We start from the raw sequence: 57,671 nt of genomic DNA on the forward strand, positions 1-57,671 counted from the left end.
CGCGCAATTTTGAACGCATCGCACTTGCCGAAGAATACACGCGCGGCGCCGGGCTTCAGCCCTCAAGCGGTGCGCTGGGCGAGATCAAGAAATGGGGTATCCCGGTCCGTGTTGAGGTGATTTTCGGCGACAGCCTGTCTGCTGAGGATCAGGCGCAAGACCTTCAGACGCTTGGCACCTACACCCGCCGTTTGTCCGCGGTATCCGGGCATCCAATCTCGATGGTGTCCTCGCAGGCCAATTTCCATGTTCTGGTGATGGGCGAGGATGACAAAGACCAGTTGCGCGCCGCGCTTGATCGGATTGCGCCAGGCATGGAGGCGTCCAGCCGGGCGATTTTCCTCAATCTGCCGCGCCCGATCCACTGTCTTGTTGTGGCGTTTGCGGAATCGAACTCCAGCAGCGCCTATCGTCAGGCTGTTGCGCTTGTGCGCAGCGAACATCCCGATCTGTCCCGCCGCGCCTGTTACCACGAAGAACTGGCGCAGGGTCTTGGCCTTGCCAATGACGACCCAAACGCGCGCCCGTCGATCTTTAACGATGACGAGGAATTCGCACTTCTGACGAGCCACGACGAATTGCTGTTGAAAATCCTCTATAATCCCCGCCTGACCCCCGGCATGAGCGCCGATCAGGCCCGCCCCATCGTGCGAACGCTCGCCATCGACCTGACTGGCGGCGGACCAAGCTGACTTAACGGAGACCCCAGATGCCCATTTTCGACTTCCTGAGCGGCCAATTCATTGACGTGATTCATTGGACCGACAACACGCGCGATACGATGGTCTGGCGGTTTGAACGCGAGGGCCACGAGATCAAATACGGGGCCAAGCTCACCGTGCGCGAAGGGCAGGCGGCGGTGTTTGTGCATGAAGGCCAATTGGCGGATGTGTTTACGCCGGGTCTTTATATGCTCGAAACCAACAACATGCCGATCATGACCAGCCTTCAACACTGGGACCACGGCTTTAAATCGCCCTTCAAATCCGAGGTGTATTACGTCAACACCACCCGGTTCCAAGACCTCAAATGGGGCACCAAGAACCCGATCATCTGCCGCGATCCCGAATTTGGGCCTGTGCGCCTGCGCGCCTTTGGCACGTATTCGGTGCGCGTGACTGATCCGGCCAAATTCCTGATCGAGATCGTCGGCACTGATGGCGAATTCACCATGGACGAGATCAGCTATCAGATACGCAACATCATCGTGCAGGAATTCTCCCGCACCATCGCGCGGGTTGGGATTCCGGTGCTCGACATGGCGGCCAACACGCGCGAGCTGGGACAATTGCTGGCAAAGGAAATCGCGCCAACGCTGGCAGAGTACGGGCTTGAACTGCCCGAGCTTTATATCGAGAACATCTCGCTCCCTCCGGCGGTTGAGGCGGTGCTGGACAAACGTTCGTCGATGGGGGTGATCGGGAACCTGAATCAATATATGCAGTTTCAGGCTGCCGAAGCCTTGGGCAGGGACGGGGCGGGGGCCGCTGCCATTCAAGCTGGCCTTGGGGCAGGTCTGGGCATGCAGATCGGGCATGCCGCGGCTCAGGCTGGCCCATGGGGCGCCGCCGCGCAACAGCAGCTTCAGGGTGCAGTACCCGTGTCGCGCCAGATGCCGCCACCGCCCCCGGTTGAACATGTCTGGCACGTCGCCGAAAACGGAGAAACCAAAGGACCGTTTTCAAAGGCCGCCCTCGGGCGCATGGCCTCGGACGGGGCGCTGTCGCGCGACAGCTACGTCTGGACCGCCGGGCAGGATGGTTGGAAAAAAGCTGACGACGTCATGGAGCTGGCGCAGCTTTTCACCGTTCTTCCACCGCCCCCGCCGGGTGCATGATCCGGGCGCTGCGATTGCATATTTGAAAAAAGAAGAAGCAGGGGACCGCCGCCTTGTCCGAGGACAGTCTTACCGCACCCGTAGAAGAGCACCGTTTTCCCTGCGACCAATGCGGTGCCGATTTTCGCTTTGACCCAGAGCGTGGGCACCTGCTCTGTGACCATTGTGGTCACACGAGTGAGATCGTGGGCGCAGGCCCCTGGGATGGGCACAGCATCCGCGAGGTCGATTTTCAGACCGCGATTGCTGGCCGCCTTCCGGCGCAGGAAATGGAAGAGACGCGGGTCTCTAAATGCCCCAATTGCGCGGCGCAGGTTGAATTCGATCCCGGTGTGCACGCCGCGGAATGCCCGTTCTGCGCCACCCCGGTTGTGACAGACACAGGCAGCAACCGGCATATCAAACCCAAGGGTCTGTTGCCTTTCGCGCTGGACGAAGCGTCTGCGCGGGCGGCGATGACCGGCTGGCTGGGCGCGCTGTGGTTCGCGCCCAACGGGTTGCAGGAATATGCCCGCAAGGGCCGCAAGATGACCGGGATTTATGTGCCTTTTTGGACCTTTGATGCCGACACCAAATCCGCCTATCGCGGCGAACAGGGCACCGTCTATTATGAAAATCGCCGGGTTCAGAGGAATGGCAAAACTGAAACCGTGCGGGTGGCCAAGGTGCGCTGGCGTCCCGCCTCGGGGCGTGTCGCGCGGTTCTTTGACGATGTGCTGGTGCTCGCGTCCCGGTCGCTTCCCAAGGCATATACCGACGCGCTTGGTCCGTGGGACCTTGCCGCGCTGGAGCCTTATCATCCCGAATTTTTGGCTGGCTTCCGGGCTGAATCCTACGGGATCGAATTGCAGGAAGGCTATGTCGAGGCACGCACCCATATGGACCGGATCATTGCGCGGGACGTGAAATTCGACATTGGCGGTGACCGTCAGCGCATCCACAACATCGACACGCGTGTGTCGGACGTGACGTTCAAGCATATCCTGCTGCCCGTCTGGCTGGCCGCGTACAAATATCGGGGGAAAAGCTATCGCTTTGTGGTCAATGGCCGGACGGGGGCTGTGCAGGGCGAACGTCCTTGGTCGGCGTGGAAGCTGACCTTTGCGGTGGTGCTGGGTCTGATCGTGGCAGCAGGTGTTGGTTACATCGCTGCCATGAACCAGTGAGTGTCAGACAAGCATCCCGCCATCAGTATCGTCTCCGGCCTCTTCAAGCAGGACTGTCATATCCGGCACCGTGATATGGCGTTTGCCCTCAAGCGTGATGATCCCGTCTTTCTTGAGGGCGGACACTTGCCGCGACACGGTTTCGAGCGTCAGGCCAAGATAATCGGCCATCGCTTCGCGTGTGAGGGGCAGATCAAAACTGACAGGGCCATCCAGACCGCCCATATTCAGCGATGCATCCCGCCGCGCAATAATCGACAGAAGTGACGCGATCTTTTCGCGCGCTGTTTTGCGGCCCAAAACCAGCATCCATTCGCGGGCAGCATCCAATTCGTCCAACGTCATCTGAAGCAAACGCTGCGCGATATGCGGTGTCCGTTCCATCAGGTCCTCAAACGGGGTTTTTCGGAAACAACACATCACCACATCGGTGGTTGCCACCACATCATAGGCCGCGATGGCCCGACCCGGGCGACCTACGAAATCGCTGGGCAACAACAGACCCACCATCTGCGTGCGTCCATCTTCCATGGTCTGTGTCAGGGTCGCGATTCCCGACACGACCGAGCCCACGAAATCCATGCGGTCGCCCGACCAGATCACGGTCTGACCTGCCTCGAAGCGGCGATAATACTTGATGTCTTCCAGCCGATCCAATTCGTCCGCTTCGCACCGCGCGCACACGGCCCTGTGGCGAATAGGGCAATCGGCGCATTCCTGGGTGACTGAGAGGCTGTTTTCTTTCAACATGGGTCCGGTCTTGATCTGTATCAAAGCTGTGCTGGCGTAACGTACCTAATGCTAGGCACATGGTGACAAGAACACAACTTTCCCGGTTGGGACTATTCGACGCGAAGGTACCTCGGTATACGAGTTATCCGACGTCTCCGCATTTCAAGAATGATGTAAAACCGGGGGATTTCTCGGATTGGATCGAAGCGATCCCCGAAAATTCGGACATATCGCTTTACTTGCATGTGCCGTTTTGTCGCCGTCTGTGTTGGTTTTGTGCCTGCCGGACACAAGGCACGGCAAGCGGGGAGCCGGTTGGCGCCTATGTAGAAACGCTCAAGGATGAATTGACGCTCCTGAAACGGCATTTGCCGCGCGGTGTGCGTCTGTCGCGGCTGCACTGGGGGGGCGGGACACCGACGCTTTTGTCCGCCGCCCAGATGCGTGACTTGGCAGCGGCGGTCCGGGAAGCTGCTGATTTTGCGGATAATTATGAATTTTCCGTTGAAATCGATCCGAACGAAATTGATGCAGCCCGTCTGGATGCGCTGTTCGACAGCGGGATGAATCGCGCCTCGATCGGGGTGCAGGATTTTGACCCCGATATCCAGAAAACCATTGGCCGCGAACAAAGCTTTGAAACCACAAAGCGTGCGGTCGACATGATCCGCGAGCGCGGCATCCAAAGTCTGAATGCGGATATCCTGTACGGCCTGCCGAACCAGACACGCAGCAAGATTGTTGATTCGGTCCAAAAGCTGTTGTCGCTGTCGCCGGACCGTGTCGCGCTTTATGGCTATGCGCATGTGCCATGGATGGCCAAGCGTCAGCAGATGATTCCCTCTGACGCGCTGCCGCGCCCGGATGAACGGCTTGAGCTGTTTGAAACCGCGCGCAAACTGTTCGTCTGGGACAGTTATGATGAAATTGGCATCGACCATTTCGCCACCAAGTCAGATGGGTTGTCCGTGGCAGCCCGAAGCGGAACGCTGCGGCGCAATTTCCAGGGCTATACCGATGACACCTCTGAGGTGCTTGTCGGGCTGGGCGCGTCGTCGATTTCCAAGTTCCCGCAAGGCTATGCACAAAATGCGCCCGCCACGTCCGCCTATACCAAGGCGATCCGCGCGCATGGGTTTTCGACAGTGCGGGGTCACAGCTTTAGCAAACAGGACAACCTGCGCGCCCGCATGATCGAAATGCTGATGTGTGATTTCCGCGTCGATACCGCCGCGCTGGTCCGCGATTTTGACACCACGCGGGCCGAAGTGACGTCTATCCTCAAAGCGGCCAATGCCGAGCTGGAAAACCTGCTGGTCGTTGATGACACCGGACTGTTTGTCCCGCGTGAGGCGCGTCCCTTGACCCGGATCATCGCCCGCAGCTTTGATGCGTATGAGCTATCCTCAGCCGGGCACAGCTCTGCGATCTAACTGGCCAGATCGAACGCGGCCGCCATCAGGGTTTTGGTGTAGTCCGTCTGCGGATTGGTAAACACGTCTTCTGCTGACCCGTATTCCACCACATCGCCCGTGCGCATCACGATCACCTTATGGGACATCGCGCGCACAACCTTGAGATCGTGACTGATAAACAGATAGGCCAGATCGTATTTTTGTTGCAGGTCGCGCAACAGGTTCACGATCTGCACCTGCACCGTCATGTCCAGCGCAGATGTTGGTTCATCCAGCACCACCAGCTTGGGGCGCAGAACCATTGCGCGGGCAATTGCGATGCGCTGCCGCTGGCCGCCAGAAAATTCGTGCGGGTAGCGGTGCATCGTGGCAGGATCAAGCCCCACCTCGGCCATCACCTCTGTCACCAACTCCCGTGGTGACCGTCCGTCAGGCGTGCCGTGCACCCCAAGACCTTCGGCGATGATCTGTTCACAGGTCATGCGCGGGCTCAGTGATCCATACGGGTCTTGAAACACGATCTGCATGTCGCTGCGCAACCGGCGCAATTCGCGTGTCGACCAATCGCGCACGTTTTGACCGCGATAGGTGATCCCGCCTTCCGACTGGATCAGCCGCATGATCGCCAGCGCAAGTGTCGTCTTGCCCGACCCGGATTCGCCCACGATGCCAACGGTTTCGCCCGCCCGCACCGAAATTGTCGCGTCATTGACGGCTTTTACATAACCCACGGTCCGCTTCAGAAACCCCTGCTGAATCGGGAACCAGATCTTGAGCGCGTCGGTCCGCGCAATCTCTTCCGCGCCGTCCTTGACCGGATCGGGGGATCCGGTGGATTCCGCACTCAGCAACATCTGCGTGTAAGGGTGCTGCGGGTTGGCAAAAAGGTCGCGCGTGGGGCCGGTCTCAACGATCTGCCCATCCTTCATCACGCAAACCCGGTCCGCAATCTTGCGCACGATTCCAAGGTCATGGGTGATGAACAAAAGGCTCATGTCCTCTGCGGTCTTGAGCTCCGCCAGCAGATCGAGGATTTGCGCCTGAATCGTCACGTCCAGCGCCGTTGTCGGTTCATCCGCAATAAGCAGCTCCGGGCCGTTCGCCAGCGCCATCGCAATCATCACGCGCTGCCGTTGCCCGCCCGACAATTGATGCGGATAGGCACCCAGACGGCTCTCGGGATCGCGGATGCCCACTTTGTGCATCAGCTCGATGATCCGCGTCCGCGCCGCATCGCCGGTCAATCCCTGATGCAGCGCCAAAGATTCCGCCAATTGCTTTTCCAGCGTATGCAGCGGGTTGAGCGATGTCATCGGCTCTTGGAAGATAAAGCTGATGTCATTGCCCCGGATCCGCCGCAACTGCGCATCATCCGCGCCAACCATCTCTTCGCCGTTATAACGCACCGATCCCGCAACCCGCGCGGAATCGCCCAAAAGCGAAACCGTGGACAAGGCCGTGACCGATTTGCCCGATCCGGATTCGCCCACCAGCGCGACGGTCTCACCACGTTCGATGTCAAACGACACGCCGCGCACGGCCGCCACTGTCTGGCCATCCTGCCGGAACCCGACGCTCAGGTTGCTGACCTCAAGGATCTTGCTCATGTAAAGGTCTTCCTGGGATCAAACGCGTCGCGCACGCCTTCAAAGATGAACACCAAAAGCGACAGCATCAACGCGAACACAAAGAACGCTGTAAAGCCAAGCCATGGCGCCTGAAGGTTCTGTTTCGCCTGCAAGGTCAATTCGCCCAAGGATGGGGATGAAGACGGCAACCCAAAGCCCAGGAAATCCAGACCCGCCAGCGTGCTGATTGTGCCGGTTACGATAAAGGGCAACATGGTCAGCGTTGCCACCATGGCGTTGGGCAGCATGTGCCGGAACATGATCGTGGCGTTGCTCACGCCCAGTGCCTTGGCCGCGCGTACATATTCAAGGTTCCGCGCACGCAGGAATTCTGCCCGAACCACGCCCACCAGCGCGGTCCAGCCGAATAACACTGTCAGGAACACAAGCAGCCAGAAACTTCGCCCCAGGATCGCGAACAGAATGATGATGATGTAAAGCGATGGGGTCGAAGACCAGATCTCGATGATCCGCTGAAAGATCAGGTCAAGCCACCCGCCGAAATACCCCTGCAATGCCCCCGCGACAATGCCCACCACACTGGCCAGCGCCGTCACGATCAGCGTGAACAGGATCGACAATCGGAATCCGTAAATCACCCGCGCCATCACATCGCGCTTGGTGTCATCCGTACCCAGCCAGTTCTGTTCGTTCGGGGGCAGGGGCGCCGCACCGGGGCGGTCCACCGGGGTTTGGTAATCATAGGGAATGGGCGGCCAGATGGCCCAGCCTTTCTGGAAATCACCGTCCAGAACCATCCCCGCATCCACCTGTTCAATCAACCCCTCGGGATCGTCGAAACAGTCCTCAAGCCCGCCTGTGCGGATCAGGCACTGCACCTCGGGGTCTCGATACGCGGCCTCGGTGCGGAAATCCCCGCCAAACTCGGTCTCGGGATAGAAATTGAAGATCGGAGTATACAGCTCTCCGCGATATTGCACGAGGATCGGTTTGTCATTGGCAATGAACTCGGCCAACAGCGACAGCCCGAACAGCACGCAGAAGATGATCAGCGACCAGAGCGCCCGGCGATTGCGTTTGAAATTGTTCCAGCGCCTCTGGTTCAGTGGCGACAAGGTGAACAAACCCCGCTTCGGTGCAGCGGGCACAGCCGGTCTGGGCTGGGTGACGACATCGGGCTCGGGTTGCGCGACCATGTTCAGCCCTCCCGCCGTTCAAAGTCGATGCGGGGATCAACCAACACATACATCAGGTCCGACAGGATACCGACGACCAGACCGATCAGACCAAACACAAACAGCGTGCCAAAGATCACCGGATAATCCCGCGCGACCGCCGCCTCAAATCCAAGCCGTCCCAAACCGTCCAGCGAAAAGATCGTCTCGATGATCAGCGACCCGGAAAAGAACACACCGATGAACACGGCCGGGAAGCCCGCGATCACGATCAGCATCGCATTGCGGAACACATGTCCATAAAGCACCTGCCGTTCAGCCAAGCCTTTGGCCCGCGCGGTGATCACATATTGCTTTTTGATCTCGTCCAGAAAGCTGTTCTTGGTCAGCAACGTCAGTGTTGCAAAGGCCGAAATCGTCGATGCCACCACCGGCAACGTGATGTGCCACATGTAATCCACGATTTTCCCGAAGACCGACAATTGGTCCCAATTATCCGAGGTCAGTCCCCGCAGCGGGAAGATTTGGTAATATGACCCACCTGCAAACAAAACGAGCAAAAGGATGGCGAACAGGAAACCGGGGATCGCATACGCCACGATGATTGCCGCTGAGGTATAGGTGTCAAACGGCGTGCCGTCATTGACCGCTTTGCGGATGCCCAGCGGGATCGACACGAGATACGCGATGATCGTGGACCACAGCCCCAACGAGATCGACACAGGCATCTTTTCCAGCACCAACTCCATCACGCCGATGGACCGGAAATAGCTCTCTCCGAAATCAAGGCGCATGTAGTTCCACATCATCATGCCAAACCGTTCGACCACGCCAATCGTTTCCTTGACGCAGGCCGGGTCTTCGATGCTGGGCGCTCCCGTAAACCCGTCTTCGCAGACGATCCGGGCAAAGCCGAAATCCACCTCGAGCTGTTCAAGAAATTCCGGCGGCAAGCCCCGGCTGCCTGCGTATTGTTCGCTTTCCTCAAGGGCTGCAACACCCGCATCCCCGGACCCGGCAAAGCCTTCAAAAACATCGCCTTCGCCTTCAAACTGGGCGATATACTGCTCAATCGGCCCGCCCGGCACAAACTGGGTAAGCGCAAAGTTCACGATCATGATCCCAAGCAGGGTGGGAATGATCAGCAGCAATCGTCTGAGGATATAGGCGCCCATATCAGTTGAGCGCGCCGCTTGCTCTTAATGCTTCGGCTTTGTCCTCGTTGACCCACCACAGATCAAGATAGCCCAGATCATAGGGGGGCAGGTTTTCGGGGAATTCGTACTTGTCATAGGCCGCGACCCAGTGATCCGCGATATACCCGGTCGGCACCACAAAGAATTCATGCCGAAGCGCCCGGTCCAGTGCCATCAGCGCGATGTCGGTCTCTTCCTGCGTTGTCGTGGTAAACGACGCTTCGATGATCGCATCAACGAGAGGGCTGGCCAGCCCGGCAGGGTTGAACAGGCTGAACTCGGCCTCTTGCGACCCGTACATCTGGCTCAATCCGCCGCCCGTGGACAGGAAGGTGCTATAACGCGTCGAATACATCATATCATAATCGCGGTCGCGGCGACGGTTCGTATATTGTGACGGATCGACCTTTTCGAGCTTCACCGCGATGCCAAGCTGTTCAAGGTTCTGGGCATAGGTCTCGTGCATCGCATCCACAGAATCCTGAATGTTGGTCGGGTAAAGCAGCGTGATCTCAAGCGGCTGGCCATCGACGTTGCGGCGCATGCCATCATCGCCCACAGTCCAACCTGCATCCTCCAGCAGACCAGAGGCACTGCGCATGTTGCGGCGGTCACTCAGGCGGCTGCCATCGGACGCATGGGTGATCCGGACGGGGTCGGACAAAAGCTCGGGCGGCACAACATCCCCAAGCGCCTCCAGAAAGGCAAGCTCTGCACCGGTTGGCGTGTCCTGCGCTTCAATCGGCGTGCCTTCGACAAAGGAACTGCGCGGCGCATAAAGGCCGAACAAAAGCGACTCGTTGGTCCATTCAAAGTTGAACGCAAGTGCCACAGCCTCGCGCACACGACGGTCCTGAAATTCCGGCTTGGCGAGGTTGAAAACAAACCCTGTCGGGTTTGGCGGCGACCCGTTTGCCAATTCGTATTTCACAACCGCGCCACTGTCGATTTTTGGAAAGTCGTAGGAACTTGCCCAGAGCTTTGGATCGCTTTCGACGCGGATCGTGTAAACACCGGCCTTGAATGCCTCGAACGAGGCCGTCTGATCGGTGAAATATTCGATGCGGATGGTGTCGTAATTGTGCCGTCCCTTGTTGAACGGCAAATCCTTGCCCCAGTAATCGTCGCGCAGCGTATAAACGATCTGGCGATTGATGTCGTAGCTCTCAAGGATATAGGGCCCCGACCCAATCGCGACCTCCAGCCTTGGTTCGTCCAGACGGCGGGTCTCGTCGGCCTCGAACCACGCTTTGGAAAAGATCGGCGTGCTGCCCACGGTCTCGATCCGGCTGCGCTTGGACAGCTCGGGATTGAAGGTGAACTTGACCCGGTGATCGTCAAGCGCCTCGGCCCCGGTCACCATCCGGCCAACGGCCTGCGCGTAAGACGGCAAACCCTGTTCGATGAACAAACGGTGGCTATACACGACATCTTCGGCAGTCACCGGGGTGCCGTCCGAAAATGTTGCCTCAGGACGCATGTGGAAAATCACCCAATCCCGGCTTTCGGGATATTCGATGCTGTGCGCGACAACCCCGTAATACTGCCCCACCGCATCCGACGTGGTTTCGATAAGCTGGTCATATTGCAATGTCGTCAACGCACCCGCGCTGCCTTTGCGCGAATAGGGGTTGAGGCTGTCAAACGTGCCCGACGCGCCCAGCGCAATCTCTCCGCCCTTGGGGGCGTCAGGGTTCACATAGGCCAGATGCGGAAAATCCGCTGGGTAATCAAGGTTTCCAAAATAGGAATACCCATGCGATTCAATGACCTTTTCATGGCCCTCTGCCCGGACATGGCTGGCGGCAAACACCACTGTCAACGCCATCAATCCGCCGATCGTCAAAGTGCGCAACGTCGTCTTCGGCAACGCCCTCACGGCGATCTGTTGGTGAACCATGCGTAAAACCCCTCTGTCTCCGCCTTTGCATCATATTCTGTATGTAAGCTAAAGAACGATTTTGCCCACATTCAAGGTTCTATCGCACGGTTCGGTCGCAAACAGCCGTGGAAAACGCGATTGTGAAAAAGAAAAGGCCGCTGTCCCTGCGGACAACGGCCTCAATGCGGTCATGTGTTCCCGGCTTATTCCGAGAATGTCGCCAGATACGCGATCAGGTTGGCGCGATCTTCAGAGTCGCTCAAACCAGCAAACCCCATGGATGTGCCGGGTGCCCAGCCGCGCGGGTTCTCGATGAAACGGTAAAGGTTTTCCACAGTCCAGACATCTGCAACTTCATTCAGAGCGCCGGAATAGTTGAACCCTTCCGAGATGCCGACGTCCCGACCGACGACGTTGTAAAGATACGGTCCCGCGCGGTTCACGCCTGCTTCCAGAACGTGGCAGGCGCGGCATTTGCCCCACTGACGTTCCCCGGCGCTGGCGTCTGCGGTTTCAAGCAGCGTGTCAAAGTTCACCTCGACAACTTCTTCCGCCTCGGCGGGTTCGTCATCGCCCGTTTCGATTACGTAAACCGCAACCTCTTCGCCGTGGTGGCCACCAACATGATACAGTGTCTCGGCTGCCCATTTGCCCAGAAGAAAGATCAGAAGCGCGCCACAAAAGCTGCCGACGATCTTGGTGAAGGTCATTGTATCCAACATTATGTGCGTACCCGTCCGCTAGAGTTTCGTGCGTGTCGCGCGGGTATCTATTGCTTCCCCTTGACCAAGGCAAGGTGTAGAAGCCGCGACCAAACGCCCGTTGGGCCAGAATGCCGGAGTTTGCATGACCAATGCCATCGCATTTCAGGGGGAATTGGGGGCCTATTCCCACGAAGCCTGCCGCGACGCCCGTCCCGATATGGACGCGCTGCCCTGCCGGACCTTCGAAGATGTGATCGCCGCTGTGCAAACCGGCAAGGCCGATCTGGCTATGCTGCCGGTCGAAAACACGATCTATGGCCGGGTGGCAGACATTCACCGTCTTTTGCCCAAAAGCGGGCTCAGGATCATCGACGAAGCCTTTGTGCGTGTGCACATCAACCTACTGGGCGTGCCCGGTGCGCGGCTCGAAGATGTGACCGAGGCGCATTCACATCTGGTCTTGCTGCCACAATGCGCGACCTTTCTGGAACAGCACGGCATCCGGGGCCGGGTGAACGCCGACAACGCCCGCGCCGCGCGCGAAATCTCGGAACGGGGCGACAAACACGCCGCTGCCTTGGCCAGCGAACTGGCAGGCGAGATCTACGGGCTGGACGTGCTGGCCCGCCATATCGAGGACACGAACAGCAACACGACGCGGTTCCTTATTATGTCGCGCGACGACGATCAGACCCGCCGTGGCGATCACGGCATGATGACGACCTTCGTCTTTCAGGTCCGCAATATCCCCGCCGCGCTCTACAAGGCGATGGGGGGATTTGCGACCAACAGCGTGAACATGACCAAGCTGGAATCCTACATGGTCGATGGGTCGTTTACCGCCACCCAGTTCTATGCCGATATCGAAGGCCACCCCGAAGACCCCGCCGTCGCCCGCGCGCTTGAGGAACTGGACTACTTCACTGACATGCTGAACGTCCTCGGCACCTATCCACGAGACCCCAGACGCGACTAAGCGTCAATTTAAGGTTGGCAGTGCGGGACTTTGCTGCCGTTCGATTGTCTTGATGACGCCAACCGCAGTATCGTGTGTTAGTTGTTAGAAATGGACAAACCAACCTCCGCCAAGCGGGACGTCACGCCCTATGCCTTCGCGGTCGCAGGCGTGCTTTTTGCATCTATCTGTTTTGGCTTTGTGCCCTATTTCAGCCGTGGGCTAACCGATCAAGGTCTCGCTCCTTACGCGGTTGCTTTTTATCGGTACATATTGGCAGCGATTGTTCTGTTGCCAGCACTCCTAAAGCATCGTTCAAATTGGCGGGAAATCGTCTGGGGTATGGGTGCAGGCGCAGTGATGGGTCTTGGCTGGGTAGGCTATGTTACTGCTCTTGAGACTGTTCCGGCATCGACGGTTGGCGTTCTCTATATGACGTATCCGGTATTTACGATTGTCATCGCGTGGGCACTCTTTGGCGATCAACCCACGCGGCGCAGCCTTGTTGCGGCTGGATTGATTCTTTTCGCTGCGGCAATTGCGGGGTCTCCGGCATCTGTGCCTCCTGATCAAATTCCAACGCTGCTCGTCTCATTGGCAGCACCTTTTGGATTTGGCTTCGGCATATGTGTTCTCGTTCATCGCCTGTCTCGCATTGCCCCTTTGGCCAGAATAGCGTCGATCTCACTTGGGTCAGTCATTGGCCTTGCGCCTCTCATTCTGACGTCTGAGGTTGGCGAAATCCTGCCAAAGGGTGGGAACGACTGGTTTCTGGTTGTTGGGATCGGCCTTGTGACAGCGCTTATTCCGCAGCTGATTTACACTGTCTGTTCACCTATAATTGGTGCGACGCGCACGGCTGTTATCGGAAGCATTGAATTGCCGACGATGTTTGCCGTTGGCGTGCTGGCTTTCGGTGAAGTGATTACGGCTGCACAGGCGATTGCCTGCGCTTTGGTATTGGAGGCGATAGCCATGACGCAAAGCCGCTCGACGCGAACTGTCACGACCGTAATCAGTAAGGAGCCAGAAAGGTAACTTTGGGCTCATTGCCGACATCGACGCGCAAACGTTAATGCTTCTTAACGGTTTGCAAACTCTAACGCGCCGTTAACCGGGTTTGCAAAGTTAAGTCCGGTTCGGATCTATTGTTTCGCATGCGAAACATTTTCTGAAACAGCGGTGAACAGATCAGATCAGCAATCCTGCCGCCCCTTCATGGCGCACCATCAAACCTTGGGGTGAAACGCCTGGCCACGCGCAATGTGACTGGAGCCAGCCGGGGCGCCGCGCGTTTGGTGTCGGGGATAGCACAGACGCTTTCCTAAGACACGCAACGCCAGCCACACCAAAAAGACCATTCCGACGCAAGTATGCAGACCGATGGGCAAGCGAAGTATGCCGGACCAACCTGTAGATGTCAGCTTGACGCGCGCCGCCGTTGATAGCGCCGCTCGTACAGCAACCGATAGGCGGCGGCCGAGGCTGGAAGGTGGTCTTGGGTTGCCTTGACATAAGTGTCTTGAGCGTCACCACGCATCGCATCAATGATGGCGTAGTGTTGAGCGACAACATTCAACATATGTGTGCTGTCGTCATATTTCACGACCCTGATGGGTTGCGCTATGCGCGCGTGCTGCGCGATCAGGGCGATGAGCCGGGGGTTCTCGCAGCACGCAAACTGCACCTCGTGAAACTCTTGATTCAACCAGAACACGTTTCGGACGTCACCCGCCTCAAGCGCTGCCGCGTGCCGTTCGGCGATATCGGTAAGGCGGCCCGTGATCTGAGGGTCAACGGGAAGTCTCGTTCGCGCGGCGGCGGCAGTTTCCAACACAATGCGAACGTCATAGAGCGCGTCGACTTCATCGGGGGTCAATTCGACAACTTCAACGCCGCGATGCGGCCAACGCACCAGAAGCCCTTGGGCCTCCATCAGCGCAAAGGCACTGCGCACCGCATGCCGTTTGGCGTTGTATTGGGCCATCACGCTGTCTTCGGTGATGCGGCTCCCGGGCGGATAGAGCCCAAAGATTATATCGTTTTCCAAGCCTTTTTCGAGTTCGGTTGGCATGTTTCTCTCGTTCATACGCGGTCTGAAAACCTTACTCACAATCGGGTCTTAGATACCATTGACAAAATTATCAATAATAATATTGACGAAATTGCAGAGGACGCTTAACCATGGGTCGATCATTGTCAGGGAGGATATGATGAGAGTTTTCACAAGTACGCTTGCCATTGCGGCAGCCCTTGCAGCGGGTCATGCCAGCGCATGGGAGGCCACCGAAGGCCAACCCTACGCCGGGCAGACTGTGCGCGTCCTGGCGGTGACATCCAGCCAGTTCCAAGCCCATGAGGCGCGCTTTGCCGAGTTTGAAGAGGCCACGGGCATCGACGTCGAAGTCGACTATGTGCCGTTCCCCAACATGCGCGAAGCCTTGACCGCCGAGATGATCGGTGGCGGCGGCGATTACGACGTCGTGTCGATCATGGACCAGTGGGTCCCATCGCTCACCAACTTGATTCAGCCAATCGGGGATGGCATCGCCGCCCAAGGCACGGACCTGTCCGATTTCCCTGCCGCCCACATGCGTCATGGCATGATTGATGGAGAGCTCTACGGCCTTCCCGTGCGTGGCCACGTGCAACTGATGTTCTACCGCACCGACTTGTTCGAGCAGGCTGGCGTAGAAGTTCCTCAGACCTGGGCCGATGTTGTAACCGCTGGCCAAGCCATCCAAGAGGCCACCGATGCGTCTGGGATCGCGCTTCCTTACGGGCGCTTGAACGGCCAGAACCTGATGGTCTGGATCAACCTGCTGTGGGGTCACGGCGGTGATCTGTTTGACGATGCGGGCCTGCCGATCTTTAACTCGGACGCCGGTGTCATGGCGACGGAGCAGTACATCAACTTCCTGACCGAGGATGAAATCGCCCCGGCGGGATCGGCCGTATTCGTAGAGCAGGACGCGGTCAACAGCTTCAAGCAGGGCAACTCTGCCATGCTCCCCGTTTGGTGGTGGGTCAGCTCTCAGTTGACTGACCCGGAGCAGTCCACGATCACCGCCGATCAGCTGGGTTTCGCGGCCCTGCCCACGATCGCGGGTTCGGATCGTACCACGTTCACCAACACCTGGATCTTCGGCGTGACGGCGGATTCCGACACGCCCGAGGCGGCTATCGAGTATCTCGGTTGGCTGACCGACCCGGCGCTGGAGCGCGAGGTTCTGCTGGACCCCGAGCTGAGCGAGTTGGTGGCGGTGCATCTGTCGAATATGCGCGACGAAGAGGTCAACGCCCGTTGGGGTGGCATCCATGCCGCTGCCGCTGACGCGCTGGAGACGGCGGACGGCATCAAGTTTGGTGACGACTGGCTGCGCATCGTAGAGGTTTTGGAAACGGCAATCTCCAGCCTCGCCTCGGGTGAGCAGGACGACGTTCGCGCCGTACTGGACTCAGCCGCAGAAGAAATCGCGGAAATCCGCGGCTAACCGCTCAACCTCACCACGGCTGCCATAGGGTGGCCGCGGTATTTTCCTTGAGGGACCGGACCCGCCATGCGCGATAGATCACTCCAATATTATTTGCTGGTCCCAGGCTTTTTGATCGTCCTTGCGACGACCTTCTATCCCTTGGCCTACTCGCTCACCACGGCATTTCGAGACTGGGATCTGACCCAGTCGCGCCGCCCAGAAGGCTGGGTTGGTTTTGACAACTTCATTCGCGCCGCAGGCGAATCCCACTTCCTCAATTCGCTATGGGTGACGACGATTTTCGTTGTCTCCAGCGTGATCCTGACCCTTATCATAGCGATGTCGCTGGCGCTTCTGCTGCGCCGCAAGGGAAAGATGCACACCTTCACGCGGGTCATCCTGATCCTGCCCTTCGCAATGAGCCCGGCGCTGATTGGCGTCAGCTTCCGGTTCATGTTCAACCCCGAATTTGGCGTCCTGTCCAACGGCCTCGCCGCAGTTTTCCCCGTGCTTGAAGGCACGCCTTGGCTGGCGAGCCCAGATCTTGCCATGGCCATTCTCGTGGTCACGGATGTCTGGCACTGGGCCCCTTACATGACCTTTATGTGCCTCGGCGGCCTCGCCTCCATCCCCCGCGAAACCGAGGAGGCCGCGCGCATCGACGGCGCGTCCAACCTGCGCATCATTTTTGGCATCATCCTGCCGCAGATGAAGGGCGTGCTTTTGGTCACTGCGATCCTCAAGACGATCTTCGCGCTGAAGATGTTCGATCAGGTGGTCACGCTGACCGGCGGCGGCCCCGGCACATCGACGGAAACCCTGGCCTACTTCATCTTCAACGTGGGCTTTGAATGGTACGACATGGGCTACGCATCAGCACTGGCGTGGATTCTGACGGCAATCATGATGACAATCTCGATCTGGTATGTCCGCATGCTCTTGAGCGAGAGAAAGATGGCGACGGCATGATGCGTATTTTCTCCTGGTGGGCGGAGCGCGCCCTGCTGCTTTTCATCTGCGTAATCGTCCTGTTCCCGATCGCCTGGATGTTCCTGACCGCGTTCAAGCGCCCGATCGACGCCTATTCCCTGTCCCTGAGCTTCACGCCGACGTTCAACAACTTCGTCACCGTGTTCTCGGACCCGTGGAACCTTGGTGACATGGTGATGAACTCGGTCATTGTGGCCTCGGTCACGGTGCTGATCGCGGTGCCCGCAGCCTCCTTGGCGGCCTATTCGTTCTCTCGGTTCCGCGTAAAAGGCCGGAAGTTCCTGTTCTTCCTGATTCTGTCGACGCAGTTCATCCCCGCCGTCGTGATCGTACTGCCGTTCTTCCTGATGTTCCGCACGCTGGATCTTCTGGACACGCGCATTGCCCTGATCATCGTGAACCTCGCCATCGTGACGCCCTTCGTGATCTGGATGATCAAGGGCTACATCGATGCCATTCCAACGGATAGCGAGGAAGCCGCGATGATCGACGGCGCGTCACGGTTGCGGGTGATCAAGGACATCGTCCTGCCGATGGCCGCGCCCGGTATCCTGACGTCTAGCATCTTTTGCTTCATCCTGACGTGGAATGAATTCCTGTTCTCGCTGATTCTCACCCGCCGCGACGCGGTGACACTGCCCGTGGGCCTCGTGAACTTCCGGACCGAACGCGGCGACCTATGGGAGTTGATGAGCGCGGCTGGCGTCATGATCACGGTCCCGATCTTCATCATGGCTTTGATGATCCAGAAACACTTCACCCGCGGCATGACTGCCGGCGCGGTCAAATAGAGGGGCAGGGGCATGGCTGAAGTCCGGCTAGTCGATATCGAAAAACGCTACGGCGCGTTCCATGCGGTCAAGAAGCAAAACCTGACCATTGAGGAGGGGGAGTTTCTGGTGCTCCTCGGCCCGTCGGGCTGCGGCAAGACCACTACGATGCGGATGATCGCAGGGCTGGAGGATATCACCTCGGGCGATCTGATGATCGCGGGGCAGCGGGTGAATGACAAACCACCCAAGGACCGTGACATCGCCATGGTGTTCCAGAACTATGGTCTCTATCCGCATATGACGGTCGGCGAAAACATTGCCTATCCGCTGAAATTGCGCGGCGTGGACAAGGCGACGCGCATCAAGCGCGTCCAGGAAACCGCCGACAAGGTGGAGCTTGGCGCATTGCTCAAGCGGCGCCCGTCCGAGCTGTCGGGTGGTCAGCGACAGCGGGTGGCACTTGCCCGCGCCATCGTGCGCACGCCCAAGATCTTCCTGATGGACGAGCCGCTGTCGAACCTCGACGCCAAGCTGCGCGTCTCCATGCGCGCAGAGTTGAAGCACCTGCACCATGAATTGGGCGTCACGACGGTCTTCGTGACCCACGATCAGATGGAGGCGATGACGTTGGCGACGCGTGTGGCCGTCATGCGAGACGGGCAGATCGTGCAGCTTGATACGCCAAAGAAGATATACTCGGAGCCGGTGAACCTGTTCGTCGCGGGCTTCATCGGGTCGCCCTCGATGAACCTGATCGAAGGGACCATCAAGGGCGGGACATTCACCGCGCCCGGTGTGCAGATGCCCATCAACGCACCCGATCGCGGCGACGTTGTCCTGGGCATCCGCCCCGAGGATCTGGAGCTGACGCAAGCCCCTGACGCGCCGATCTCCGGCAGCCTCTATGCGCTGGAGCTGACCGGGGATTCGACCCTAGTGACCCTGCGCGAAAAGGGCACTTCCATCTGCGCGCGCGGTCCTGCGGAGTATGAGGCCGCCATCAACACGCGCTGCATGCTGGCCCCCAAACCCGGCGGGCGCATTCATCTGTTCGACAAAACGTCCGGCGAGCGTCTGGATTTCTGAAGCAATAAGCAAGGTGACCCCTCCCATGCCCCCTCTCTCACAACAAGACGCAGACGCGCGGCGGATCAAGCGCGCGGACTACGTGTCGTGCACGGTTGCATTTATCGACTGCAAAAAGCCCGGCTCGCACCTGAAAGAGAACTATTCCATCATCGGCCCCGGCGTGACTTCGTCCTCCGATCAGGTGATCAACCTGCCCGAGGCGCACGGCTTCAACATCGGCGCCGCCGCCATGCCCCACGGCATCACCAACAACCTGCACATCCATTTCACAGCCGAGGTTTTCATCGTCCAGAAGGGCGAATGGACCTTCCGTTGGGGATCGAACGGCGAAAATGAATTTGTCGGACGTGAGGGCGATATCCTGTCAGTGCCCACGTGGATCTTCCGGGGCTTCACCAATGCGGGCCCCGATGATGGCTGGCTCTTCACCATCCTGGGCGGCGACAACACGGGGGGCGTGATCTTCCATCCCGATATCATCCGCGAGGCGGCGGATTACGGCCTCTATATCTCCAGCGAGAACACCCTGATCGACACGTCACGCGGCGATGCTGTGCCCGGCGAGGAAGGCCGCATTCCGCCGATGCCCGCCGAGGAAGTGGCGCAGCTGCGCGAGGTTACTCCCGAGGCGATGCGCCAGCGCGTCGTCACCGCCGCCGACCGCGATTTCCGCCCCGCCTTCATCGACGCAGACCTGCCCGGCTGCGGCGCAGAGCTTGCCCCCGTTATCGGCTATGGCCTGACCCAGAACCGCGAGCACGCCGCTCCAATCACCAACCCCCACGGCTTCTCGACCGAGTGGTTGCGCATGGCCCCCGGCACCCGTGTCAGCCCCTTTGCGCTGTCCGACAAGATGGTGATTATCCTGCACAAGGGCCGGATGCGGATCACCTTCCATGATGGCGCGGAGGTCGCGGTGGACTTGGACGCTTGGGATACCTACTCGATCCCCGCAGACACCGTGCGATCAATGGAGACCTTGGGTGATGAGGCCGTCGAAGCTCTTGTCAACGTCTCGGGCGACCACCGTAAACGCCCCGTTTTCGTTGATGATACCATCACGGCAGCTGAGGCCTGCGGCACCGGCCTGGACGCTGGTGGGTTCATGGCCAAGGCAGCACTTCTGCCGATGTACCGGAGGGCTGGCTGATGCGTCCGAACCTTGTCAAAACGCGTCTTGCTGCAGGCGATCCCGTGATCAACGCGTGGCTGTCGATCGGGGCGAGTTACTCGGCGGAGGGGGTTGGTCATACCGGCGCGCACTCCGTCACGGTCGATCTGCAACACGGCATGTTCGGCTTCTCTGAGGCGTTGCACATGTTGCAGGCGATCTCGGCCACGCCTGCAATCCCGATGGTGCGCGTGCCGTATCTGGAACCGGCCCAGATCATGCAGCTGTTGGATGCAGGCGCTTATGGCATCATTTGCCCCATGATCTCTACACCTGAACAAGCCGCCGAACTGGTGGCGGCCTGTCGCTATCCGCCCCACGGCAACCGCAGCTTCGGCCCGTCTCGCGGGCTGCTCTATGGCGGATCGGATTATGTGGCGAACGCCAATGAAACCGTCATGGCCATTCCGATGATCGAGACGGCAGAAGCGGTAGACCGCATCGACGATATCCTTTCGGTGGACGGCATCGACATGCTCTACCTTGGCCCCAACGACATGGCCTTTGCGATGGATGGACACGTGCGCTTTCCGCGCCCCGCGTCCGAACAGGCCATGGGAAAAGTGCTGTCGCGGGCAACACGAAAGGGCGTCCCCGTGGGGATCTTCTGCGCCGATGCGACGGAAGCTCGGCTGCGGATGGATCAAGGCTATGGCTTGGTAACTCCGGGCAATGACTTCGCCCATCTGACGCGCAGCGTGTCGGGCGCGGTGCGCGCATTGCTTGATGCGCCCAACGATCAGGACGTGCCTCCCAAGGTCGTCCATGGGTACTAATCGGAATGCAGACCGTCCTTGGATTTTGTTGCCCGGAACACTCTGCACGGGTGCCGTGTTCGATCAATTTCTTGATGCATTGAACGTGCCCGTGGCAGCACGGCACGTTGTGCGCTTATGTCACCCGAACGTCGAAGATTATGCGCAGGAGTTGGCGCGCATGGTCACTCCGGGGGCAGTTGTTTGCGGCTTCTCACTCGGGGCGATCGTGGCGGCGCATCTGGCCAATCGCTTGCCTGCGTCGCAGATGTTGTTCTTTGGGCTTCACCCCCATGCGGACGATCCCGCGAAACGCGACGGACGCCAGGCCTTGGCGCAGGATGTCGCGCGCCTCGGTGGCGCTGCTGCCATTGCGCTGCGCCTTCCGCCGCTGGCAGGTCCAGACCCAATTGCGGCGCGGGCCCTCGTGTTGAATATGGCAGATGCGTCAGCGCAGGACATCGAAACTCATACTAGCCTCGCCCTGAATCGCCCCGGCGCGCTTAAAGCCCTCGCGCGCACTCAATCTCCGGTCGCGTTTCTGACAGGGACGGATGACACGCAGGCCCCGCTGTCGATAGCACAGGATGTGGCCCAAGCCACGCCCCAAGGGCGCGTGGTCCCGCTAAAGGGCCTCGGCCATTACGCGCTGGTCGAGAATCCTGCGCTCTGCGCCAAAGCTGCCGCAACCCTTCTGGAGAAGGCATGATGCAGGACGCTATATCACCGAGATTACTGGATCGACTACGGCGGTGCGACACGCCCACCGTCTGTAACGCCATCGAGGTCGCTCAGGGCAGGCGCGGCTTTGATCAGTTCACCAAACGTACGATGCATTGGGCGGGAGACCCCAGCGCGGTGATCGTCGGCTTCGCGCGCACCGCCAGCATCGCGGGGAAAGAGCCGCCGTCCGATCCACCCGAGGTGATCCGGCAACGGCGCATGGATTACTTCCGATCCATGGCAGAGGGCCCGCGTCCCGGCCTTGCGGTGATTGAGGATCTGGATGGCGACGCAGCGTTTGGCGCGTGGTGGGGCGAGGTGCACGCCATGGTTCACGGGCGCGGCTTCGGCCTGTCCGGCGCGTTTACCAACGGGTTGATGCGCGATCTGGGCGATTTGCCCGCAGGCTTCCCGGTGCTGGCGGGCGGCATCGGCCCCAGTCACGGCTTCGTCCATGTGCGCGAAATCGGCCAGCCCGTGGAGGTGTTTGGCCTGAGTGTTGTCCAAGGCGATCTGATCCACGCGGATCGGCACGGAGCCTTGGTCATCCCCCCCGATGTCTTCCCGGTGTTGGAGGCCGCGCTCGACAAACTGGCCGAAAGCGAAGCGCTGGTCTTGGGACCATTGGCAGCAGGCGATGTAAGCTTCGAGGAGTTTGAGCGCCACTGGACAGCGTTCGAGAAAGCGCGGACATGACTCGCCACACATTGCAAAACGGGCGTGCAATTTTACGATGCTGCTCGGCTGCATTGCCGATACTTTCACCGGCGCCACGGATCTGGCGGGGTCTTGGCGCGTAGCGATGTGCAAGTCTCTCTGCGCATTGGCGTGCCGACGGCCCCCCATAGCAACCGTGGCGTCCACGTTCCGCTGCGCAGCAGGAAAACCGAGTTCACGGTCTGGGCTCAAAGCCAACAATTAGAAAGCTGCGGTAACCCGATCTTAAAGGTTTGCAAACTCTAACGCGCTGTTAACCGAGTTTGCAAAGTTAGGTCCGGTTCGGACCTATTGTTTCGCATGCGAAACATTTTCCGAAACCGCGGTGAACAGATCAGATCAGCAATCCTGCCGCCCCTTCATGACGCAGCAGCGCAACTTTCGTCTCAATCCCGCCATCGCCGGAATACCCGCCAAGTCCGCGTGCACCAAGAACCCGGTGGCAGGGGATCAGGATCGGCAACGGATTGCCCCCACAGGCCTGCCCAATTGCTTGTGCGGGAACCCCCAACTGCTCTGACAGATCGCCATAGCTGCGCGTCTCGCCGAACGGGATCGCGGACATCGCTGCGCAGACATTGCGTTGAAAGTCCGAACAGGTCAGCCGGATGGGGACGGTAAACTCTTGCCGCTTTCCTGCGAAATACTCGGACAGTTGCGCCGCCGCCTGCACGAGAACCGGCGTGTCGTCCTGACGCCCGTCGCGCCATTCCAGCGCGGTGATCCCCACCGCATCGGCGATCAGGGTCAGGGGACCAAATGGGGAGGGAACAACCTGTTCAAAGTGGCTCATGGGGCCAATCCCAACCGGATCGGGCCTTTCGCCGTGCGGGCATCCACCTCGTGTCCTTTTTGTGTCGCCCGCAGCGCAACACCGACCGACACGCGCCGCACGTCTGGCATCACATCGCGCCAGTCGTCGGACAAGCGCCGGGCAGCTTCGGAAGGGCAAAAGGTTTTGCCGACCCCGCGCTGATGCGCGAGGTCAAGCAGAACATCCGCGATCTCTTTATCCGAGGGCGTCATTGCAGCGCCCGCAGACGCCGGGGTGTTTGTGTTGGCCGACATCGGGCAGGATCTTCCAGCAACGCTGGCACTTTTCGCCATCGGCCTTTTCGAACACAACACCCACGCCTTCGACTTCTGGCAAACGGAATGCTTCGGACGGGGCCGGGTCGGCTGTCAGTTGGATGGCAGAGGTGATGCACAGATCGTCAAACGCCACTGATTTGAGCGCCTCCAGCGTCTCTGCATCGTCCACATGCACCACCGGAGCGGCCTCCAGCGAGGCACCGATGACCTTGTTGGTCCGCTGGACCTCCAACGCCGCTGTCACGGCCCGGCGGGCGCGGCGCAGCTTGGCCCATTTCGCAGCGAGCGCGTCGTCTTTCCACGCCGCCGGAGTCTCGGGGATATCCTTCAAGTGGATCGACGACTCCTCGCCCGGGAAGCGGTCAAGCCAGACGTCTTCCATCGTGAAGACCAGCACCGGAGCAAGCCACGTGGTCAGGCGGTGGAACAGGATGTCCATGACGGTCCGCGCCGCGCGGCGGCGGGCGGTGTCACCATCGCAGTACAAGGCGTCCTTGCGGATGTCGAAGTAGAAGGCCGACAGTTCCACGGTGCAGAAGTTGAACAACTGCTGGAACACGCCCTGGAAATCATAGGCGCTGTAGCCTTTGCGCACGACCTCATCGAGTTCGGCCAGACGGTGCAGGATGTAGCGTTCCAGCTCTGGCATGTCTGCGGGTTCAACGCGGTCCGACTCTTCGAAATGCGACAGCGCGCCCAGCAGATAGCGCATCGTGTTGCGCAGGCGGCGGTAGCTGTCGGCGACCCCTTTGAGGATCTCTGGCCCGATGCGCAGGTCGGCGGTGTAGTCGGCCTGAGCGACCCAAAGGCGCAGGATGTCTGCGCCATATTGCTTGGTCACGTCATCGGGCGACACGGTGTTGCCCAGCGATTTGGACATCTTGTTGCCCTTCTCGTCGAGCGTGAACCCGTGGGTCAGCACGCCCCGGTACGGCGCGCGGCCCTGCGTACCGCAGGATTGCAGCATCGAGCTATGGAACCATCCGCGGTGCTGGTCTGTGCCTTCGAGGTAGAGATCTGCCAACCCGTCTTCGGACCCGTCTTCGCGGTCGCGCAAAACGAACGCATGGGTCGAGCCAGAGTCGAACCAGACGTCGAGAATGTCGAACACTTGCTCCCACTCATCCGGCGCATAATCGTTGCCCAGGAAACGCTCTTTCGCGCCGGGCTTGTACCACGCATCCGCGCCTTCGGCTTCGAACGCTTCAAGGACGCGGGCGTTGACCTTGGGGTCTTTCAGCAGGAAGCCGTCATCCGTCGGCAGCGCGCCTTTCTTGACGAAACAGGTGAGCGGCACACCCCATGCGCGTTGGCGAGACAGCACCCAGTCAGGCCGCGCTTCGATCATCGAATAAAGCCGGTTGCGCCCGGTCTGCGGTGTCCATGTGACCAGCTGGTCGATGGAGGTCAGCGCCCGTTCGCGGATCGTGGTGCCATAGGTGTCCTGACCGTCGCCGACGGGACGGTCGATCGCGGCGAACCATTGCGGCGTGTTGCGGTAGATCACCGGCGCCTTGGAGCGCCAGGAATGCGGATAGGAGTGAGTCATGCGACCACGCGCCAGCAGACCACCCGCTTCGACCAGCTTGTCGATCACGGCGGTATTGGCTTTGCCTTCTTTACCTTTGTGGTCAAGCACCTTGAGACCGGCAAACAGCGGAACGTGTGGCAGGAATTCGGATTCCTCACCCACATTATGTGTCATCCGGTCCATCCAGTTGCGCGCGACAAAGGCCTCGTAGTCTTCCTGACCGTGGCTGGGTGCGGTGTGAACAAAGCCGGTACCTGCGTCGTCGGTGACGTGATCACCGTCGATCATGGGGACCTCGTAGTCCCAGAAGCCGTCCGCACCATCGAGGCCGCGGAACGGGTGTGCCAGCGTCAGCGCGCCCAACTCATCAGCGGACACGTCGCGCAGGCGACGGTACATCGACGGCTCAAGGCGGGCTTTGCCAAGCACGTCTTCGGCCAAGGTATCGGCCAGCAAGTAGCGGTCACCAATGCGCGCCCAGCATTCCTCCGGGCGGCCTGTGACTTCGTACAATCCGTAGGCGATGCCATTGCCATAGGCGACGGCCTTGTTCGACGGGATGGTCCAGGGTGTGGTTGTCCAGATGACGACCTTGGCACTTGCGAGTGACCGGACGCTTTTGCAGTAGCGCTCAAACCCATCAGACGACTCGAAAGAAGTGACCAAATCGTCGGGGATGCTTGTTTGGATCACTTCAAGGTCGGCGACGTTTTCATCGACCACCTTGAACGGCACCCAGATCGTGTGCGATTTGTGGTCGTGGTATTCGATCTCGGCCTCGGCCAGCGCGGTCTTTTCCACCGGCGACCACATCACGGGCTTCGACCCTTGGTACAATGTCCCACTCATCAGGAACTTCTGGAACTCCTCCGCGATGATCCGTTCGGCGCGGAAATCCATCGTCAGGTAGGGATTGTCCCACGTCCCGGTGATGCCCAGTCGCTTGAATTCGTCGCGCTGGATGTCGATCCAGCCTTCGGCAAATTCGCGGCATTCCTGGCGGAATTCGACAACGTCCACATCGTCCTTGTTCTTGCCCTTGGCGCGGTACTTTTCCTCGATCTTCCATTCGATGGGCAGGCCGTGGCAATCCCAGCCGGGGATGTAGCGCGCATCGCGGCCCATCATCTGCTGAGAGCGGACCACCATGTCCTTGAGGATCTTGTTCAGCGCGTGGCCGATATGCAGATGACCGTTGGCGTAGGGGGGGCCGTCATGCAGGGTGAAGGGCGTTCTGCCCTCTGCCTTCTCGCGCAGGCGGTCATAGACGCCGATCTTTGCCCATTTCTCAAGCCATTCGGGTTCGCGCTTGGGCAGGCCCGCGCGCATCGGGAATTCGGTTTTCGGCAGGTTCAGCGTGTCTTTGTAGTCGGGTGTTTCGGCGCACATTTGGGGCGTCCTCGAAATTCGGATCAGGGATATGTGAGAGGATCGGCGCGGATGTCCATACGCCTTGTCCCGGCGGCTCGATTGCTCAGAGCGCCGGGCATGTAATTCGAAGAATGATCGCGATCACATGCGTCATGCGGCGGGTTATAGGAGGGGCGGGCACAGACGTCCAGATGGTGTTTCCCGGCCTGAGAGCCGGAGGTGGGGGAACACCAAGACGCATGCGGGATCAGACCTGGAACAGCGTGCCCACGAAATACGCGATCAGCGCGGCGGTGCCGCCGATTGCCAGCGTCTCAAGCCCGGATTTCCACCATGGCGCAAGCGACCAGCGCGCTTTGTATGCGCCGATGGCAAAGAAGGTGATCAGGGTTGCAATCGTGGACAGCCGGAACGCGTCGTTCATCCCGAACAGAAACGGCAGCAGCGGCACCATACCCGCCACCAGAAACGCCGCAAACGTGGCCCACGCGGCCTTGAGCGGGTGCGGATCGACCGAGGCCAGCCCGTATTCGCCTTCGAGCATGAGCTGCACCCATTGGTCGTGGTTCTGCGAGATTTGCGCAACCGCGCCGTCCAGCGCATCGCCGGACAGCCCCTTGAGGCGCAGGATTTCGCGCAGTTCCTTAAGTTCGCCTTCGGGATAGGTGCGGATGTGGCGTTCCTCGACCTCGCGCAGGCGGCGCGCATCGTCGAGTTCGGCCTTGGTGCCCGAGTAATTGCCAGCAGCCATCGAAAAGCCGTCGGCCAGCACATTGGCGATGCCAAGCGCGATGATGACCCAAGTGGACAGCCCGGCCCCGGCCACGCCCGCAACAATGGCAAAGGTGGTTACGGACCCGTCAATACCGCCATAGACTATATCGCGCAGATAGCCGCGCCCCGAGGGTGCGCCGATGCGGGCTTCGATTTCGGCTTGGCTGTGGCCGTGGTCACCGGGAAGAGTTTTCATGGGGGCACCTTGCTGTGACGGAAAGGAACCCTGCCTTGCTCTGGATCAAGTGTGGGGTCAACGCCCCTTCTGTGTGATCAACCCGCTGAGCGATGTCTTGACGATGGACCGGACCGAGGGGCGTTTGCCGGGGGCAAAGGGCAGGGGGCGGCAAACCTCTATCGCGGCCACACCGACGCGGGCGGTCAAAGCGCCGTTGACAAGACCTTCGCCAAAACGGCGCGAGAGTTTGCCAAGGATGCTGCCGCCGAGGATCGGCTCAAGCATATCGTCACCCACGGCCACAGCCCCGGTGGCCACCAGATGAGACAGCACCGCACGGGTCAGACGCCAGCTTCCCAGCGTGCCAGACCGCCCGCCATAGATTTCGGCGATGCGCCGGATCATGCGGATGTTGGACCCAAGGGCGGCCACCACATCGGCCAGGGCCAGGGGCACCAGCGCGGTGACCGTGGCGACCTGACGGGCGGCGGCTTCGACCTCGCGTTGGGCGGCTTGGTCCAGCGGGCCCAGCAATTCGTGATCGGCCAGCGCGATCAGGGCCGAGGCGTCAAACATATCCGCCGCGCGGTCCTTGAGGCGGTCGCGGCCCCATTTGGTGTCGTCACGCCCCCCATAGAGGCCCGTCAGGTCCTTGATCACGGCACGCGCTGCGGTCAGGTCTTCGCTGGCCAGCGCAGCTTCGGCGGCGTGTTGAATGCGGTCGATGCGGCCAAGCCGGGCAAAGGCCGACAGTTCCTTGATCACGATCATCAGAACAACCGCAAGGAACAAGGCAAACAGCGTGGCCACTGCATAGCCAAGGTAAAGGTTCTGGCTTACCAGATTGGTGACAAAGTTCCACGCGGCGACCGATGCCACTGTGGTGATCAGCGCGACCAGCAGCGACCAGAACCACCGCGCCAGCCGCGACACCGGGCGCGCGGCCAAAGCGGCGGCAGTGGTCATGGCCTGCCCTTGCGGGGCGGAGTCCAGCATGTCGGGCACGGGCGGTGCTGCGTCGGGGGTGGGCGCGGGGGCGTCGTCGTCCAGATCGAACAGGACCGGGCCTTTGGCGTTGGTCATTGCGGCGTCCTTTGCCAGTGATACCGGATGTCGGGCAGGCCTTCGTCGTTGCGCGCCCCATCGGTGCGTTCCACAGGCGCAAAGCCGTGACGTTCGTAAAACGCCTGTGCACGGATGTTGTGCTGAAATGTCCAGAGCGTCAGGTGGTCTTCGCGCTGCATGGCGTCGGTCAACAGCTGCGATCCGATACCCTGTCCGCGTGCATCAGGGGCGATGTAGAGCGCGTGAATGTCATCGCTGTTGCGGGCAAGGAACCCGGTGATGTTGGGGTTTGCCGATACGGTGACCCAGCCGCGATCCACCATCATCGCGGCATGGGCGATGTCTTCGGCGCGGGTGTGGATGCGGGGCATCCAAGGAGTTTCGTCGATCCACGACGACAGGATCGCCCCGACCCGGCCCACATCCAGCGGAGTGGCAGGGCGCAAGACCATCACAGGCGGTCTCCGATCAGGAAGTGTGCGGCCCGGTCCAGCCGAATATGCGGCGGGCCCATCCCGGGTTTCAGGCTGAGTTTTGCGGGGGCAAAACGCATGATCTGGTAATCCTGACCCAGCCATTTTTCCGCGCCGTCGCGGGCCGGGCCCAGCAGGTGTGTGGGGTCTTGTGGCAGTTCACCGGGATAAAAGGCGGCCTGTTTGCCACTGTCCAGCAACGTGCCGCGCACGCAGGCGAGGTCATGGCCTTTATGGGCGCGCATTTCCTCGACCGTGGCGCGCAGGCTGGCGATGGACATGGCGCTGGTCTTGGCCCCCGCAAATTGCGCGCGGTCGCGGGCATCGCGGGTCAGAGCCTCCATGATCGCTGTCAAACGGGCGTGTTGGCTGTGGTGCAGATGATCGGCCTTGGTCGCAGCAAAGAGGATCTTTTCAACCCGTTTGCCCAAGAATAGCTGGCTTAGAAGCGCGTTCTGGCCGGGGCGAAAGGCGGTCAGGATATCGGACATCGCGTGGCGCATGTCGTCTACCGCTTGCGGACCTGTATGGATCGCCCCGAGCGCATCGACCAGCACGACCTGACGGTCAATCTTGGCAAAATGATCGCGGAAGAAGGGTTTGACGACCTGTGATTTATACGCTTCGAACCGGCGTTCCATTTCCCGTGCGAGCGATTTGCGCGGGGGGGCGGCGTGAGGTAGCAGCGGGGCGAAGGTCAGAACCGGGCTGCCTGCGAGATCGCCGGGCAGCAGGAACCGGCCCGGCGTGCAGTCGGAAAATCCGGCCTTTCGCGCGGCTGTCAGGTAGGCGGTAAAGCGCGCGGCAAGGCTTTGCGCGCGCGGCTCTTCCAAGGGCGCGGTCGCATCTTCGGCGCGGGCCTGTGCCAGATAGTCTTGCGCCGTGTCCCGATTTTCAATGCGCTTAAGGGTTTCTTCAGACCATTGCGCGTAGGTTTTTTCCAGCAACCCCAGATCAAGCAACCACTCACCGGGATAATCCACAATGTCGAGATGTATGGTCCGCGGGCCCTGAAGCCCGGACAAAAGCCCGGACGGCCGCACCTTGAGCGACAGGCGCAATTCGCTGATCGTGCGGGTGCTGTCCGGCCAATGCGGATCGCGCGCGGTCAGGGCACCCAGATGGGTTTCATAGTCAAACCGTGGCAACGTGTCGTCAGGCTGTGGCTGAAGAAAGGCCGACAATATGCGGCCTTCGCTTTGTGCCAAAAGCCCTGGCATGCGCCCGCGATCCATCAGGTTTGCCACCAGTGACGTGATGAACACTGTTTTGCCCGACCGTGCCAACCCGGTCACGCCAATGCGGATTACGGGTTCAAAAAAGGCACCCGACACGGTGTCGGTGACGTTTTCAATGCCTCGGCTCAGGGTGTCGGCGATGGCGGAAATGACCAAGGACGGCCTCTTTTCATTGCGTTGACCCCAAAGATAAAGGCGGGGGGCCGGGGATACCAGTGCTGTGCAAGGGGGATTGTTCGGCGCTTTGCGTCAGGCTAAGCGGGACGCATGCCCAGATATGCCCTTAAAGTCGAATATGATGGTGCGCCGTTTGCCGGATGGCAGCGACAGGCGGATCAGCCTTCGGTTCAGGGCGCTATCGAGGCGGCCTTGGCAAGGTTGGAACCCGGTGCGCATACGATTGCCGCTGCCGGGCGCACAGATGCAGGTGTGCATGCGCGCGGGCAGGTGTGTCATTGTGATCTGGTCAAGGACTGGTCGCCGTTCCGGTTGTCCGAGGCGCTGAACCATCATTTAAAGCCGTTGCCGGTTGCGGTCGTGGATGCGGCCGAGGTGGCAGATGACTGGCACGCGCGGTTTTCGGCGGTGGAGCGGCGCTATCTGTTCCGGCTGGTGTCGCGCCGCGCGCCGCTGACGCTTGAGGCAGGGCAGGTTTGGCAGGTGAAGCACCCATTGGCGTTGGAACCGATGCGGGAGGCGGCCAAGCATCTGATCGGGTTGCATGATTTCACCACCTTTCGGTCGACGATGTGTCAGGCCGCATCCCCGGTCAAAACGTTGGACGCGCTAGAGATCTGCGAGGTTAAGACGGATTGGGGCACCGAGTTTCAGTTCCGTCTGAGCGCGCGGTCGTTCCTGCACAACCAGGTGCGCAGCTTTGTAGGCACGCTTGAACGGGTTGGGTCCGGTGCATGGGGGGCCGAGGACGTGCGGGACGCGTTGCAGGCGCGGGATAGGGCCGCATGTGGGCCGGTTTGTCCGCCGCAGGGCTTGTACCTGACGGGCGTGGGCTATCCCGACGATCCGTTTCGCGCCTGACCGGGTTTGCGCTGCGCGGGGCGCATCGCGCTGGGCAGATTTTTGGAAAAATCTGCTTGGGGCTCTGCCCCAAACCCCGGCAGTATTTGGAAAAAGAAGAAGATCGGGGATTGCTTTTTGGCAAGATTTGAAACTAAGTCGCCGCCATGACACCCGTGACCGATATCCGACGAGACATCTGATCTTGCCTGCCGCCCCGTGATTGTGGGCGATCCGTCACCTTTTGTCTGAAATCACCATCCTTTTCGTTGACTTAGCCCGCGCTGCTTGGCACGGCTTGGGCTTCTTTAAATGAGGTTTCCCATGATCCCCTCTGTTCTGCCGACCTATTCCCGCGCGCCGCTTCATTTTGTGAAGGGCGAAGGCTCTTGGCTGATCGAGGAGGACGGGCGACGTTTTCTGGATCTGGGCGCAGGCATCGCGGTGAACGCGCTGGGCCATGCGCATCCGGCATTGGTGCGGGCTTTGACCGATCAGGCGCAAAAGCTGTGGCATGTGTCGAACCTTTACGAGATCCCGCAACAGCAGGCGCTGGCTGACAAACTGGTCGCGGCGAGCTTTGCAAATACGGTTTTCTTTACCAATTCCGGGACGGAGTCCTGTGAGTTGGCGGTCAAGATGGCGCGCAAATACTGGTACGACAAAAGCCAACCCGAAAAGACCACGATTGTGGCGTTTGAGGGGTCGTTTCACGGGCGGTCCTCGGCCGGGATTGCAGCCGCCGGGTCTGAGAAAATGACCAAGGGGTTTGGTCCGTTGCTGCCAGGTTTCAAGCATGTGCCCTGGGGCGATCACGAGGCGCTGCACGCGGCGATTGACGATACGGTTGGCGCGATCCTGATAGAGCCGGTACAGGGCGAGGGCGGTATTCGGCCGCTTCCTGATCACTGTCTCAAGGGGTTGCGGGCGCTGTGTGATGACAAGGGCATCCTGTTGATCCTTGACGAAGTACAATGCGGCGTGGCGCGGACGGGGCGTTTGTTTGCCCATGAATGGGCGGGTGTGACGCCAGACATCATGATGGTGGCCAAGGGCATCGGCGGGGGCTTTCCGCTGGGTGCCGTGTTGGCCACGCAAGAGGCCGCGTCAGGGATGACGGCGGGCACCCATGGATCGACCTATGGCGGCAACCCGCTGGCCTGTGCGGTCGGCTGCGCGGTTATGGATATCGTGACTGAGCCTGCGTTCCTTGAGGCGGTGAATGCGCGGGCGGGCTACCTGCGGCAAAAGCTGGAGGGCTTGGTTGCGTCGCATCCTGACCTGTTTGAGGGGGTGCGCGGGCTTGGTCTCATGCTGGGCCTCCAGTGCAAGATTGCGCCGATCGACCTCGTTAAGGCGGGCTATGAGTGCGGTGTGATCACCGTGCCTGCGGCGGATAATGTGGTGCGCCTTTTGCCACCATTGACCATCAGTGAAGACGAGATTTCAGAAGCCGTGAACCGGCTGGATTTCGCAGCGGACGCGGTCCGTGAGGCGATGAGCTAGGGCAGGGATATGAAGCATTTTCTGGATATTCACAAAACCGACGCAGGCGATCTGCGGCAGGTGATTGATCAGGCGATTTCGATGAAGGATGCGCGTCAAGGGCGCCCCAAGGGCGCGCCGGATGACCATTTGCCCTTGGCAGGGCACATGGTGGCGCTGATTTTCGAAAAGCCGTCGACGCGGACGCGGGTCTCGTTTGACGTGGGCGTGCGCCAGATGGGCGGCGAGACGATGGTGCTTTCGGGCTCTGACATGCAGCTTGGGCATGGCGAGACCATTGCTGACACCGCGCGGGTTCTAAGCCGTTATGTTGACCTCATCATGATCCGGACGTTTGACGAAAGCGTGCTGGAAGAGATGGCAGACTATGCCACCGTGCCGGTGATCAACGGGCTGACCGACCGGACCCATCCCTGTCAGATCATGGCGGATGTTATGACCTATGAGGAACACCGCGGGCCGATCAAGGGCAAGAAGGTGGTGTGGTGTGGCGACGGCAACAATGTGTGTGCGTCCTTCCTGCACGCGGCTGCGCAGTTCGGGTTTGATTTTACCTTTACCGGGCCTGTGCAGCTTGATCCGGAAATGGAATTTGTCGGGCTGGCGCGCAATGCGGGTGTTTCGGTTGCGATTGAACGCGATCCGGCCAAGGCGGTTGAAGGGGCTGATCTCGTGGTGGCCGATACTTGGATCAGCATGCATGACGCGCAATCGGCCAAGGAGCGGCGGCACAACATGCTGCGCGCCTATCAGGTGAATGACGCGTTGATGAGCCATGCCAAGCCGGATGCTTTGTTCATGCATTGCCTCCCCGCGCATCGCGGAGAAGAGGTCACATCCGAGGTGATGGACGGGCCGCAATCGGTGATCTTTGATGAGGCCGAGAACCGGTTGCATGCCCAAAAGGCGATCATGCGGTATTGTCTGGGGGTCTGACGTTGTGTGTGTGGGCGCGCCTTGGATTGGTGCGTGACTTGGGGGCACCTTTCCCCTTAAGCATGCAGGTATGAAACATATCCCCAAAAAGACCACCGACGACGCGCTGGTTCAGGATTTTCTGAACAAGGGTGGCAGCATCAAAGTTGGCAAGACCAAGCCGATGAAACCGGCATTGGGCCTGAGCAACAATGTTTGGAACAGCACCCCGACCAAGGACGAAAAAGCGGCCCGCGATAAGAAGTGATTGCGGGCCTTTCAGTTTGAAAGCGTTGGGCGGAACGAGGAGACTGCGCCATGGATATCTATGGATTGAGCACCTGTTCAGAGTGCCGCAAGGCGCAGAAGGCTTTGGAGGCGGATGGCCGGGCCGTCAGGTTTCGGGACATCCGGTCAGAGCCTTTGAGCGAGGTGGAGCTGGCTGAGTTGATCACCGAGTTCGGGGATCGTTTGGTGGATCGCACCTCGAATGATTATCGCGGATTGAGCGATTGGCTGAAAGCATCCGAGGCAGAGGCGCAGATCGCGGCACAGCCCAAGGTGATGGCCCGTCCGGTGATCCGGGATGGCGAGACGCTCTATCTTGGATGGGGTGACGCGGTGCAGGCGGCTGTGTTGGGCCGTTAGGCTCTGTGCCGATCTCCCTTTTAGTCGGGGACGTTGTCCACGCCTGATCCGCCCCATGGTTGGCAGCGTGCAATGCGCCGTGCGGCAAGCCATCCGCCCTTGATCCCGCCATGTTTTTGCAACGCTTCCAGCGCGTAGGCGGAACAGGTGGGATGGTAGCGGCAATTGTGTCCGACCCAGGGGCTAAAGATCAGGCGATAGGCTTTGACTGGCAAAGCAAGGGTCCAGGCGAGGGGGGTCATGTCTCGGCGTGGAGTTTGCGCAGCGCATAGCGCAGGTCTTTGGCCAGGTCGGCAAAGGGTCGGTCGATGGTGATGCCGGGGCGTCCTACCAGCACATAATCCCAACCGGGCTGCGCGCCCGGAAACAGCGCCTCGGCCACAATGGCGCGCAGGCGGCGTTTGGCGCGATTGCGGGCCACCGCATTGCCGATCTTCTTGGAACAGGTGTAGCCAACCCGGATGGTCGGGTCCGCGTCACCGCGATCCCGTGCCTGCACCAGCATGCCTTCGGTGCCGCGCCGCAAGGAACGGGCAGCGCGCAGGAAATCAGCACGGTGGCGCAAAACAGTGACAGGCGGACATGACAACACCGCCGGAGGTGTTGTTCCCCTTGTGTCCAAGGAGGCCTCCGGCGGTGTCATGTCTGGTACCCTGATTGGTCGCGGGGCGCTTACGCGCTCAGCGACTTGCGGCCACGTGCGCGGCGCGCGTTCAGGATCTTGCGGCCGGCTTTGGTGGCCATGCGTGACCGGAAGCCGTGACGCCGCTTGCGTACGAGATTCGAGGGTTGAAAGGTGCGTTTCATCGCGTCCTGCTCCGTCTTGTCGGTCCGGGGGCGCGGAATCGTCCGCCGGGTGTGTTCGAAGCCCGTGCTATAGGCAGGTGGGTTTGCGATGTCAAACGCTGTGGGCCGGGTTTTTGCAGGTTTTCGGTGGTGCGTGGCGGAAACCGGTTGGGGGCGCTGCCCCCGTCGCCTGTTGGGCGACTCCTCCGGGATATTTTAAACCAGAGAAGATGCGGTCAGACTCTATAGGGCGGGGAGCGGAGATGAAACATTGCCACACGGTGGCGTGTTTGTTTGACACAGACTGCAACAATGACCGCGTGGCTATGGGGTGTTTGTTTCAATCCAGAGGCGTGGGGCGTCGATTCTCACGCAAATGGCAGTGCCGGATCAAGGCGGCGTGAGGCGGGTGTTGCTGGGGCGCGTCAGGGGGCATGTTTTAGGCAAGCAACACGCAACACATCAAGAGGTGGCCCTGCGGGGCCTGTATGACATGACAGATATGACCAACACCCAAGATCACCCCGCTTGGAAACGCTATGCCCCTATGATTGCCATTGGCGCAGTCGCGCTGGTGGGGGCGGTTACGCTCAAAGATTACTTAAGTTTTGAAGCGTTGGCAGCGAACCGCGAAGCGCTGACGGCGTTTCGGGACGCGAATTACCTGCTGACAGTCGGGGCGTTCATCCTTGCCTATGTGGCGATCGTTGGGTTTTCACTGCCCGGTGCCACGATTGCGACGCTGACTGGTGGGTTCCTGTTTGGCGTGTTTCCGGGTGCGTTGTTCAATGTGTTTGCTGCAACGGTCGGTGCGACAGTGATTTTCCTCGCGGCGCGCTATGGGTTGGGTGACAAGCTGGCGGCGAAGATGGATGCGGGCGAAGGTACGGTGCGCAAGATCAAGGACGGGATCGACGAGAATCAGTGGTCGATGCTGTTCCTGATCCGATTGGTGCCTGCGGTGCCCTTCTTTGTGGCCAATATCGTGCCTGCGCTGGTGGGTGTGCCGCTCTACCGCTTTTTCGTATCCACCTTCCTTGGGATCATTCCCGGCGGGGTTGTCTATACCTCGGTCGGAGCCGGTCTGGGCGAGGTGTTTGCCCGTGGCGAGACGCCCAACCTTGGAATTATTTTTGAGCCGCAAATCCTGTTGCCGATCCTTGGACTTTGTGTGCTGGCCGCTTTGCCCATCGTTTTGAAGGCCGTGCGCGGCAAGAAAGGCCTGTAATCATGGAAAAGATCAAAACAGACGTTCTGGTGATTGGTGCTGGGTCTGGCGGGCTTTCGGTTGCGGCAGGCGCTGCGCAAATGGGGGCCAGTGTTGTTCTGCTGGAAGCGCATAAGATGGGTGGTGATTGCCTGAATTACGGGTGTGTGCCGTCCAAGGCGATTTTGGCAAGCGGCAAGGCGGCCTACGCAATGCGCCATGCAGAGCAGTTCGGCATCGCTGATGCCGTGCCACAGGTGGATTATGCCGCAGCCAAGGACCATGTGGCGGACGTGATCGCGCAGATCGAACCCATGGACAGCGTCGAGCGGTTCGAAGGCTTTGGCGTGCGCGTCATTCAGGAACGCGGTGTGTTCGTGTCCCCCACAGAGGTGCAGGCAGGAGAGCATATCATCACCGCGCGACGCATTGTCATTGCGACCGGGTCGTCGCCCTTTGTGCCGCCGATCCCCGGTTTGGACAGTGTGCCGTATATCACCAACGAGACGCTGTGGGCGTTGCGCGAGCAGCCCGAACATTTGCTGGTGATTGGCGGCGGTCCTATCGGCATGGAAATGGCGCAGGCGCATCGTCGGCTTGGCTCTAAAGTCACCGTGATCGAAGGGGCCAAGGCGCTGGGCAAGGATGACCCGGAAATGGCAGAGATCGTGCTGGAGAGCTTGCGCGATGAAGGGATCGAGATTGCCGAGGATGCCTTGGCCAAGGAGGTGCGCGGCCAAGCCGGGGCCATCGAGGTCGAAACGGAGGACGGCCGCGTTTTCAAGGGCTCGCATATTCTGGTGGCCGTTGGGCGCAAGTCGAACATCGACACGCTTGATCTGGATAAGGCCGGGATCACGACGACCCGGACCGGGATCAAGGTGGACGATATGCTGCGCACCACCAACAAAAAGGTCTATGCGATTGGCGATGTGGCGGGTGGGCTGCAATTCACTCATGTGGCAGGGTATCATGCTGGGGTCATTATCCGGTCGATGCTGTTTGGCTTGCCATCCAAGGCCACAACGCGCCACATTCCCTGGGCGACCTACACGCAGCCCGAGCTGGCGCAGGTTGGTCTGACCGAGGCGCAGGCGAAGAAGGAGCACGGGATCAAGCTTGAGGTCGTGCGCTTTCATTTTAACCACAATGACCGCGCCATTGCGGAACGCAAGACACGAGGCCTGATCAAGGTGATGGTGGTCAAGGGGCGCCCTGTAGGCGCGTCGATTGCCGGTGAGCAGGCGGGCGAATTGATCAACCTTTGGGCGCTGGTGATCGCCAACAAGATGAAGATGGGGCAGGTTGCCGCAATGGTGGCCCCTTATCCGACGATTGGAGAGCTTAACAAACGGGCAGCGGGTGCTTACTTTTCCCCACGGTTGTTTGAAAACGACGTTGTTAAGAAAGTGGTTGGATTTGTTCAGAAATGGCTCCCGTGACATGACCGTCCAGAAGGCGATGCGCGTATGAATTCGCTGTCGGGCCGTTTCCTGATCCTGACCACCATCTTTGTGATGCTGGCGGAGGTGATGATTTTTGTCCCCTCTGTGGCGCGCTACCGCGAGGATTTTCTGCTCAACCGGCTAGAGCGGGCACAGATCGCGTCATTGGCCTTGTTGGCTGATGACATGATCGATTCCGAACTTGAGGCGGAACTGCTGCTGAATGCGGGTGTGTTCAACGTGGTCCTGCGGCGCGATGAGCTTCGGCAATTGGTACTGTCGTCGCCGATGCCGGGCGAGGTGGATGCCACTTTCGATCTGCGGGACGCCACGGCTGTGTCATTGATCCGCGACGCGATGAACCGGCTGATCAATCCCGAGACCGAAACGATCCGGGTGATCGGCAATCCGTTCCGGGACGGTGGTCTGCTGATCGAGGTGACGCTGGACACAGACGAATTGCGCATGGCGATGATCGATTATGGCCTGCGGATTCTGTTGCTGTCTGCGGTGATTTCGATTGTCACGGCGGGATTGTTGTTTCTTGCGGTGCGGGTGCTGTTGGTCAAACCCATCAAGGGTGTCGTGGGCCACATGCAAAGCTACTCCAAGGCCCCCGAGGATGCGCGACGGATCATCAAACCCTCGGCCAGCGTGACAGAGCTGCGCGAGGCGGAAGAGGCGTTGCAGTCTTTGCAGACGCAGCTGACGCAAGCGCTCAAGCAAAAGGAACGTCTGGCGCAATTGGGCGGGGCGGTGGCGCGGGTGAGCCATGACCTTCGCAACATCCTCACTTCAGCCCAATTGTTCACTGACCGGATCGAGATGAGCGAAGACCCGGCGGTCAAACGCATGGCCCCCAAGCTGGTCAATTCGATCACGCGTGCTGTGTCGCTGTGCGAAAGCACGCTGGCTTTTGGGCGCGCCGAAGAACCCGCGCCGGTGTTGTCGTTGGTGAACCTTGCGCAGATCGTGGCGGATGTGTTGGACAGTGAACGTCTTGCGATTGGCGACTACGACCTGAGCCTGAGCGAAGACGTTCCCGGCAGCCTGATGGTGCGGGCGGACCCCGAACAGATGTACCGCGTGTTGTCCAACCTTGTGCGGAACGCGAGACAAGCCATCGTCGGATCGGGGCAGGCGGGCGAGATCGCCATTCTGGCGAGAGCCGGGGATGATCTTTGGTGTATCGATGTCACAGACACCGGACCGGGCCTGCCGCCGAAAGCCAAGGAATACCTGTTCCAACCGTTCCAGGGAGGTGCGCGCAAGGGTGGGTCCGGTCTTGGACTGGCCATTGCCGACGAGCTGGTGCGCGGTCATGGCGGCACCCTGACATTGCTAAGCAGTGATGCGCATGGCACCAAGTTTCGCATCCAGCTGCCGATGGGAGAATTGACGCTGGGCAGATGAGGCCAAGACGCCGAGATTTCTGCGAATTTGCGCTTGCATCGTTCGGACACTGCGTCTATCCCACGCCTCGTGGACCGATAGCTCAGCTGGATAGAGTACTTGACTACGAATCAAGGGGTCGGGGGTTCGAATCCTCCTCGGTCCGCCACTACACCGCTTCTGATTTGAATGGGTCGCCTTGGGCGACCTTTTTCATTTGATGCTTGGGTTTCAGTGTGCTGGTCCACTTGTCAGTCGGGCGTGGTTTGATGTCTAAATCGGGTCGATATAATTCCTGCGGACCGAGGATCTGAACATGTCGAACCACCTCTATGACCGCTTGTTCAAGACGCATGAGTGTCAGGCAACCCCGTTTCTGCATCTCGCGGATGGGAAAGTGATCACGCATGATGCCTTCCTCAAGCAAGCGGCGCAGATCGCCCATGTGCTGACGGATGCGGGGCTGGTGCCGGGCGACCGGCTTGCCGTTCAGATCGAAAAATCGCCAGAGGCTTTGGCACTCTACGCTGCATGTGTGCAGGCCGGCATCGTGTTTTTGCCGCTGAACACCGGCTACACGGCTGACGAGCTACGGTACTTTGTCGATGACAGCGGGGCCGGGATGTTTATCTGCGACCCTCACCGTGAAGCGGCCTTGCGTCCAGTCATCACGGCGCTGAATGTGTCGCTTGAAACCTTGGGCGGGGATGGGACAGGCAGCCTGATGGCGCGCTGTGCGTCCATGGACACGCGTTTTGCCATAGTGCATCGGTCATCAGATGATCTGGCGGCTTTGCTCTATACCTCTGGTACAACGGGGCGTTCGAAAGGCGCGATGCTGACGCAGGCCAATCTGGTGTCAAATGCAGAAACTCTTGCGGAATATTGGCGGTTCACCCCGTCGGACGTGCTTTTGCACGCGTTGCCGATTTTTCACACCCACGGATTGTTCGTCGCCACCAACGTGATCCTTGCGTCGGGTGGGTCGATGATCTTTTTGCCGAAATTCGACCTCGATGCGATGCTGGACGGCCTGCCGCGCGCAACTGTGATGATGGGGGTGCCAACCTTCTATACCCGCCTGCTGGGTGACGCGCGCCTGACCCGCGATCTGACCCGACACATGCGGCTGTTCATCTCGGGCAGTGCGCCGCTGCTGACGGAAACACATGTGCAGTTTGAGGGCCGTACAGGCCATCGGATACTGGAACGCTACGGGATGACAGAGACGAACATGAACAGCTCGAATCCCTATGACGGGGATCGGCGTGCCGGAACCGTCGGCTTTCCCTTGCCGGGGGTCGAGATAAAGATCACCGACCCCGACACGGCTGTGACGCTTGGCCCGGAGCAGATCGGACAGATCGAGGTGCGCGGCCCTAATGTTTTCAAGGGCTATTGGCAGATGCCCGAGAAAACCGCCGCAGAATTGCGCGAGGACGGGTTTTTCATCACCGGTGATTTGGGCAAGATCGACGCGAACGGCTATGTTCACATTGTGGGCCGCGAGAAAGACCTGATCATTTCCGGTGGCTACAACATTTACCCCAAGGAAATCGAAGGTGTTCTTGATGACCAGCCCGGAGTGATCGAAAGCGCAGTCATCGGGGTGCCGCATCCTGATTTCGGCGAAACGGTGCTGGGCGTGATCGTGGCCGATCCTGCAGCCCCCCCTGATCTGGAGGCAATCGGCCATGCGGTTGGCGATACGCTGGCCCGGTTCAAACATCCGCGCCGGTTGATCGTGGTTGACAGCTTGCCGCGCAACACGATGGGCAAGGTGCAGAAAAACATCCTGCGCGACATGTATCGTGCGACCTTTACCTCAGGCTGACGGCGCAAAGCGCGCTGGCGCATAGGGGGTCAGGTCCATGTTGGGTTGACGCCCTGAAATCAGTTGCGCGATGATACGGCCCGTTTTTGGCCCACCCGTCAGGCCGACATGATCATGTCCAAAGGCGGCATAGGCGCCGGATATGCCGGGCACTTCGCCGATCACGGGGATCGAGTCCGCCATTGACGGGCGGTGCCCCATCCATTCAACGGACTTTTTCCAGGTGATGCCGGGGATCGCGGTGCGGATGTTGCGCTCCAGCAGTTTGAACGGCGCGCGCGACGGGGGTGCTGTCAGCCCGCCGAATTCCACAACCCCGGCCAGCCGTAGCCGCCCCTCCATTGGCGTGGCGACGAATTTGCCCGAGGCCACCATGACCGGGGATCGTGGCATGACCGACGGATCCCACAGTTCAAGATGGTAGCCGCGTTCGGTTTCCAGCGGTGCTTTCAGGCCGAGTTTCGTGGCAAGCGGCCCGGACCATGCGCCGGTTGCCACCACAACCGTGTCGCAGGGAATCAGATCTCCGCCTGCGCGGATACCAGTGACCCTGCCGCCCTCTTTGGCGATGTCATCGACAGCGGCTTTGACAAAGCGCACGCCTTGATTTTGCGCATGGGCAGCGAGTGCCTTGACGTATGCGCCGGGATCCGAAATCCGACCGTGGTCGTGAAGCCGGGCGGCAAAGCCGTTCTGCGGCCCGTATGCCGGTTCGTAGTCCCGAAGTGCTTGCCCTTCGAGCAAGTCCCATTCAAAGCCATGGTCTTTGCGCACGCTCCAGCCCAAGGCATCTGCATCGTAGCTGGCCCGGTTCTTGTATAGGTAGAGATAATCCGACGGCACCAGCCAGCGTTCAGCCCCGGTTCCGGCGGCAAGCGCCTGATGATCGGCCAAGCTGTCGCCGATGATATTGGCGAGGGCCGCCGCGCGGTGACGCATGTCCTTGTCGTTTGCTGTGCCAAGATAGCGCATCAACCATGGCATCAGGCGCGGCAGATATCCCCATTTCAGAAACAGCGGTTGATTGGGGTCCAACAGCATCTTGGGGGCTTTCCAAATCAGCCCCGGCACGGTGACCGGAATGATGGCACAGCTGGCAAGGACCCCGCCATTCCCATGGCTTGCCCCGGCTGCCGGTCCTTCGCGGTCGATCAGGGTGACGGAGTGACCGTCGCGCTGTAGCCAGATCGCGGTCGAGACCCCGACGATCCCGGCACCAATGATTGCGACTGTTTTGCCTGATGTCATGCGATCTTTGCCCCGTGATTTGGCGCGCGCTTCCAACGGCTGAAGGGCGATTGAAAGTGGCTTTGGGAGCATATCATTTGCAAAGGACTGTATTTGCAAGTCGCATGACTACTTGCCGGTACTTCGACAAGTTTGCCAGTTCCGTCACTGTCCGGTTTTCGGGGCATAGCCGAGCACGGCGCAACATGGTGGCGCGCGGTACGCCGCCTTATGGTCCCTTACGCTGCGAACGGATTGTCGATCACGCCCACCAACTGGAGGATCAGCTCTCCGCTATCGATGGCTGATGCTGCTGCCGCATCACGGTTGATTTCGATAAGCGCGGTCTGGATCGAACTGGCATTGCCGCGCTCGTAAATCTGCATCGCTTCGGATGCATCGGCGACGTTGGACAATCCGTTTATGATGGCAAAATATTTCCCGATATCCGTCTTGTCGGCCAGATAGGCCTGATCTGCCAATTGCAGGTCGATAAACGCTTGGGTCGCCGTTTCGTCCGGGTCAGCTTTGGCCCCGCGCAGAACTTCCCGAATGAACTGGTCTTCTCTGATATTTCCGTTGTCCAGTTGACCGATCCAGAAATCCAACCCGTCTTGATCAGGCAAGCGGCCCAAGACATTGGCGTAGACCTGAGTGGCAAAGTCGGTGTTCGACGCACCTTCGGGATAAGTTGCGCGCGTTTCCACCTGATCGAGGAACTCTTCGGCTATATCCTCTATGGTCACACCGTTGGCAAAGCTTGAGCCCCAGAAGTAGAGGCCAAGGGCATCAGGCGCCCGATTGAAATAGGCGATATAAAGCTCGATGAAGTCTGAAATCTGGGTTTCGGTCAAGTTTGTGATGCCTTGGATGATCGACAGATCCAAAAGGCCGTCTTCAAAGATCGTGGCACCCTGCGTGAACTTGAGGATTTCGATGTTCGTGAGTGTATCGGTGCCTTCGCCACCTGCCGCACGGTCCGTGGTGATGACAGTCCCGTCATGTGTCAGTTGCAGCGTGTACCGCCCCATTGGGCCGTCAAAGCTTGCTGTGTCGGTGCCTGCACCGCCATCCAGAGTATCATTGCCAACCCCGCCGATGAGCACGTCATCATCAGCGCCTCCAGACAAGTTGTCGTCTCCGTCAGCGCCGAAAAGCCAGTCGTCATCCGTGCCGCCGCTCAGCGTATCGTTGCCAGCAAGGCCAAATAGGATGTCTTCGCCAAGGCCTCCGGAGAAGGTGTCGTCATTGGGTGTCAGCAAGAACCAATCGCCGTGGCTGGACCCGGTTGTCACACCTTCTGGGCTGATCGAGAAACTTGGGTCGGAATTGCGCGAGCCTACGATCACGTCATCGAAGACGCCGACAAAACTGGAAATAGCGTTGTCCAAGGTGCTGAGCATGACCTGCGCTTGCGTCGCCGCCTGTTCGGCAATCAAGACTGCATTTTGGTCCGTGCCTTGCGTCAGTTGGGTTCCCAAGCTTTGCAAAAGTTCAAATGTGTTTGTTGCAGCGTTTGCGATCGCGGCCAGCGCGGCTTGGAAATCTGCCACATTGGCCCCATTCAGGGCGGCGCTGCTGATCAAATCCTGACGTGTTGCCACAAAGGTCATAATCGCACGCGCGGCACCTGCGCCCAGCTGGTCGTAAAGCTCCTGCAAGGACGACCCCGAGAGGGAGTTGCCGATGCCATCCGATGCGCTCCAGCCGCCTGTTGCGTCGTCGATCAGAAATTCGGTCGACAGAAATTCGCGGTTGGCCTCTGACCAAAGCAGACCGGAAAGCTGTGCCTGGTAGGTTGCAAGAAGCGACGCGATTGCATCGGCATTTTCTTCAGAATTTCCACCGCCGCCGTTGCCTCCTGCGCTGCCGCCGCCTGTTCCGCCGTCACCGCCGCCCGTGTCGCCACCCCCTGTGCCGCTGTCGCCGCCGCCGGTATCATCGCCTGCGATGACCGTGCGCAGCGTTTCGTTGGGATCGCCGCCCGATACGGTGGCAAGCACGGCATCCAGAGGGGCAAAGGCGGTTGCGTAGTCCTGAGCGACCAAGGCGTTCAAAATGGCAATCGCCTGCGGATCGACAAAGAGGGATGCCAGCGGAAGGATGGCCGTGATGCTGGCGGGGGGAATTGCCTGAAGCGCCTGCTTGGCGTTGTTCATCACGGTTGTGAATTGGCTGACGGTCAGGCTAAGAACATCATTCACCGGGGGCTGCGGAGGTTGTCCAGTGGCGCTAAGTAGCGATTGAAGCCCGTTGAACGCTTCGTTGAACGTGTTCTCGAATTCCACCAACGGATTCATACCAAAAGGTCCTGTTAATCAGTAAAAAAATCAATTCTGCCTGACAGGATCGCAAGATTCAGTCACACAGCCGCAAATCATACGCTGATACACAACCACATTTCATGCACACCATCCAGCGTTTCCGCAGCCTGCTGCAAAAGGTGTGTTTCACCATTGGTGTGACAGGCGCTTTGGTTTCGCTTGGTAGGATCAGAAAAAGGTCGAGACCGACATTTCGAAATAACTGTCATTGTCCGCCGACGCGAGCGGGTCTGTGTCGCTGTCGGACAGGATATGATTTGCCGTCAGGCCGACACGAAAACGGTCCCCCAATCGGCGCGATATGGACATCGTGTAAATCTTGGAGGCTTCGTTCAGATCAACGAACAGCCCGAAATCCATCTTGGTGTCGCTGGTGTCGTTATGTGCGTAGTTCACACCAAGAAACAGATCGTCGTCATAGATCGTCACAGGCTGCCGATCACTGCGGTCGTCATAATGGTATTCAACAGCGGCAACCAAAGTGCCATCGCCCCCAAAGGCGTTGTAGAACGTCTGGTCGCCGCCAATAATCGCCGCGTTAAAGCTTTCGCCGGACGCTTCGCGCACGAAGCCTTCGAAGCGCAATTGCGTATCACCTTGGGCATAGACCGCCGTGAGCCCGTATTGGCGGATTTCCTGATAGTAGGGCGTAAGCGCGGTGAGTGATCCGATCCCCGCCGCAATCGCGCTCTCAATTGGTGTGGAGCCGGCTTCGTAGGCGTTCTGGACGGTAAGGTTGGCCTGATCGCATAAAGCTCCGCTGACAGTCGCATCAGCTTGCACGCAGCCGCCCAAAAGCACCGCTTCGCGGTTTGTGCCATCATAGACCGACGCACCAATGTCGAGGGATCCATCGCCAAGCGTATAGCTTTTGGTAAAGCGCAGCGCGACATCAAGGCTATCATCGTCTTCGTAGCGGGTCAGACGATCATCGGTGAAAATCGGTCCGCGCTGGCGGGTGGCCCGCCCACCAAAATTATCACGGACCTCTCCGCCCAAGGCATACAGGCTGAACGTGCCGATATCCGTAAAGACATTCGCATTGACCATCGGTGTGCCGATCCGGTCCGAGCGACCCAACTGGTTTGTCTGGTTGCGCGCATTCAAAACGTTGACTGTGGTGCGCCCGCTGCTGACGCCCCAGTCTTCGATGTTGTAGCCCAGTACGATGTCCCAATTGCCAAAGTTGTTGGTGTAATACGCTTTTTGCAGATTAGAAAAGCTGCGGTCGTTGCGTTCGTCCTGCAAGTGCGAAAATTGCAATACAGCCTCGCCTGATCCAACGGCCAGAGTGCCGTCGATACGCAAGCCCGCGAAGGGATCGACGCTGCTGCCTTTTTGGCCAGCAAAGGCCCCGTCTTGTGTGTAGTGGCGTAAGCCGAGGTCAACTTGTCCCGAGATGCTGAATTCTGCGTCCTGCGCCCATGCCGGTGTCGCGCATATCAGGAAAAGCAATCCGGTCGTTATGGGGCGTGTAAACATCAGGCAAATCCCTATCGTGTAATGCCCAAACGATACTCCCGACGCCAAGAGGTTCCAAGCACAGGATGCTAAAGCTTTGCGCATCATCAGCCTCTTTGGGAAATTGACACCTTTTTTGCAACAAATCAGTGGAATCGCGCTGTACGACTTGCTTTGGTTCTCGACAAAGATGACGTGAAATCAATCGCCAAGGCGCTATCAGGCTTTACACGAAAGCCGTCGCGGATATTGTCCGCGTAGATATGTGACCTTTTGTTGAAGGCCCGTTTTTTTGGGCGAATTATTTGTTGTGATCGTTTTTGCGCCAGCACGTGGAGCGCGCGTTCAGTGTTGTTACGCCGGATTTTTGATTGGGGAATTACTATGAAAGATCAATGCCATGGGTCTCAGAGTGAGACGCAGGAAGCGATCGCAATCGTTGGAATGTCGTGCCACCTGCCGGGTGGAAATCGGTCCCCAGAAGAGTTCTTTGATTTCCTTCTGAAGAAAAAATGTGGCGTCGTCGTAATCCCCGATGATCGTTGGGATACTGGCGTCTTTTTTGACCCCAACAGCCACGCGATTGCCAAATCTGTTAGCAAATGGGGCGGATTCGTGGAGGGCATCCGCAATTTTGATGCCAAGTTTTTTGGTATTTCGCCACGCGAAGCGGCAGGCATGGATCCACAGCAGCGGATGGTCTTGCAAAGTGTTGTCGAAGCGATGTTCGATGCCCAAATTCCGCTTGAGGACTTCACGAAGCATCGCACCGGGGTCTTTATCGGGATCTCGCAATCCGAATATCGGACGTTGCAGGAAATGCGTGTCACCAGCAATGAAGCCTATGCTGGGACGGGCTATGCGCTTTGTATCACAGCAAACCGCGTGTCGCACCGTTTGAACCTGAATGGACCAAGCTATGCGGTCGATACGGCGTGTTCGTCATCGTTGACGGCCCTGAACCAGGCTGTTCAGAACCTCCGAACCGGAACATGCGACATTGCTGTCGTGGGCGGGGTCAATGCGCTGACCCATCCGTCGTCATTTCTGGCGTTTTCAAAAGCGGGGATGATTTCGCCGACGGGGCAGATTTCCACGTTTGACGCATCTGCGAATGGGTTCGTGCGTGGCGAAGGGGTGGGCACGGTCATCATCAAGACTTTGCGCAAGGCGCAGATCGACGGAGACCGGATTCACGCTGTGATCCATGGCACTGCGGTCAACCAAGACGGCGCAACCAACACGATCACTGCGCCGAACCAGACCGCACAGATCTCGATGCTGCGAAACCTGTTTAACAGCGTTGATATCACGCCTGACCAGATCGGCTTTGTCGAAGCGCATGGAACCGGAACGCCCATCGGCGACCCGATCGAGGCGGGCGCGATTGGTACGGTTATTGGACAGAATTCGCCCGACCACCCGGTCTTTGTCGGATCAAGCAAGGCCAATGTCGGCCATCTGGAAAGTGGCGCGGGCATCACCGGTTTGATCAAGGCGGCAATGGCGGTGAAGACGGGGATTGTGCCGCCCAACATCCACTTCAAAGACCCCAATCCGCATATCCCCTTCGATGCGCTGAATCTGCGTGTGCCGACCAAACCCGAAGAGTTTCCCGACACAGACGGCAGGCGCTATGCGGTTGTGAACTCTTTCGGCTTTGGGGGGGCGAACGCTTGCGCGCTGATATCATCCGCGCCTGATGCAAGTTTTGACCATCATCCCGTTTCGGTGATGCCCAAGGCCACCAACTTGGTCCCGGCGGCCGCGGGCTTCCCGTTTGTGTTTCCGCTGTCGGGTGCCACGCCAGAGGCGCTTCAGGCGAACGCGGGGGCTTTGCTCAAGGCGATGGGAGCACGGGGCAAGTTGGAACATACACCGCTGCGCGACATCTCGGCGGCGCTGGCGACCAAGCGCAGCCATTTTATGTACCGCGCCGTTATTTTGGTGCGGACCGAAAAGGACCTGAAATCTGCCCTGCGGGCCTTGGCGGCGGGCAAAACGGACATCGACACTGTTGTGATGGGCCAGATCAAGGGCACATCAAAGCTCTGTTTTACGTTCTCGGGTCAAGGCAGCCAGTGGTGGGCCATGGCGCGCAACCTGCTGGAAGACAGCCCAGTGTTTTCCGACGCGGTGGATGCGTTTGACGCTGAATTTCTGCCGGTTTCCGGCTGGTCCATCCGAGAAGAGCTGGCAAAGGATAAAGACAGCACCCGCATCGACGACACAACGGTCACCCAGCCTGCGCTTTTTGCGATTCAGTCCGGCCTCGCCGCGCTGTGGAAAGCCTTGGGTGTTGAGCCGGACATGGTCGCTGGGCACTCTATTGGCGAAGCTGCCGCCAGCTATGTTGCGGGGGGCTTGTCGCTGAGTGGTGCGGCCAAGTTTCTGTCCAAGCGGGGCACGATCCGGGACCAGCTTGGGGCCAAAGGCGCAATGGCCGCCATTGGCCTCAACCATGTCCAGGTTGAAGCGCTTTTGCCCAAGGATGGAACGCTTGGCATTGCTGCGATCAACGGTCCGGGGTCGACCACGATCAGCGGGGATTTCGATGCGCTGCATGTGTTTGTTGATGAGTTCCAGATCACTCATCCCAATACGTTTATTCGCACCCTGACCGTCGATACGGCGTGGCATTCCCATCATCTGGATGCTGGTGAAGCGTGGTTCTGTGCGGAAATGGCGTCAATTGACTGGGCGGTTCCCACCTTGCCGTTCATTTCCACCGTGACGGGCCAGCCGGAAACGCGTTTCGACACCGACTATGGATGGCTCAACCTGCGCAAGCCGGTGCGCTTTCAGGCGGCGGTCGAAACGGCCCTGTCGTTCGGGACGACCACATTTATTGAGCTTGGACCTGCGGGAACCCTTGCCGGACCAACGAAAAGCACCGCGCTTGAGGCGGGCGCCAATGTGACGGTCCTGCATTCGATCAACCGCAAAGACAATGACTTCGACGCGATGGCCCACGCCGCCGCAACCCTGTTTGTCGAAGGACACCCGCTAAGATGGCGGGCAATCACAGGGACCCCGGAACATCATGTGCCTTTGCCTGCGCATGTCTGGATTGAAGAAGAATTCTGGCAGGATTCCGAAGAAAGCCGGGATCTCTTTTTCAAGCCGATGCAGCATCCATTCCTTGGATTTGCGGTGCGTGGCACCCCGTCAAGCTGGATGTCCGAAATCAATCTGCGCGCGTATCCCTATCTCAAAGATCACCGTATGCAGTCCGAGGCATTGTTCCCAGCGGCGGGCTATCTGGACACGATGATTGCGCTGTGCCGTCGCAAGTTTGGGGCGGGCAAGACGATCGAACTTGAAAACGCGATCATCCACGAAGCCTTGTTCATGCCGGATGAACAGGACGTGCTGTTCAGCAATGTCTATGATCCCGAACGCAAGCGGATCAAATTCTATTCGCGGGCCCGCGATATCGAGGACGAATGGGTGTTGCGAAGTGAAAGCACGGCGCGAGTGACGGACGTGCCGCCACCGGCGGAAAAGCGTCTTGATCCGACACATCCCAGTTTTGTGAAAATTCCCTTGGATTTCGTCTATGACGAAGGCCTGCTGCGGGGGTTTGTCAATTACGGAGACACGTTCCAGACCATCAAGGAGGTCTGGATGTCGCAAAGCAAAACCTACGCGCGTCTGGCTCTCAAGGATACGGGCTATTCCACCCGCAACAGTCATCATCTTCACCCAACTCTGCTGGACGGATGCCTACAGCTTCTTGATCCGAATCTCACACGCAAGGCGTTTGAGAAAGGTCAGCGCGCTGGCGATTCGGTGACGCTGCCTGTCGGTTGTGGACGCATTCGGGTTTACGCCGATTTCCCGGACGAGGTGATTGTCGAGGCCGACCAGTTCAAGAAACGCGGCGACGGCGAAAGCGTCGGCTTTACGGTTTATGACCTTGATGGCAATGTGCTTGTGACGGTGACGGATATGCGGGTGAAATTCCTGCCTGCCAAGAAAGCCGCCACCGACAGCGACAAGGTGCCTGCGCATTTCGTGCGCCAAGAGATTGTAGAGATCCAGGCCCCGGTTGCGCCCGAAACGCCTGACGGGACATGGATCGTCCTGGAGGATGAAAGCCCTCGTGGTGCCCCTATCGGAACAGCGCTGGAGACTTTGGGCGCAAACGTCCGGTGCTTGCCCCGCGCATCGCTGGGTGACAATCCCGGCGACGCATTGGTCGATGTCCTTGGGCAAGAGATCGAGGATGGCAAGATCGCAGGGATCGTGGTGACGTGGCCACTGACGATGCCCGACATCAGCGAAGACACATCCGTCGATGTGCTTTTCGATCCGCTGGAGGCCTGTACGAAAGATCTGATCTCGCTGGGTGAGCTTTTGGATTATTCCCGCGCAGGCACCAACCGATTGCCGAATATCGTCGTGTTGACATCCGGCGCGTATCCGGACGGCAGCGCACACGCATTGAACAGCCGTATCCTGTCGCAGATGCCATTGGCCAGTCTCGTACGGGGCTTGTCGACCGAAACACCCGAATACGCGTTCCGTGTCATTGATGCCGACGCTGTATCGCTCAAAGACGCAAATCGGATTGCCGAGCATATCCTGACGCCAAGTGCCGAAACCGAGATGATCTTGCGTGATGGTTTCGCTTTTGCGCCACGGCTGGTCCATGTGCCGCAGGAGGATTTCGCCCCGAAGCTGCTTCGGGTGACACAGGACGACATCCAGACCAATTTCCACGCAACCATGCAAACGCCCGGTGTGATCGACAACGTCGAACTCGCGGAAATCCCGCTTGTCCCGGTTGGGGAGGGTGAGGTGCGCGTGCGCATCGCGGCGGTGGGGTTGAATTTCCGCGATATCATGGCGGTTACGGGCCTTTTGCCCGCCGAGGCCGAGCCGGAACCCGCGTGGCGAAACCTTGGGCTTGAGTTCGGTGGTATTGTAGAGACCGTTGGCGATGGCGTGACCCAGTTCAAGCCGGGTGATCGGGTGATGGGGTTGGGGCGGCGGTGCTTGCAGCGGTTCATGACGACGGATGCGCGCGCGCTGACGCTGGTGCCAGATCACATCTCGCTTGCCGAAGCCTCGACCATCCCAAGTGCTTTTGCGACGGCGCATTATGCGCTGAACCATATTGGACGGATGCGAAAAGGGGATAAGGTCTTTATCCATGTGGCCACGGGTGGCGTGGGAACGGCTGCTGTTCAATTGGCCCAAGCCGCAGGCGCCGAGATTTTTGCCACGGCAGGAAGCCCTGAAAAGCGGCGCATCCTGCGCCAGCAAGGCATCCCGCATGTCATGGATTCCCGCACATTGAAGTTTGCGGACGATGTGATGAGGATCACCAAGGGAACCGGGGTTGATGTGCTGCTCAATTCCTTGCCCGGTGATTACATCACCAAGGGTCTTGATATCATGGCACCGTATGGGCGCTATCTCGAAATCGGGAAACGCGATGTCTACGAAGATGCGTCGATCGGGATGAAAGCGCTGCGGCGCAACGTGTCGCTGAGCGTGCTGGACCTTGCCGCGATGGGATTGGAACGCCCGGATCTGATGAGCGACCTGTTCGCCGAACTGTCCGAGATGTTGGATGCCAAGACGCTTGCGCCTTTGCCATTGACCGAGTTTCCAATCAGCCGGATCAGCGATGCCATCCGATACATGAGCCAAGCCAAGCATGTCGGGAAAGTCGTCGTGTCCTTGGAAGAGGATGCCTTCGAAGTGCGCCGGGACGTGAATCGCCCGGTGTCGCTCTTGGCAGATGGCAGCTACCTGATCACTGGCGGGACCAGCGGCTTTAGCCTTAGCGTCGCCGATTGGTTGTCACGGGCAGGGGCCGGGCATCTTGTGTTGGCCTCGCGCTCTGGCACGGTGTCCGCAGCGGACGAAAAGAACGTCGCCAGGATGCGCAAGCGCGGCACGGATGTGTCCGTGATCGCGCTTGATATCACCAAAAGCGATGCCGTCAGCCGTTTTGTGAACGAAAGCCTTGATAGTGATCGTCCCTTGAAAGGGGTCGTGCACGGCGCTGCTGTCATAAAGGACGGGCTTGCCAATCAGTTGACGTCAGACATGATCACCGATGCCCTGTCCCCCAAGGTCAAAGGAGCATGGAACCTGCATCGTGCCTTTGCCCAAGCGGGCGCGGAGCCGGATTTCATGATCGGGTTTTCGTCGATTGCACAGGTTGTTGGATCAGCGGGTCAGTGCAACTACATCGCTGCGAATGCGTTTCTGGATGCGCTTGCCGCCTACCGCACATCTCTGGGGCGGTGCGGCACCGCAATTGACTGGGGGGTCATCGCCGACGCGGGGTTTGTCACGCGAAACGCCGGGCTGGCCTCGTATCTTGAAAGCGTCGGACAGTTCGGTCTGGTTCGCAAGGACGCAGACCGTGCGCTGGAATGTGCCATTGCACGCGATACGCCGACTTTCCTGTTTGCCCGTGCGGACTGGGCACAGGTGGCCCGCGCCAATCCCGCACTTGGCAACAGCCCCCGAATGTCGGGCCTGCTGATGAACGAAAGCGGCGGCGCAACGCAGGTGCGGTCACGATTGATGGTGCTGGATGGTCCAGAGCTTGTCGCGGCGGCAGAAGACTACATCAAGGACGAAATCACCTCGGTTCTCAAGATCGACAAAACCACGATCCAATCTGAACGCCCGATGAGCGAACTTGGCCTCGACAGCCTGTCTTCGTTCGAGCTTAAGGTCAGGATTGAAACCGCGCTTGATACGACGATCCCGGTGTCGAAATTCCTGCAAGCACCGTCCATTGCAGAGCTCGCGATCATGCTGTCCTCCGAGATCAATGGCATGCAAAAGGCCGAGGCTGCCGCGCTTGAGGCAGGGGACGCGTCTGAAACAGCTGGCGCAGAGACGCAGCAGCACAAGGGTGTGTTTGCCAGCAACCTGCAAATGGGCCTGATGCGGGATTGCCTGTCACCCCGTACATCCGAGATCGCAAAAACAGCGATGGAACATCATAGTCAGCACCGTCTGGTTGCACCTTGCGATTTGGCGGATCTGGCCAAGGTGCTGCGCCAGATCGAAAAGCGTCACCCGCTCCTGACCATGCGCATGGACGCCAACGGCCATATCCACATGGATGGTCCGGGCATCACCCTGTCCGACGGGATCGACGCGCGCTTGCTTAACGTCGCGCAGGGCGAACTCGTGCGGGTGTGTTACCATCTGGTTGACGGTCAACCGCATCTGGACGTGCGGCTTCACTCTGTGGTTGGAGATCGGGTCTCTGCCGATATTTTGGGCCACGAGCTTGAGGACGCGTTGTCCGGCAAACCCCTTGCCAGGCCTGTGTCGTACCGGCGCATTATGTCTTGCCTTGGCGACATGCGGTATGATCCGGAAACACCGATGGCCCAGCGGGATCGATCATTCTGGTGGTACGCTTTGTCCACATCTACGCCAAACCCCGTGCCTTTCGCCAAACGTAGCCGTGCGCTGTTGCCTGCAATTGCAGGGCGAAATCACGGTGCGGCAAAAGCAATCGATGTCACGCTACCGTTCTCGCGGTCATTGTCGGCGGTCTTGTGCGCCTTTGCACATTCTGTGCGACAGGCGACGGCCAGCAAGGGTCCAATGATCATGGGGCGGAAAATATCGCTTCGATCAAAACTTCCTGACGGAGCTGCTATCGGTCCGTTTGAAATCGAACAGCCGCTATTGGTGCCGCATGACCGTGCCGACGGTGTGGCATTGGCGCAGTTTGAGCGTATTCTGGAAGCATCCGCGGCGCATACCGCGTTTGACAGCTCTGCCGCGGCAGAAGCATTTTCGAGCGATCTTGCGGCATGGAACACCTCGCCGTTCCAAATCCTGGTTGAGCCAGTTGACGCGCTTTCAAAGGAGGCTCCAAACGCGCTTTTGCATGATCTCTGGCTTCAGGTGAAATCGTCAAAGGACCAAACACAGATGCGTTTGATCTATGATGAAGATGTGGTGACCGCGCAAACCGCGCAGGCGATCCTTGAGGGGTTGGCCGTGTGCGAAAAACCCGTGGCGTTGGTGTCGTGATGAAAGGAACTGTCATGGCGCTGGCGTATTCATGACTTCGCCCCTGCGGTCCTCTGCCAAATCCGAAGTTTACCCGGCTTCGATCAAACAGAGATACATGCTGGACCAGGTGACGAATCCGGCCTGCCCCGAAGATTTGCGCCTGCGCTGGATCGTATCCCACGTGGTATTGGTGCGTCCCAGGATTGATGTGCGCCGGTTTCGGCGCGCGGTCGACAAAGTCAGTATCCGCCACGACAGTTTGCGCACCCGCTTCGACAGGGTTGGCGATGTATGGCGCGCCCATATTGATCCTCCGGGCCGGGACATGATCCGCGAGATTGACCTTGGTGACTTGGAAGACGGCGCGTTTCATGCGGCTTTGTCCGGTCTGGTGAACGCACCGATGGAGGTGGTGGACGCGCCGCTGGCGGAAATGATCATCGCCAAATGCGGGTCGCGGGGCGATGCGCTTGTCACACGGGTGCATCACACGATCACAGATGGGTATGGCATGATTGTTCTGATCGAAGATCTGCTGAAATACCTGATCGGTTTGCCCGTCCTTGGGGATGCAGTGTCTTTTGGCGAATACGTGACGCGGTACCAATCACCCTTGCCCAGCAAGGTGGCCGAAACGGATGCGTTCTGGCGGGGCATGCACCGCGATTTCCCGAAAGCGCCGCATGTCGGGCGCAAGGCCAAAGGGCTGCCGCCGCTCTTTGATTGCATGGGCGAGATCGAGCAGCGCATGATTGAATTCCGCGCAACCCCCGACAGCATCGCACGCCTTGAGGCGCAGGCGGTCTCGGCCAAACTTGGGCTAAACACTTTCTTTATGGCTGGGCACCTTGAGGCACTGTGCAATCAATATGGCATGGATCGAGTTATGTTCATGACACATGTCGCGCGATCCAATCCAGCTTTGACGACATATATGGGCGATCACACGTTGGATCCGGTGTTGCTTCATAAACAATGCGGTAAGAAAGACATCGTTCCAGCGACGCGGTATTTGAATGCTTTGATGCATGACGCTATGGCGCACCTCCCGTCTGATTTTGCCCGTCGCGGCACGGACTACGAAGCGGACCTTATCGAAACCGGTTGCTACCCTAGCCAGTTCAGTATCCACAATCCACGCGCGAGCGTCCGAGAAAAGCAATCGGTGTTCAGTCAGGGCTTGAAAGCCAAATTTGGAGAAGAACAACGACTTGGTCCGTTCGCGGTGACCAGCTTAAATGTGCCAAGAGTCAGCCGTATCCTGGCAGAGTTGCAGGTTGTTTTGGGAAATGATGATATACTTGCCGGCTTTCACATCGCCTATGACGGGATGGCCTTTACCACGGAAGAAATACAGCAGTTGGGCGAAACCTGTTTCGACCTTCTCGGGCTGGACCTGGTAGAGGTGGATACGGCATGACGCACGACCCGACCCTGCCAAAGCGCGCGGACCTGCGCGAATTTGGGTTTCATCCCCTGTCGCTTCGGTTGTGGCACGGAATGGCGCTGGATGCGTGGCTGCGGATGATGTGGGGCAATTGGCACCTTGTCTCGGTACGGCGCTATCCGCTGGCTGTGACTATCACGATATTCAGCGTGTTCAACCTGTTTCTCAAATGGGTCAGTGTTTTGGTGTACGGACGCCGGTTGCGCGCCGTCGTAATCGAACCCGATCCCATCTTTATCGTCGGCCATTGGCGCAGTGGCACAACGTGGTTGCACCACTTGTTCATGATGGACCCACGCTTTGCTGCACCGACTCGCGCAGCTTGTTTCTGTCCTGAATTTTTTCTCGTCGTGCAGAAAACCATCAAGCCGCTGCTGCAGGCGTTGCTGCCGAACAAGCGGCCGATGGACAATGTTGATCTTGATCTCGACAAGGCCGAGGAGGACGAAATCGGAATTTGCCTGTCCGGTGCCGCGTCGTCCTACCGAACTTTGCTCTTCCCGAGCGAATCTCCGGTCTTGCTTTTCAGTCCCGAAGACATGGGGTCACACGAGGCCGCCATCTGGCGCAAGAAATGGCTCGATTTTCTGCGTCGCGTCCAGTTTGTGAATCCTGAAAAGCGGTTGGTTCTGAAGTCACCCACGCATTCTCTCAGGATCCCGGAAATCCTGCGGCTGTTTCCAAATGCAAAATTCATCCACATCCGCCGCGATCCGCGCAAGATTTTCCTGTCGGAACGGCATACGAACCAAGCCATGGAAACCGTCTGTGCGTTACAGGATCGCTTGCCCGTCAGAGTGGAATGGGCAGAGAACAAAGTCGCTGACATGGTCGCCTTTCATGAAAAGCTCGAAGCGGATCGCGGTCTTGTCCCGGCGGAGAATTGGACATCGCTGCGCTATGAAGATTTGCGCTCGGCTACAATTCCAAGCCTTAGAGGTGTCTACGACGCGCTCAAGCTTGGTGGCTTTGATGCTGTGCAGTCCAAGATCGGAACGCCATTGGAAACACCCAAACCCTACAAGCCCAACACCTACGATCTGGATGAGGACACGCGCGTCTTGTTGGACCGCGAATTTGCGCACCTGTTCGATCTTTATGGCTATGCACCCGTACCGTCACAGCCGGTTGTCGCCAAATGACAGCAGCGGCGCGGCTGACCGATGTTATTTTCCGTAAGAGGCATCTTTTTCTTGGGTTTTTTCTTGGGCTGGTCGCGTTTTTGGCAGCCGGTGTTCCGCGGCTTGAAATGTCGTCCAACAGCCGTGGCTTCTTTGGGCCGCACAACGCTGAATACCTTGATCTGCTACATCTCGACGAGACATATACCCAGTCCAATACGCTTTTGCTGATGGGGGTGCCGCCCAAGGGCGATGCCTTTTCACCTGAAAACCTGACCGTTCTGCGCCAAATGACCGAAGACCTCTGGCAAATGCCCTATGTCTTGCGGGTGGAATCCCCCAGCAACCATATGCATTCCTATGCGCAGGGTGATGAAGTCCTTGTTGAGCCGATGTTGGACGAGTTCGCCGAGATCACACAAAGCTCTGCGGGTCGGTTCACGGAACTGGCCTTGGCGTCAGACAGGCTGCGCAACACGCTGTTGGCCGAAGATGGCGAGGCCTTTGGCATTGTCATTCACTTTGTTCTGCCGGACGATGAACCTGATGCACAAGACGAGGTCTCGCAATTTTTGACCGATCTGCGCGCGTCATGGGCTGCGCAATATCCTGACTGGACGGTCCACGCGACGGGCGGCATTCTTGGGAACAGTCTTCTGGCGCGTGTGGCGATTGAAGATGTCACATACCTTGTGCCGCTGGCATTGTTGGCGGTGATTGTTCTGTTTGCCCTGACGCTTGGATCCCTGTTGGCGGTCGGAGCGCTGGTTCTGGTGCTGGCCAGCGCAACCCTTGCGACATTCGGATTTGCCGGCTGGACAAACGTGGTGTTGACGGCGGGAACCGCGATCAGTCCGATGGCTGTGCTGGTTCTGGTGTCGACCAGTTGCATCCACATCGTGATCAGCACGATCCGGGCAACGGAAAAAGGGCAAGTGGATGACCCACTGCGCTATGCAATCGAAAACAACTTGGCACCGGTCAGCGTCAGCCATCTGACCACGGCCCTAGGGTTTTTATGCCTGAATTTCGCGCCGTCACCACCGCTAGCGGATATGGGCAATATCGTTGCCTTTGGCCTTCTTATTGGCCACCTGGCTGTGTTTACGCTCTTGCCTGTTATACTGATCCATAAACCACCCTCCAAGGTCGGGCTTTTGATGGTTGCAGGCGACTCCATGCGCACGTTTGCGGTCTGGGTCCTGCGGCACAGCCGCCTGTGGCTTGTTGTGTTCGCGGTGAGTGGGATGCTGGCGGCCATCGG

The 57,671-nt window shown here is 59.2% G+C and carries 47 protein-coding genes and 1 tRNA gene (2 of these 48 cut by a window edge); 28 read left to right on the plus strand and 20 right to left on the minus strand.

The window, feature by feature from the left end:
* The 3 genes in view from ACSHXH_RS00850 to ACSHXH_RS00860 are tightly spaced (at most 53 nt apart) and all read left to right on the plus strand, a layout consistent with a single transcriptional unit that may run on beyond the window.
* Window positions 1-692, plus strand: partial view of a DUF2927 domain-containing protein gene (locus ACSHXH_RS00850; RefSeq protein WP_435669855.1) — the 3' portion only. The gene continues 211 nt to the left of window position 1, outside the view; 692 of the gene's 903 nt are visible here — the last part of the coding sequence; its start codon lies off the left edge, out of view; its stop codon occupies window positions 690-692.
* Between the two features lie 17 nt (window positions 693-709).
* Complete coding sequence (locus ACSHXH_RS00855; protein ID WP_435669856.1) at window positions 710-1,837, plus strand: SPFH domain-containing protein; 1,128 nt, start codon at window positions 710-712, stop codon at window positions 1,835-1,837.
* A gap of 53 nt (window positions 1,838-1,890) precedes the next feature.
* Complete coding sequence (locus tag ACSHXH_RS00860) at window positions 1,891-3,003, plus strand: primosomal protein N' (replication factor Y) - superfamily II helicase (RefSeq protein ID WP_435669857.1); 1,113 nt, start codon at window positions 1,891-1,893, stop codon at window positions 3,001-3,003.
* 3 nt (window positions 3,004-3,006) lie between these two features.
* Here ACSHXH_RS00860 and fnrL read toward each other — a convergent pair whose 3' ends face one another.
* On the minus strand, window positions 3,007-3,753 hold the full coding sequence (gene fnrL, locus ACSHXH_RS00865) for a transcriptional regulator FnrL (RefSeq protein ID WP_435669858.1): 747 nt from the start codon (window positions 3,751-3,753) through the stop codon (window positions 3,007-3,009).
* A 59-nt stretch (window positions 3,754-3,812) separates the two neighbouring features.
* Here fnrL and hemN point away from each other — a divergent pair, with 59 nt between their 5' ends.
* Complete coding sequence (gene hemN, locus ACSHXH_RS00870) at window positions 3,813-5,168, plus strand: oxygen-independent coproporphyrinogen III oxidase (RefSeq protein WP_435669859.1); 1,356 nt, start codon at window positions 3,813-3,815, stop codon at window positions 5,166-5,168.
* Here the strand turns inward: hemN and ACSHXH_RS00875 are convergent.
* The 5 genes from ACSHXH_RS00875 to ACSHXH_RS00895 form a co-directional block, all read right to left on the minus strand.
* Window positions 5,165-6,757, minus strand: a complete 1,593-nt coding sequence (locus ACSHXH_RS00875; protein WP_435669860.1) for an ABC transporter ATP-binding protein — start codon at window positions 6,755-6,757, stop codon at window positions 5,165-5,167. The two genes, hemN and ACSHXH_RS00875, sit on opposite strands and share 4 nt — an antisense overlap.
* Window positions 6,754-7,935 carry an ABC transporter permease gene (locus ACSHXH_RS00880; protein WP_435669861.1) on the minus strand — a complete coding sequence of 394 codons (1,182 nt, stop codon included), beginning with the start codon at window positions 7,933-7,935 and terminating at the stop codon, window positions 6,754-6,756. The genes ACSHXH_RS00875 and ACSHXH_RS00880 overlap by 4 nt, the downstream gene beginning before the upstream one ends.
* 2 nt (window positions 7,936-7,937) lie before the next feature.
* Window positions 7,938-9,089, minus strand: coding sequence for a microcin C ABC transporter permease YejB (locus ACSHXH_RS00885; protein WP_435669862.1), 1,152 nt, complete (start codon window positions 9,087-9,089; stop codon window positions 7,938-7,940).
* A gap of 1 nt (window position 9,090) precedes the next feature.
* Window positions 9,091-11,010: an extracellular solute-binding protein gene (locus ACSHXH_RS00890; protein ID WP_435669863.1), complete on the minus strand. Its 1,920-nt coding sequence runs from the start codon at window positions 11,008-11,010 to the stop codon at window positions 9,091-9,093.
* A 185-nt stretch (window positions 11,011-11,195) separates the two neighbouring features.
* Window positions 11,196-11,714: a c-type cytochrome gene (locus tag ACSHXH_RS00895; RefSeq protein ID WP_435669864.1), complete on the minus strand. Its 519-nt coding sequence runs from the start codon at window positions 11,712-11,714 to the stop codon at window positions 11,196-11,198.
* A gap of 124 nt (window positions 11,715-11,838) precedes the next feature.
* Here ACSHXH_RS00895 and ACSHXH_RS00900 point away from each other — a divergent pair, with 124 nt between their 5' ends.
* A complete protein-coding gene (locus tag ACSHXH_RS00900; protein WP_435669865.1) occupies window positions 11,839-12,672 on the plus strand; it encodes a prephenate dehydratase in 834 nt (277 codons plus the stop codon).
* 90 nt (window positions 12,673-12,762) lie between these two features.
* Entirely contained in the window at window positions 12,763-13,689 is a 927-nt protein-coding gene (locus ACSHXH_RS00905) for a DMT family transporter (protein WP_435669866.1), read from the plus strand.
* A gap of 382 nt (window positions 13,690-14,071) precedes the next feature.
* On the opposite strand, the gene ACSHXH_RS00910 is transcribed toward ACSHXH_RS00905, so the two are convergent.
* Window positions 14,072-14,725, minus strand: coding sequence for a GntR family transcriptional regulator (locus tag ACSHXH_RS00910; RefSeq protein ID WP_435669867.1), 654 nt, complete (start codon window positions 14,723-14,725; stop codon window positions 14,072-14,074).
* 139 nt (window positions 14,726-14,864) lie between these two features.
* Here ACSHXH_RS00910 and ACSHXH_RS00915 point away from each other — a divergent pair, with 139 nt between their 5' ends.
* From ACSHXH_RS00915 to ACSHXH_RS00950, 8 genes are all read left to right on the plus strand, one after another.
* Window positions 14,865-16,145 (plus strand): ABC transporter substrate-binding protein, encoded by a 1,281-nt coding sequence (locus ACSHXH_RS00915; RefSeq protein ID WP_435669868.1) that lies wholly within the window; start codon window positions 14,865-14,867, stop codon window positions 16,143-16,145.
* Window positions 16,146-16,211: 66 nt separating this feature from the next.
* Window positions 16,212-17,096, plus strand: a complete 885-nt coding sequence (locus ACSHXH_RS00920) for a carbohydrate ABC transporter permease (protein WP_435669869.1) — start codon at window positions 16,212-16,214, stop codon at window positions 17,094-17,096.
* Entirely contained in the window at window positions 17,093-17,908 is an 816-nt protein-coding gene (locus ACSHXH_RS00925; protein WP_435669870.1) for a carbohydrate ABC transporter permease, read from the plus strand. Before ACSHXH_RS00920 ends, ACSHXH_RS00925 begins: the two co-directional genes overlap by 4 nt.
* A 12-nt stretch (window positions 17,909-17,920) precedes the next feature.
* A complete protein-coding gene (locus ACSHXH_RS00930) occupies window positions 17,921-18,976 on the plus strand; it encodes an ABC transporter ATP-binding protein (protein ID WP_435669871.1) in 1,056 nt (351 codons plus the stop codon).
* A 25-nt stretch (window positions 18,977-19,001) separates the two neighbouring features.
* The gene (locus ACSHXH_RS00935; RefSeq protein WP_435669872.1) at window positions 19,002-20,129 is read left to right on the plus strand and encodes a hypothetical protein; all 1,128 of its coding nucleotides are present in this window, start codon (window positions 19,002-19,004) and stop codon (window positions 20,127-20,129) included.
* Window positions 20,129-20,926: an HpcH/HpaI aldolase family protein gene (locus tag ACSHXH_RS00940; protein ID WP_435669873.1), complete on the plus strand. Its 798-nt coding sequence runs from the start codon at window positions 20,129-20,131 to the stop codon at window positions 20,924-20,926. The genes ACSHXH_RS00935 and ACSHXH_RS00940 overlap by 1 nt, the downstream gene beginning before the upstream one ends.
* Before the next feature lie 55 nt (window positions 20,927-20,981).
* Window positions 20,982-21,614 carry an alpha/beta fold hydrolase gene (locus ACSHXH_RS00945; protein WP_435669874.1) on the plus strand — a complete coding sequence of 211 codons (633 nt, stop codon included), beginning with the start codon at window positions 20,982-20,984 and terminating at the stop codon, window positions 21,612-21,614.
* Window positions 21,611-22,324, plus strand: coding sequence for an RraA family protein (locus ACSHXH_RS00950; RefSeq protein WP_435669875.1), 714 nt, complete (start codon window positions 21,611-21,613; stop codon window positions 22,322-22,324). Before ACSHXH_RS00945 ends, ACSHXH_RS00950 begins: the two co-directional genes overlap by 4 nt.
* A 355-nt stretch (window positions 22,325-22,679) precedes the next feature.
* Here ACSHXH_RS00950 and ACSHXH_RS00955 read toward each other — a convergent pair whose 3' ends face one another.
* From ACSHXH_RS00955 to ACSHXH_RS00985, 7 genes are all read right to left on the minus strand, one after another.
* Window positions 22,680-23,138 (minus strand): methylated-DNA--[protein]-cysteine S-methyltransferase, encoded by a 459-nt coding sequence (locus ACSHXH_RS00955; protein WP_435669876.1) that lies wholly within the window; start codon window positions 23,136-23,138, stop codon window positions 22,680-22,682.
* Window positions 23,135-23,371, minus strand: coding sequence for a DUF3253 domain-containing protein (locus tag ACSHXH_RS00960; RefSeq protein ID WP_435669877.1), 237 nt, complete (start codon window positions 23,369-23,371; stop codon window positions 23,135-23,137). The genes ACSHXH_RS00955 and ACSHXH_RS00960 overlap by 4 nt, the downstream gene beginning before the upstream one ends.
* Window positions 23,355-26,357, minus strand: coding sequence for an isoleucine--tRNA ligase (gene ileS, locus ACSHXH_RS00965; protein WP_435669878.1), 3,003 nt, complete (start codon window positions 26,355-26,357; stop codon window positions 23,355-23,357). The genes ACSHXH_RS00960 and ileS overlap by 17 nt, the downstream gene beginning before the upstream one ends.
* A gap of 229 nt (window positions 26,358-26,586) precedes the next feature.
* The gene (locus ACSHXH_RS00970) at window positions 26,587-27,309 is read right to left on the minus strand and encodes a VIT1/CCC1 transporter family protein (RefSeq protein ID WP_435669879.1); all 723 of its coding nucleotides are present in this window, start codon (window positions 27,307-27,309) and stop codon (window positions 26,587-26,589) included.
* 57 nt (window positions 27,310-27,366) lie between these two features.
* Complete coding sequence (locus tag ACSHXH_RS00975; RefSeq protein ID WP_435669880.1) at window positions 27,367-28,374, minus strand: YcjF family protein; 1,008 nt, start codon at window positions 28,372-28,374, stop codon at window positions 27,367-27,369.
* Complete coding sequence (locus tag ACSHXH_RS00980) at window positions 28,371-28,808, minus strand: GNAT family N-acetyltransferase (protein ID WP_435669881.1); 438 nt, start codon at window positions 28,806-28,808, stop codon at window positions 28,371-28,373. The genes ACSHXH_RS00975 and ACSHXH_RS00980 overlap by 4 nt, the downstream gene beginning before the upstream one ends.
* Window positions 28,808-30,223, minus strand: a complete 1,416-nt coding sequence (locus tag ACSHXH_RS00985; RefSeq protein ID WP_435669882.1) for a YcjX family protein — start codon at window positions 30,221-30,223, stop codon at window positions 28,808-28,810. The genes ACSHXH_RS00980 and ACSHXH_RS00985 overlap by 1 nt, the downstream gene beginning before the upstream one ends.
* A 111-nt stretch (window positions 30,224-30,334) precedes the next feature.
* Here ACSHXH_RS00985 and truA point away from each other — a divergent pair, with 111 nt between their 5' ends.
* From truA to ACSHXH_RS01010, 5 genes are all read left to right on the plus strand, one after another.
* Entirely contained in the window at window positions 30,335-31,105 is a 771-nt protein-coding gene (gene truA / locus ACSHXH_RS00990; RefSeq protein ID WP_435669883.1) for a tRNA pseudouridine(38-40) synthase TruA, read from the plus strand.
* Window positions 31,106-31,408: 303 nt separating this feature from the next.
* A complete protein-coding gene (locus ACSHXH_RS00995) occupies window positions 31,409-32,590 on the plus strand; it encodes an aspartate aminotransferase family protein (protein WP_435669884.1) in 1,182 nt (393 codons plus the stop codon).
* Window positions 32,591-32,599: 9 nt separating this feature from the next.
* The gene (argF, locus tag ACSHXH_RS01000; protein ID WP_435669885.1) at window positions 32,600-33,526 is read left to right on the plus strand and encodes an ornithine carbamoyltransferase; all 927 of its coding nucleotides are present in this window, start codon (window positions 32,600-32,602) and stop codon (window positions 33,524-33,526) included.
* A gap of 70 nt (window positions 33,527-33,596) precedes the next feature.
* Window positions 33,597-33,773, plus strand: a complete 177-nt coding sequence (locus tag ACSHXH_RS01005) for a hypothetical protein (protein WP_435669886.1) — start codon at window positions 33,597-33,599, stop codon at window positions 33,771-33,773.
* 50 nt (window positions 33,774-33,823) lie between these two features.
* Window positions 33,824-34,153: an arsenate reductase family protein gene (locus tag ACSHXH_RS01010; protein ID WP_435669887.1), complete on the plus strand. Its 330-nt coding sequence runs from the start codon at window positions 33,824-33,826 to the stop codon at window positions 34,151-34,153.
* A gap of 20 nt (window positions 34,154-34,173) precedes the next feature.
* On the opposite strand, the gene yidD is transcribed toward ACSHXH_RS01010, so the two are convergent.
* The 3 genes from yidD to rpmH are packed head-to-tail and all read right to left on the minus strand — an operon-like array spanning window position 34,174 to window position 34,960.
* The gene (yidD, locus tag ACSHXH_RS01015; protein ID WP_435669888.1) at window positions 34,174-34,395 is read right to left on the minus strand and encodes a membrane protein insertion efficiency factor YidD; all 222 of its coding nucleotides are present in this window, start codon (window positions 34,393-34,395) and stop codon (window positions 34,174-34,176) included.
* Complete coding sequence (gene rnpA / locus ACSHXH_RS01020) at window positions 34,392-34,796, minus strand: ribonuclease P protein component (RefSeq protein ID WP_435669889.1); 405 nt, start codon at window positions 34,794-34,796, stop codon at window positions 34,392-34,394. The genes yidD and rnpA overlap by 4 nt, the downstream gene beginning before the upstream one ends.
* A gap of 29 nt (window positions 34,797-34,825) precedes the next feature.
* Window positions 34,826-34,960 (minus strand): 50S ribosomal protein L34, encoded by a 135-nt coding sequence (gene rpmH / locus ACSHXH_RS01025; RefSeq protein ID WP_072775959.1) that lies wholly within the window; start codon window positions 34,958-34,960, stop codon window positions 34,826-34,828.
* 472 nt (window positions 34,961-35,432) lie between these two features.
* On the opposite strand from rpmH, the gene ACSHXH_RS01030 reads away from it, so the two are divergent.
* The 5 genes from ACSHXH_RS01030 to ACSHXH_RS01050 all read left to right on the plus strand — a co-directional run bounded on the left by ACSHXH_RS01030 (window position 35,433) and on the right by ACSHXH_RS01050 (window position 40,817).
* A complete protein-coding gene (locus ACSHXH_RS01030; RefSeq protein ID WP_435669890.1) occupies window positions 35,433-36,167 on the plus strand; it encodes a TVP38/TMEM64 family protein in 735 nt (244 codons plus the stop codon).
* A 2-nt stretch (window positions 36,168-36,169) separates the two neighbouring features.
* Window positions 36,170-37,588 carry a dihydrolipoyl dehydrogenase family protein gene (locus tag ACSHXH_RS01035; RefSeq protein ID WP_435669891.1) on the plus strand — a complete coding sequence of 473 codons (1,419 nt, stop codon included), beginning with the start codon at window positions 36,170-36,172 and terminating at the stop codon, window positions 37,586-37,588.
* A 27-nt stretch (window positions 37,589-37,615) separates the two neighbouring features.
* Complete coding sequence (locus tag ACSHXH_RS01040) at window positions 37,616-39,004, plus strand: sensor histidine kinase (RefSeq protein ID WP_435669892.1); 1,389 nt, start codon at window positions 37,616-37,618, stop codon at window positions 39,002-39,004.
* A 71-nt stretch (window positions 39,005-39,075) separates the two neighbouring features.
* Window positions 39,076-39,152: transfer RNA gene (locus ACSHXH_RS01045), tRNA-Arg, on the plus strand.
* 147 nt (window positions 39,153-39,299) lie between these two features.
* Window positions 39,300-40,817 (plus strand): malonate--CoA ligase, encoded by a 1,518-nt coding sequence (locus ACSHXH_RS01050; RefSeq protein WP_435669893.1) that lies wholly within the window; start codon window positions 39,300-39,302, stop codon window positions 40,815-40,817.
* On the opposite strand, the gene ACSHXH_RS01055 is transcribed toward ACSHXH_RS01050, so the two are convergent.
* From ACSHXH_RS01055 to ACSHXH_RS01065, 3 genes are all read right to left on the minus strand, one after another.
* Window positions 40,809-42,065: an NAD(P)/FAD-dependent oxidoreductase gene (locus tag ACSHXH_RS01055; RefSeq protein ID WP_435669894.1), complete on the minus strand. Its 1,257-nt coding sequence runs from the start codon at window positions 42,063-42,065 to the stop codon at window positions 40,809-40,811. The genes ACSHXH_RS01050 and ACSHXH_RS01055 overlap by 9 nt on opposite strands.
* Window positions 42,066-42,283: 218 nt before the next feature.
* The gene (locus ACSHXH_RS01060) at window positions 42,284-44,344 is read right to left on the minus strand and encodes a DUF4214 domain-containing protein (protein WP_435669895.1); all 2,061 of its coding nucleotides are present in this window, start codon (window positions 44,342-44,344) and stop codon (window positions 42,284-42,286) included.
* Window positions 44,345-44,536: 192 nt separating this feature from the next.
* A complete protein-coding gene (locus tag ACSHXH_RS01065) occupies window positions 44,537-45,850 on the minus strand; it encodes a hypothetical protein (RefSeq protein WP_435669896.1) in 1,314 nt (437 codons plus the stop codon).
* Between the two features lie 423 nt (window positions 45,851-46,273).
* Between ACSHXH_RS01065 and ACSHXH_RS01070 the strand changes: the two genes are divergently transcribed.
* The 4 genes in view from ACSHXH_RS01070 to ACSHXH_RS01085 are tightly spaced (at most 31 nt apart) and all read left to right on the plus strand, a layout consistent with a single transcriptional unit that may run on beyond the window.
* Window positions 46,274-53,857, plus strand: coding sequence for an SDR family NAD(P)-dependent oxidoreductase (locus ACSHXH_RS01070; RefSeq protein ID WP_435670175.1), 7,584 nt, complete (start codon window positions 46,274-46,276; stop codon window positions 53,855-53,857).
* Window positions 53,858-53,888: 31 nt separating this feature from the next.
* Window positions 53,889-55,259, plus strand: coding sequence for a condensation domain-containing protein (locus ACSHXH_RS01075; RefSeq protein ID WP_435669897.1), 1,371 nt, complete (start codon window positions 53,889-53,891; stop codon window positions 55,257-55,259).
* A complete protein-coding gene (locus tag ACSHXH_RS01080; RefSeq protein WP_435669898.1) occupies window positions 55,256-56,428 on the plus strand; it encodes a sulfotransferase family protein in 1,173 nt (390 codons plus the stop codon). Before ACSHXH_RS01075 ends, ACSHXH_RS01080 begins: the two co-directional genes overlap by 4 nt.
* Window positions 56,425-57,671, plus strand: partial view of an efflux RND transporter permease subunit gene (locus tag ACSHXH_RS01085; protein ID WP_435669899.1) — the 5' portion only. 1,033 nt of this gene lie beyond the right edge of the window; only the first 1,247 of its 2,280 coding nucleotides appear in the window; its start codon is at window positions 56,425-56,427; its stop codon lies beyond the right edge, outside the window. Before ACSHXH_RS01080 ends, ACSHXH_RS01085 begins: the two co-directional genes overlap by 4 nt.

The sequence above is a fragment of the Marivita sp. genome (genome assembly GCF_051251565.1).
Taxonomy (GTDB): domain Bacteria; phylum Pseudomonadota; class Alphaproteobacteria; order Rhodobacterales; family Rhodobacteraceae; genus Marivita.

Coding starts and splice junctions, on each gene's coding strand:
- ACSHXH_RS00855 (WP_435669856.1), top strand. CDS start 710: ATGCCCATTTTCGACTTCCTGAGCGGCCAATTCATTGACGTGATTCAT.
- fnrL (WP_435669858.1), bottom strand. CDS start 3,753: ATGTTGAAAGAAAACAGCCTCTCAGTCACCCAGGAATGCGCCGATTGC.
- hemN (WP_435669859.1), top strand. CDS start 3,813: ATGGTGACAAGAACACAACTTTCCCGGTTGGGACTATTCGACGCGAAG.
- ACSHXH_RS00875 (WP_435669860.1), bottom strand. CDS start 6,757: ATGAGCAAGATCCTTGAGGTCAGCAACCTGAGCGTCGGGTTCCGGCAG.
- ACSHXH_RS00880 (WP_435669861.1), bottom strand. CDS start 7,935: ATGGTCGCGCAACCCGAGCCCGATGTCGTCACCCAGCCCAGACCGGCT.
- ACSHXH_RS00885 (WP_435669862.1), bottom strand. CDS start 9,089: ATGGGCGCCTATATCCTCAGACGATTGCTGCTGATCATTCCCACCCTG.
- ACSHXH_RS00890 (WP_435669863.1), bottom strand. CDS start 11,010: ATGGTTCACCAACAGATCGCCGTGAGGGCGTTGCCGAAGACGACGTTG.
- ACSHXH_RS00895 (WP_435669864.1), bottom strand. CDS start 11,714: ATGTTGGATACAATGACCTTCACCAAGATCGTCGGCAGCTTTTGTGGC.
- ACSHXH_RS00900 (WP_435669865.1), top strand. CDS start 11,839: ATGACCAATGCCATCGCATTTCAGGGGGAATTGGGGGCCTATTCCCAC.
- ACSHXH_RS00905 (WP_435669866.1), top strand. CDS start 12,763: ATGGACAAACCAACCTCCGCCAAGCGGGACGTCACGCCCTATGCCTTC.
- ACSHXH_RS00910 (WP_435669867.1), bottom strand. CDS start 14,725: ATGCCAACCGAACTCGAAAAAGGCTTGGAAAACGATATAATCTTTGGG.
- ACSHXH_RS00915 (WP_435669868.1), top strand. CDS start 14,865: ATGAGAGTTTTCACAAGTACGCTTGCCATTGCGGCAGCCCTTGCAGCG.
- ACSHXH_RS00920 (WP_435669869.1), top strand. CDS start 16,212: ATGCGCGATAGATCACTCCAATATTATTTGCTGGTCCCAGGCTTTTTG.
- ACSHXH_RS00925 (WP_435669870.1), top strand. CDS start 17,093: ATGATGCGTATTTTCTCCTGGTGGGCGGAGCGCGCCCTGCTGCTTTTC.
- ACSHXH_RS00930 (WP_435669871.1), top strand. CDS start 17,921: ATGGCTGAAGTCCGGCTAGTCGATATCGAAAAACGCTACGGCGCGTTC.
- ACSHXH_RS00935 (WP_435669872.1), top strand. CDS start 19,002: ATGCCCCCTCTCTCACAACAAGACGCAGACGCGCGGCGGATCAAGCGC.
- ACSHXH_RS00940 (WP_435669873.1), top strand. CDS start 20,129: ATGCGTCCGAACCTTGTCAAAACGCGTCTTGCTGCAGGCGATCCCGTG.
- ACSHXH_RS00950 (WP_435669875.1), top strand. CDS start 21,611: ATGATGCAGGACGCTATATCACCGAGATTACTGGATCGACTACGGCGG.
- ACSHXH_RS00955 (WP_435669876.1), bottom strand. CDS start 23,138: ATGAGCCACTTTGAACAGGTTGTTCCCTCCCCATTTGGTCCCCTGACC.
- ACSHXH_RS00960 (WP_435669877.1), bottom strand. CDS start 23,371: ATGACGCCCTCGGATAAAGAGATCGCGGATGTTCTGCTTGACCTCGCG.
- ileS (WP_435669878.1), bottom strand. CDS start 26,357: ATGTGCGCCGAAACACCCGACTACAAAGACACGCTGAACCTGCCGAAA.
- ACSHXH_RS00970 (WP_435669879.1), bottom strand. CDS start 27,309: ATGAAAACTCTTCCCGGTGACCACGGCCACAGCCAAGCCGAAATCGAA.
- ACSHXH_RS00975 (WP_435669880.1), bottom strand. CDS start 28,374: ATGACCAACGCCAAAGGCCCGGTCCTGTTCGATCTGGACGACGACGCC.
- ACSHXH_RS00980 (WP_435669881.1), bottom strand. CDS start 28,808: ATGGTCTTGCGCCCTGCCACTCCGCTGGATGTGGGCCGGGTCGGGGCG.
- truA (WP_435669883.1), top strand. CDS start 30,335: ATGCCCAGATATGCCCTTAAAGTCGAATATGATGGTGCGCCGTTTGCC.
- ACSHXH_RS00995 (WP_435669884.1), top strand. CDS start 31,409: ATGATCCCCTCTGTTCTGCCGACCTATTCCCGCGCGCCGCTTCATTTT.
- argF (WP_435669885.1), top strand. CDS start 32,600: ATGAAGCATTTTCTGGATATTCACAAAACCGACGCAGGCGATCTGCGG.
- ACSHXH_RS01005 (WP_435669886.1), top strand. CDS start 33,597: ATGAAACATATCCCCAAAAAGACCACCGACGACGCGCTGGTTCAGGAT.
- ACSHXH_RS01010 (WP_435669887.1), top strand. CDS start 33,824: ATGGATATCTATGGATTGAGCACCTGTTCAGAGTGCCGCAAGGCGCAG.
- yidD (WP_435669888.1), bottom strand. CDS start 34,395: ATGACCCCCCTCGCCTGGACCCTTGCTTTGCCAGTCAAAGCCTATCGC.
- rnpA (WP_435669889.1), bottom strand. CDS start 34,796: ATGACACCGCCGGAGGCCTCCTTGGACACAAGGGGAACAACACCTCCG.
- rpmH (WP_072775959.1), bottom strand. CDS start 34,960: ATGAAACGCACCTTTCAACCCTCGAATCTCGTACGCAAGCGGCGTCAC.
- ACSHXH_RS01030 (WP_435669890.1), top strand. CDS start 35,433: ATGACAGATATGACCAACACCCAAGATCACCCCGCTTGGAAACGCTAT.
- ACSHXH_RS01035 (WP_435669891.1), top strand. CDS start 36,170: ATGGAAAAGATCAAAACAGACGTTCTGGTGATTGGTGCTGGGTCTGGC.
- ACSHXH_RS01040 (WP_435669892.1), top strand. CDS start 37,616: ATGAATTCGCTGTCGGGCCGTTTCCTGATCCTGACCACCATCTTTGTG.
- ACSHXH_RS01050 (WP_435669893.1), top strand. CDS start 39,300: ATGTCGAACCACCTCTATGACCGCTTGTTCAAGACGCATGAGTGTCAG.
- ACSHXH_RS01055 (WP_435669894.1), bottom strand. CDS start 42,065: ATGACATCAGGCAAAACAGTCGCAATCATTGGTGCCGGGATCGTCGGG.
- ACSHXH_RS01060 (WP_435669895.1), bottom strand. CDS start 44,344: ATGAATCCGTTGGTGGAATTCGAGAACACGTTCAACGAAGCGTTCAAC.
- ACSHXH_RS01065 (WP_435669896.1), bottom strand. CDS start 45,850: ATGTTTACACGCCCCATAACGACCGGATTGCTTTTCCTGATATGCGCG.
- ACSHXH_RS01070 (WP_435670175.1), top strand. CDS start 46,274: ATGTCGTGCCACCTGCCGGGTGGAAATCGGTCCCCAGAAGAGTTCTTT.
- ACSHXH_RS01075 (WP_435669897.1), top strand. CDS start 53,889: ATGACTTCGCCCCTGCGGTCCTCTGCCAAATCCGAAGTTTACCCGGCT.
- ACSHXH_RS01080 (WP_435669898.1), top strand. CDS start 55,256: ATGACGCACGACCCGACCCTGCCAAAGCGCGCGGACCTGCGCGAATTT.